The organism is Bacillus methanolicus (genome assembly GCF_028888695.1).
GTDB lineage: Bacteria > Bacillota > Bacilli > Bacillales > Cytobacillaceae > Bacillus_Z > Bacillus_Z methanolicus_B.
Genome location: NZ_PNFF01000001.1, coordinates 1 through 57,671 on the forward strand (window position 1 = coordinate 1; position 57,671 = coordinate 57,671).

The 57,671-nt window shown below is 38.2% G+C and carries 41 protein-coding genes, 1 pseudogene, 2 CRISPR repeat arrays and 1 other annotated feature (1 of these 45 running past the window's edge); of the genes and pseudogenes, 25 read left to right on the plus strand and 17 right to left on the minus strand.

Annotation, left to right across the window (positions count from 1 at the left end):
• Positions 1–169: 169 nt before the first annotated feature.
• The 3 genes from C0966_RS00005 to C0966_RS00015 form a co-directional block, all read right to left on the minus strand.
• Positions 170–1,402, minus strand: coding sequence for an IS4 family transposase (locus C0966_RS00005; RefSeq protein WP_274853102.1), 1,233 nt, complete (start codon positions 1,400–1,402; stop codon positions 170–172).
• Positions 1,403–1,599: 197 nt separating this feature from the next.
• The gene (locus tag C0966_RS00010) at positions 1,600–2,556 is read right to left on the minus strand and encodes a D-2-hydroxyacid dehydrogenase (protein ID WP_274853104.1); all 957 of its coding nucleotides are present in this window, start codon (positions 2,554–2,556) and stop codon (positions 1,600–1,602) included.
• Between the two features lie 140 nt (positions 2,557–2,696).
• A complete protein-coding gene (locus C0966_RS00015; protein WP_274853105.1) occupies positions 2,697–3,056 on the minus strand; it encodes a hypothetical protein in 360 nt (119 codons plus the stop codon).
• 189 nt (positions 3,057–3,245) lie between these two features.
• Between C0966_RS00015 and C0966_RS00020 the strand changes: the two genes are divergently transcribed.
• From C0966_RS00020 to cas2, 7 genes are all read left to right on the plus strand, one after another.
• Positions 3,246–3,524 carry a transporter suffix domain-containing protein gene (locus C0966_RS00020; RefSeq protein ID WP_274853106.1) on the plus strand — a complete coding sequence of 93 codons (279 nt, stop codon included), beginning with the start codon at positions 3,246–3,248 and terminating at the stop codon, positions 3,522–3,524.
• 88 nt (positions 3,525–3,612) lie between these two features.
• On the plus strand, positions 3,613–6,330 hold the full coding sequence (locus C0966_RS00025) for an MBL fold metallo-hydrolase (RefSeq protein ID WP_274853107.1): 2,718 nt from the start codon (positions 3,613–3,615) through the stop codon (positions 6,328–6,330).
• Between the two features lie 52 nt (positions 6,331–6,382).
• Positions 6,383–6,775, plus strand: a complete 393-nt coding sequence (locus C0966_RS00030) for a hypothetical protein (RefSeq protein ID WP_274853108.1) — start codon at positions 6,383–6,385, stop codon at positions 6,773–6,775.
• A gap of 22 nt (positions 6,776–6,797) precedes the next feature.
• Entirely contained in the window at positions 6,798–7,373 is a 576-nt protein-coding gene (locus C0966_RS00035) for a Uma2 family endonuclease (protein WP_274853109.1), read from the plus strand.
• A 217-nt stretch (positions 7,374–7,590) separates the two neighbouring features.
• On the plus strand, positions 7,591–10,929 hold the full coding sequence (gene cas12b, locus C0966_RS00040) for a type V CRISPR-associated protein Cas12b (protein WP_274853110.1): 3,339 nt from the start codon (positions 7,591–7,593) through the stop codon (positions 10,927–10,929).
• Between the two features lie 17 nt (positions 10,930–10,946).
• Positions 10,947–12,608, plus strand: a complete 1,662-nt coding sequence (gene cas4g/cas1g / locus C0966_RS00045; RefSeq protein WP_274853111.1) for a CRISPR-associated endonuclease Cas4g/Cas1g — start codon at positions 10,947–10,949, stop codon at positions 12,606–12,608.
• Between the two features lie 9 nt (positions 12,609–12,617).
• On the plus strand, positions 12,618–12,911 hold the full coding sequence (gene cas2, locus C0966_RS00050) for a CRISPR-associated endonuclease Cas2 (protein WP_274853112.1): 294 nt from the start codon (positions 12,618–12,620) through the stop codon (positions 12,909–12,911).
• A gap of 333 nt (positions 12,912–13,244) precedes the next feature.
• A CRISPR array of direct repeats spans positions 13,245–16,678; the repeat unit is 36 nt; unit sequence GTCTGAATACATAGCAGAAAATAAGGTGATTGGCAC.
• A gap of 78 nt (positions 16,679–16,756) precedes the next feature.
• On the opposite strand, the gene istB is transcribed toward cas2, so the two are convergent.
• Both istB and istA read right to left on the minus strand, forming a co-directional pair.
• Positions 16,757–17,503, minus strand: coding sequence for an IS21-like element helper ATPase IstB (istB, locus tag C0966_RS00055; protein WP_274853113.1), 747 nt, complete (start codon positions 17,501–17,503; stop codon positions 16,757–16,759).
• Positions 17,500–19,059, minus strand: coding sequence for an IS21 family transposase (gene istA / locus C0966_RS00060; RefSeq protein ID WP_274853114.1), 1,560 nt, complete (start codon positions 19,057–19,059; stop codon positions 17,500–17,502). The genes istB and istA overlap by 4 nt, the downstream gene beginning before the upstream one ends.
• 151 nt (positions 19,060–19,210) lie before the next feature.
• Positions 19,211–19,896: direct repeats of the CRISPR family, unit length 36 nt; unit sequence GTCTGAATACATAGCAGAAAATAAGGTGATTGGCAC.
• 238 nt (positions 19,897–20,134) lie between these two features.
• Between istA and C0966_RS00065 the strand changes: the two genes are divergently transcribed.
• The 3 genes from C0966_RS00065 (at position 20,135) to recQ (ending at position 23,521) form a co-directional block, all read left to right on the plus strand.
• Positions 20,135–20,497, plus strand: a complete 363-nt coding sequence (locus C0966_RS00065) for a DUF3147 family protein (protein ID WP_274853115.1) — start codon at positions 20,135–20,137, stop codon at positions 20,495–20,497.
• Between the two features lie 17 nt (positions 20,498–20,514).
• Positions 20,515–20,898, plus strand: a complete 384-nt coding sequence (locus C0966_RS00070) for a DUF3147 family protein (protein ID WP_274853116.1) — start codon at positions 20,515–20,517, stop codon at positions 20,896–20,898.
• A gap of 490 nt (positions 20,899–21,388) precedes the next feature.
• Entirely contained in the window at positions 21,389–23,521 is a 2,133-nt protein-coding gene (recQ, locus tag C0966_RS00075) for a DNA helicase RecQ (RefSeq protein ID WP_274853117.1), read from the plus strand.
• A 94-nt stretch (positions 23,522–23,615) separates the two neighbouring features.
• Here recQ and C0966_RS00080 read toward each other — a convergent pair whose 3' ends face one another.
• Together C0966_RS00080 and gdhA are read right to left on the minus strand one after the other, a co-directional pair.
• Positions 23,616–25,025 carry a LysM peptidoglycan-binding domain-containing protein gene (locus tag C0966_RS00080; RefSeq protein ID WP_274853118.1) on the minus strand — a complete coding sequence of 470 codons (1,410 nt, stop codon included), beginning with the start codon at positions 25,023–25,025 and terminating at the stop codon, positions 23,616–23,618.
• A gap of 209 nt (positions 25,026–25,234) precedes the next feature.
• Positions 25,235–26,617, minus strand: a complete 1,383-nt coding sequence (gdhA, locus tag C0966_RS00085) for an NADP-specific glutamate dehydrogenase (RefSeq protein WP_274853119.1) — start codon at positions 26,615–26,617, stop codon at positions 25,235–25,237.
• Between the two features lie 556 nt (positions 26,618–27,173).
• On the opposite strand from gdhA, the gene C0966_RS00090 reads away from it, so the two are divergent.
• The 4 genes from C0966_RS00090 (at position 27,174) to C0966_RS00105 (ending at position 31,010) form a co-directional block, all read left to right on the plus strand.
• On the plus strand, positions 27,174–27,959 hold the full coding sequence (locus tag C0966_RS00090) for a transporter substrate-binding domain-containing protein (RefSeq protein ID WP_274853120.1): 786 nt from the start codon (positions 27,174–27,176) through the stop codon (positions 27,957–27,959).
• A 62-nt stretch (positions 27,960–28,021) separates the two neighbouring features.
• On the plus strand, positions 28,022–28,666 hold the full coding sequence (locus C0966_RS00095; protein WP_274853121.1) for an amino acid ABC transporter permease: 645 nt from the start codon (positions 28,022–28,024) through the stop codon (positions 28,664–28,666).
• Positions 28,663–29,391: an amino acid ABC transporter ATP-binding protein gene (locus tag C0966_RS00100; RefSeq protein ID WP_274853122.1), complete on the plus strand. Its 729-nt coding sequence runs from the start codon at positions 28,663–28,665 to the stop codon at positions 29,389–29,391. Before C0966_RS00095 ends, C0966_RS00100 begins: the two co-directional genes overlap by 4 nt.
• 179 nt (positions 29,392–29,570) lie before the next feature.
• Complete coding sequence (locus C0966_RS00105; protein ID WP_274853123.1) at positions 29,571–31,010, plus strand: NAD-dependent succinate-semialdehyde dehydrogenase; 1,440 nt, start codon at positions 29,571–29,573, stop codon at positions 31,008–31,010.
• A gap of 90 nt (positions 31,011–31,100) precedes the next feature.
• Here C0966_RS00105 and C0966_RS00110 read toward each other — a convergent pair whose 3' ends face one another.
• The gene (locus tag C0966_RS00110; protein ID WP_274853124.1) at positions 31,101–32,777 is read right to left on the minus strand and encodes a PAS domain-containing sensor histidine kinase; all 1,677 of its coding nucleotides are present in this window, start codon (positions 32,775–32,777) and stop codon (positions 31,101–31,103) included.
• A 266-nt stretch (positions 32,778–33,043) separates the two neighbouring features.
• Here C0966_RS00110 and C0966_RS00115 point away from each other — a divergent pair, with 266 nt between their 5' ends.
• Positions 33,044–34,051, plus strand: a complete 1,008-nt coding sequence (locus tag C0966_RS00115) for a hypothetical protein (RefSeq protein ID WP_274853125.1) — start codon at positions 33,044–33,046, stop codon at positions 34,049–34,051.
• A 185-nt stretch (positions 34,052–34,236) separates the two neighbouring features.
• Entirely contained in the window at positions 34,237–34,812 is a 576-nt protein-coding gene (locus C0966_RS00120) for a hypothetical protein (protein WP_274853126.1), read from the plus strand.
• Positions 34,813–35,023: 211 nt separating this feature from the next.
• Here the strand turns inward: C0966_RS00120 and C0966_RS00125 are convergent, their stop codons facing one another.
• The 6 genes from C0966_RS00125 to C0966_RS00150 form a co-directional block, all read right to left on the minus strand.
• Positions 35,024–35,983: a D-2-hydroxyacid dehydrogenase gene (locus tag C0966_RS00125; RefSeq protein ID WP_274853127.1), complete on the minus strand. Its 960-nt coding sequence runs from the start codon at positions 35,981–35,983 to the stop codon at positions 35,024–35,026.
• A 201-nt stretch (positions 35,984–36,184) separates the two neighbouring features.
• Positions 36,185–36,388 (minus strand): YbdD/YjiX family protein, encoded by a 204-nt coding sequence (locus C0966_RS00130; RefSeq protein ID WP_003351000.1) that lies wholly within the window; start codon positions 36,386–36,388, stop codon positions 36,185–36,187.
• Positions 36,381–38,459, minus strand: coding sequence for a carbon starvation CstA family protein (locus tag C0966_RS00135; protein WP_274853128.1), 2,079 nt, complete (start codon positions 38,457–38,459; stop codon positions 36,381–36,383). The genes C0966_RS00130 and C0966_RS00135 overlap by 8 nt, the downstream gene beginning before the upstream one ends.
• 169 nt (positions 38,460–38,628) lie before the next feature.
• Positions 38,629–38,880, minus strand: a binding site (T-box leader).
• A 144-nt stretch (positions 38,881–39,024) separates the two neighbouring features.
• Positions 39,025–39,759 (minus strand): exonuclease domain-containing protein, encoded by a 735-nt coding sequence (locus tag C0966_RS00140; RefSeq protein WP_274853129.1) that lies wholly within the window; start codon positions 39,757–39,759, stop codon positions 39,025–39,027.
• Between the two features lies 1 nt (position 39,760).
• Positions 39,761–40,765, minus strand: coding sequence for a DUF294 nucleotidyltransferase-like domain-containing protein (locus tag C0966_RS00145; RefSeq protein ID WP_274853130.1), 1,005 nt, complete (start codon positions 40,763–40,765; stop codon positions 39,761–39,763).
• 89 nt (positions 40,766–40,854) lie between these two features.
• Positions 40,855–42,114 carry an ammonium transporter gene (locus C0966_RS00150; RefSeq protein WP_274853131.1) on the minus strand — a complete coding sequence of 420 codons (1,260 nt, stop codon included), beginning with the start codon at positions 42,112–42,114 and terminating at the stop codon, positions 40,855–40,857.
• Positions 42,115–42,443: 329 nt separating this feature from the next.
• On the opposite strand from C0966_RS00150, the gene liaG reads away from it, so the two are divergent.
• On the plus strand, positions 42,444–43,301 hold the full coding sequence (liaG, locus tag C0966_RS00155) for a LiaG family protein (protein ID WP_274853132.1): 858 nt from the start codon (positions 42,444–42,446) through the stop codon (positions 43,299–43,301).
• A gap of 202 nt (positions 43,302–43,503) precedes the next feature.
• The gene (locus C0966_RS00160) at positions 43,504–44,565 is read left to right on the plus strand and encodes a lactonase family protein (RefSeq protein ID WP_274853133.1); all 1,062 of its coding nucleotides are present in this window, start codon (positions 43,504–43,506) and stop codon (positions 44,563–44,565) included.
• 53 nt (positions 44,566–44,618) lie between these two features.
• Here the strand turns inward: C0966_RS00160 and C0966_RS00165 are convergent, their stop codons facing one another.
• Positions 44,619–46,274: a glutamine--tRNA ligase/YqeY domain fusion protein gene (locus C0966_RS00165; RefSeq protein WP_274853134.1), complete on the minus strand. Its 1,656-nt coding sequence runs from the start codon at positions 46,272–46,274 to the stop codon at positions 44,619–44,621.
• Between the two features lie 381 nt (positions 46,275–46,655).
• Here C0966_RS00165 and C0966_RS00170 point away from each other — a divergent pair, with 381 nt between their 5' ends.
• Positions 46,656–47,807 (plus strand): MFS transporter, encoded by a 1,152-nt coding sequence (locus C0966_RS00170; RefSeq protein ID WP_274855679.1) that lies wholly within the window; start codon positions 46,656–46,658, stop codon positions 47,805–47,807.
• A 228-nt stretch (positions 47,808–48,035) separates the two neighbouring features.
• On the opposite strand, the pseudogene C0966_RS00175 reads toward C0966_RS00170, so the two are convergent.
• A pseudogene (locus tag C0966_RS00175) lies at positions 48,036–49,250 on the minus strand (MFS transporter).
• Between the two features lie 451 nt (positions 49,251–49,701).
• On the opposite strand from C0966_RS00175, the gene C0966_RS00180 reads away from it, so the two are divergent.
• The 5 genes from C0966_RS00180 to C0966_RS00200 all read left to right on the plus strand — a co-directional run bounded on the left by C0966_RS00180 (position 49,702) and on the right by C0966_RS00200 (position 55,893).
• A complete protein-coding gene (locus C0966_RS00180; protein WP_274853135.1) occupies positions 49,702–50,526 on the plus strand; it encodes a transporter substrate-binding domain-containing protein in 825 nt (274 codons plus the stop codon).
• A gap of 74 nt (positions 50,527–50,600) precedes the next feature.
• The gene (locus tag C0966_RS00185; RefSeq protein WP_274853136.1) at positions 50,601–51,257 is read left to right on the plus strand and encodes an amino acid ABC transporter permease; all 657 of its coding nucleotides are present in this window, start codon (positions 50,601–50,603) and stop codon (positions 51,255–51,257) included.
• A gap of 455 nt (positions 51,258–51,712) precedes the next feature.
• Positions 51,713–54,463: a dynamin family protein gene (locus C0966_RS00190; RefSeq protein ID WP_274853137.1), complete on the plus strand. Its 2,751-nt coding sequence runs from the start codon at positions 51,713–51,715 to the stop codon at positions 54,461–54,463.
• A gap of 211 nt (positions 54,464–54,674) precedes the next feature.
• A complete protein-coding gene (locus C0966_RS00195; RefSeq protein WP_274853138.1) occupies positions 54,675–55,433 on the plus strand; it encodes a threonine/serine exporter family protein in 759 nt (252 codons plus the stop codon).
• A gap of 19 nt (positions 55,434–55,452) precedes the next feature.
• On the plus strand, positions 55,453–55,893 hold the full coding sequence (locus C0966_RS00200; RefSeq protein WP_274853139.1) for a threonine/serine exporter family protein: 441 nt from the start codon (positions 55,453–55,455) through the stop codon (positions 55,891–55,893).
• 84 nt (positions 55,894–55,977) lie between these two features.
• Here the strand turns inward: C0966_RS00200 and C0966_RS00205 are convergent, their stop codons facing one another.
• Positions 55,978–56,721 carry an AraC family transcriptional regulator gene (locus C0966_RS00205; RefSeq protein WP_274853140.1) on the minus strand — a complete coding sequence of 248 codons (744 nt, stop codon included), beginning with the start codon at positions 56,719–56,721 and terminating at the stop codon, positions 55,978–55,980.
• Positions 56,722–56,836: 115 nt separating this feature from the next.
• Here C0966_RS00205 and C0966_RS00210 point away from each other — a divergent pair, with 115 nt between their 5' ends.
• Positions 56,837–57,671: the 5' portion of an extracellular solute-binding protein gene (locus C0966_RS00210; protein WP_274853141.1), read on the plus strand. The gene runs 422 nt beyond the window's last position; only the first 835 of its 1,257 coding nucleotides appear in the window; it begins with the start codon at positions 56,837–56,839; its stop codon lies off the right edge, out of view.

Below are 57,671 nucleotides of genomic sequence, written 5' to 3' on the forward strand. Positions count from 1 at the left end.
CACTAGCGTTGCACAAAAAACATAAGAAAAAGTCAAGAGTATAAAATTGGGATTATTTTAAATAATATCCCAAAAAATGTATGGTTTGAATATTCTGATTTTATATTTCTGAGTATTTAAGAAAAAAAGGATAAGGGGACCTATTTGAAGGTAGTCCTTATCCAGATTTTTACAAATAAATAGGGTCATATGTTAAATCATCTAAATGCTGTACATCTCCTTTTTCAAACTGTGCTAGGGTTTCAATGAAAATTTGTTCATGGTTAAGTGGCCTTCGTCCATATGATGATCGATCAGGTGTTTTAAATAGTTCTTTTATAAATTCGAAGAAGCTTTTTGACCAATATTCTTCTATAAATTCAAACATCTCAAGGAGCGTTCCCTGATAACTTACTTTTTTCTTCATCAATAAAGTTAAACAAAAAGTAATCATGGCTATGTAAATTTGGTTGAAAACAGCATTCGCGCTCTTTCCATAACATCTTTTAATGATTAAATGCTGCTTCATCCACTTGAAGAAAAGTTCAATTTGCCAGCGATTACGGTAAAGTTCACTAATTTCTTGTGCACTCATTTTTGCATCATTGATGATGATAGATAGGGTATTTCCTTGACTATCTTTCGTTTCTATCAGTCTAACGGGATATTTCATCCTTCCCAGTTTTACTATTGCTTCCCGAGAAATGTTTGACGACGGGTCAACGGGAAGTTCTTCAATGACATGGATGACAGTGTTTTCCTTGATACGAGTACAAAATCGAATATTATGACGGCAGTACTCATCGAACTTTTTAAAATCAAAGTAACCCCGGTCAAACACATGGAGCGCATCCTTATCGATTATCATTAAACCATCTAACTGTGTGACATCTGCTGGTCTAGCAGGAGTAATCATGATTTTGTCTGGGAAAGTTTCCCCTTCATGAAATACTACTCGAGTATGGATTTTAACTCCAGCTTTTGTATTTCGAAAATCAGCCCATCGATACTGGCTAAGGCATAAGGAGATGGTTGTTGAATCAATAAGATGGATTTTTCCTAGTAAATCATCGCCCTTTTCTTTTCCGAATTCCCGATAGATTTGTTCAACCAAGTGATGCAAAATAACTTCAAAAATCTCCGGGGGTAGATCGGAGAGTTTGCGAGAAAGTTGAGATTTACTAATACTTTTTAAGCCAAGTTCTTTCTGTAATTTCTTTTTGTTTTTCACCTTGAAACTGATTTTTTTTAGGCTATCAAGCTGCTTCAATTGGGCATATATAAAAAGTTTCGTAAATGTTAGGCTATCCAGCTTTTTCACATATTTATCAAGCTTCATCTGATCAATCATTTTTAAAAAAACTTTTTCATCCATTGGTTGGATGTATTCCTTAAATACTGTTTTTATGGTATTCTTGTCCATAGAGGTCTCCTTATAATTGGGATTTGGACAGGACTACCTACCTTCCACCTAATTATAAGGTTTTTTTATGCACTTTTGAACAAAAAATACCATTAATTACAAATTATTCAATAAAAATTTTATGGGAAAAGCCTTGACAAATTAAATTTTATTTAATGCAACGCTAGTGATGTTGGTCTTATTTGCAGCTGTGAAAATTAATATCCTTTTTCATAATCCACTAAGTTAATGGAAGGGGTTTTTCCTTGAATATAGCTCTTTAAATTCGGGATAAAAATATCTTCGATCACTCGTTTATTATAATGTTCAGTTGAGCCTGCGGTATGAGGCGTTATGATTACATTTTCAAGATCCCATAAAGGGCTGTCTTCACTTAACGGTTCTGTTTCAAATACGTCCAGTCCGGCGCCGGCAATTTGCCCCTCGCGGAGTGCTGTAATCAGTTCTTCTTCTGCGATGATTTGGCCTCTTCCAATATTGACTAAGTATGCGGAATTTTTCATTAATTTAAATTGCTCTGCGCCAAATAAATGATAGGTTTCTTTTGTGAGAGGAAGCGTAATAACGACATAATCGCATCGAGGGAGAATTTGATACAGTTGATCCGGGGTGTATATTTCATCGACAAATTCTTCCGGCCTGCCGGAATGGCGTATCCCTAATACAGTCATTCCAAAAGCTTTTGCTATTTTTGCCGTTTCCTTCCCAATTGCACCTACACCGATGATCCCGATTGTTTTTTGATGGATTTCATGTTTGAGACCGGAATGGTGCCAAGTTTTTGCTTGCTGATTTTTTACATATGTATGGATTTTTCTCGTCAGAGCGAGCAACAATGCAAAAATGGTCTCGGAAATCGGGTAAGCATGCACTCCGTTGGCACTTGTCAGCACGATGTTTCTTTCCGCCAATTTTTCCAACGGCAGGCTGTTCACTCCGGCACTCCAGCTCTGCATCCAGCGAAGCTGCAAATTTTCTTTGAAAAGAGTTTCTTCTATTTTCCATCCGGCAATAATTTCAGCGTCTTTTACATGATCGATCCAAATAGCACGATCTTTTCCTACAATGACGTCCCACTCGGGAATGACCTCTCTTATTTGATCGAATAAGTCTTTTTCAATATCAACAGCGACAACCAATTTTCTTTTTTCCATTGCGTTTCCTCCATTCTTTTCCACTTTTTGCTTTTTATTTTAACATACGAATGAAAAACTGACCTAGTATGCCTACTACGAAAAAAAAGAAAAAAGCAGCCAAACCAATTTAGGCAGCCTGCTTCTATTCATTGTTAAACTTAAAACTCGCCTTCAAAAGGAGTAAACGGAATATTTAATCTGTTTTCGACTACACGCAGCCTTTGGTTTAATCTGTTCAAGCGGCGTGTATGACGTTCATCGTTTTGATTTAGTCGTCTTATTTCCTGGTTTATCCGGTTTATTTCTCCGTTCAAACGATTAATTTCTCTATTTTGTCGGGTCAGCTCGTTGGCTTGCTGCGCATTTTGTCTTTCGAGAGCATTTACTCTTCTTTCAAGCGCCTGAACTTGGGGCGGCTGTCTGTATGATTCATATGGCTCCTGCTGCATGAAATCATTCTGTATATAGTAGCTAGTTTGATACGGAACATATTCTGAATAATAGTCGTAAGGATACATGTGGACAACTCTCCTTTTAAAAAAATTCGTGATAAATTCCCTACAAATTATGTAACTTTGTTTAAATTGACACGGCATTCACCCATCTTAAACAAATAAAGTGGGTGTGAGGCATCCTTCCGATGGTGACTCATACCATTTTTGGAATTGTTCATTTATAATGGTGTTAAAACAATTTTGGAGGATCTCATGTCGCAAAAACAAAAAACATTGTCTTCTAAGCGATCTACGTTAAGAAAAGTTGGAATAGGTTTGATCATCATGTCGTTCGTACTTTATGGAGCTCTCTTACTCGTACCTCTTATACCTTTTTCAACTGGAACAAAGGTAATCATTTCTTCAGTATTAGTCCTTTCAGGAGAAATTACATTTTGGGTAGGCGGCATTATATTAGGGAAAGAGGTCGTTACGAAATATAGGAAGTATTTTAATCCTTTGAATTGGTTTAGAAAAAACAAAAATCCTTAACCGCAATATGGGTCTCTTTTTTTAACCATTGTGTATGAAGTATACTAAAGGCAGGATTAAATCCTGGATTTTGGAAGGGGAAATTGTTATGAAAGTCAGTGTTCTAGGTGGAGGAAGCGAAGTTGGCGCTTCTTGTTTACATATCAATATAGCCGGTACGAATTTATTAATTGATGCGGGAATGAGAATGCATGGGGAAGATTTGCTTCCGGCTCTAGGGATGCTGGACACGCTTGGCAAACCGGATGTCATTCTCGTGACACACGCCCATGCCGATCATATTGGAGCGCTTCCGATCGTTCATTCCCTTTTTCCAGATGTACCCATCTATGCAACACCACCGACTGCAGATCTTATGAAAGTGATGATGAAAGATTCATATAAAATATTGGAACAGCGCTCCCGTGAGACCAATACTTTAGTTCCATATACGGAAGAACAGGTAAACTCTTTGCTTGAATCGCTTCTTCTTTTTCCCGCCAGCGGATCGTTGCGGGTAGGCAATGTGAAAATAACGAGTTATCGCGCCGGCCATATTTTAGGAGCCGTCATGTTTCTCATCGAAGGAGAAGGGGAAACACTTCTTATTACAGGAGACTTGAGCTTTAAAGCGGGACGAACGATTCCGGGGGCCCAAGTTCCACATGATATTCAGCCTGACGTGGTCATTATGGAATCAACTTACGGAAACCGTGCTCATACCGATAGAAATACAGAAGAAAGGCGTCTTGCTGAACATGTTTCGGAAGTCATTTCCGGAGGTGGCTTTGCGCTTATTCCTGCATTTGCTCTCGGGCGGGCACAGGAAGTTTTATTAATTTTGCAAGATTATATGGAAAAAGGGCTTATCCCGGAATTTCCTATTTATGTCGATGGGCTTGTAACACCTATAAGCAGAATTTATAATCATTACCCCCATTTTTTAAAAGGACCTGTCGCTCATCGCATTCGAAAAAATGGAGATGTATTTTTAACGGAAGGGCGATGCAAGGCTGTAGAGCCAAAAGAGCGCAATGAAGTGCTTAACGGTAAACCGGGCTGTATTGTTGCTTCTTCAGGGATGCTGACTGGAGGAGCGAGCTCGTGGTACGCAGAAAGGCTCGTATCTAATGAGAAAAATGCGATTTTTATTACCGGCTACCAGGATGAAGAGAGTCCGGGCAAAAAACTGTTAAACGTTGCGGATGGTCTTGAAAACGAATTGGAACTGAACGGGACAACCTATCAAGTAAAATGCCGTGTTGGAAAGTACGGTTTATCTGCGCATGCTGATGCAAATGAAATGAACCGTTTTATCCAAACATTAAATCCAACTTACACACTGCTTGTCCACGGCGATGATGAAGCGAGAAGTCAGCTTGGAAGTTTAATCGATCCGAGATTTCATCCAATTTTAGTAGAGAATGGCCAATCTTACGAGTTTGAGAAACGGAAATCAGGAAAAGGAGTAGTAGGAAAAAGGTATAAAACAAACGATGAGCTCAGGGAGAAAATAGGAAGCCTGTTTCTCTATCGACCCGAAAATGAAAATAATCTTAAACTTGTCATATGTACAGGAGTCCACGCAAAAACAAACTCGTTTATTTGTCAGACAATGAAAGGAAAGCAAGTAAGAGTTCAAACGGGGCAAGTTGCAGAAACGGTTGGGAAATGGAATCGTTCGATCGAAGAGCTGAAAGAGGCGGCCGATCAAGTTTTAACCTTTGTTCGTCCTTTTCTTGAAAAAGTAAATTGGGATGCTTTGCCTAATCAAATTTTAACGCTTGAAGATATTTTTGATTCGCTTCAAATTACTGGCATTGAAGAGAAACTGGCTGTTGCATTAGCTCTGCAAAGTATTCCGAGTGAAAACCGTTATAAAGAAAAAGACGGGACAAATTATTACAAATTTGATCAAAACTTAAAGCGGCAGCTTACTCATTTTGAGTTGCCGATTCAAGCACAAAAGGTCAATCCTGCGTCAGCAATGGAAATTGTCCGTAATCTTTTGGCGTCCCATCCGCGGTTTATTCGCTGCGGGGTGGATGACTTAGGGACGAAAGAAGAAAGACTGACAATTTATTTTGACTTTCCGGATGCTGTATCCGAAAGTGAGAGAAAAGAACTTTATGACATGATCAAAAAAGCAACGGGATGGACAGTAAGTTTTTCTAATTCTGTCCGCCAAGATCTTTTGCAAGCTCGGCTCTTAAGGATATTTGGCGGTTCAATCGGATCGCCATCTATTCATATAAACGAACAGAAAGTGGTTGTTCCGATAGACAGACCGAGCGACGCTGAAAAATTGATTCATCAGTTTAAAGAAGAAACAGGATTTGACTTGCAATTTAAAGGAGAATCTCTTCCGTCTTTACAGAATCACGTGCAAAAGGAATTGTATCAAGCGAATACTCCTTCAAAAAGGCTTGAAAACAATGAAGCAATCGAAGAAGCAAAAAAATGGGCTCTGGATCGCGGAATTACCATTTATAAAACGGGAATCAAACAACTGAACGGACAAACGATTATGGAAGTCCATTTTATCTCACCGGAAATTGCCATCCGGCATGAAACGGATTTAGAAGAACTCTCTTACAGAATCGGCATGCCGGTAACTTTTGCAAAAAATCCGAAGCAAAATGAAATCATTCGCATCACCCTTGAAGCGATTCCTCATGATTGGGAATTAAAGAAAAACCCTTCCATTCATATCGATAAAAAGCTTGTGACTGTAAAGCTGGGATCATTGCCGGATGATGAAAAACGAAGGGAAATCAGCGAAAAGATTAAGAGAGAAACAGGTTATTCTTTGGATGTCATCGTTTGAGTTTTGGTGCATTGATTTACCTATCAAAAATTTTTAAAAAAGGAATCAAATAATGAGCAGAATAAAAATAGAAAAAAAAGTTTACACATGTGCTTTTGAATTGTTACAAGAAAAAGGTTTTGTCAGTCCGATTGACCTTTTAGTCAAAATGGAGCGGATCGCTACAAAGCAAGTAGAGGAGTGGAGATTCGGGAGAATTCCATATTTGGAAAGAGCTGCGACAGGCAATCTTGCGAAATTAAATCATATTTTAATGACACTGCGGAAATTTGCGAAAGAACAAAATCTAAACCTTCTAAGACCGTTTACATGTCTTGGGGAAAAGGGCCAAAGCAGCGCTTGCGTTTCTCGAAAACAGGAAGCCAGTACATGGAAGATTTGTATTCTACGCATTATGTACGAGCTAAAAAGCTCGGGGGAAAATCTTCATCTAATGATACAATAGTTAATAAAACGGGGTGATTTATATGGGAATGCCGGAAGGAAAACGAAAATATTCTTATGCCGACTATTTATCTTGGGATGAGGATATTTCTTGCGAGGTTATTAACGGGGAAATCATTAGTATGTCACCCTCACCTACCCCGAAGCATCAGGATGTAGTCGATGAACTAACTGCGGAATTCAAAATGTTCCTTCGTGGAAAAGAATGCATGGCATTTTCAGCGCCCATTGACGTTTGTTTATTTGCTGCGAAAGAAACAAATCATGATGAGATTAAAGACTGGGTCCAGCCAGATCTAATTGTCGTATGTGATAGAAATAAAATAGGCGAAAAATATATTACCGGTGCTCCAGACTTAGTAATCGAAGTTCTATCCCCATCAACAACAAGAAATGACCGCTTAATTAAATATAAAAGCTATGAAAAAGCAGGTGTAAAAGAATATTGGATAGTCGATCCATACCATATGTCGGTAGAGGTTTATAAATTGGATGGAACCGCATATAAACAAGCGGGCGTTTTTATAAAAGAGGATCGATTGGAAGTAAGTCTCTTTGAAGGTTTTTCTATTGATTTGAGGAATGTTTTTAAGGATTAATTTCATAAAAGATATTTAATCGACCAAAGTTCCACAATTTTTTAATGAAACTGACCTGAAAAGTTGTATTAATAGCTTTTTGGGTTGGTTTTTTTATACCCCATTAATTAACGAGAGTATAAAATAGTAAAATATTCCTATAAATTACTTTATTGACTCCAATATTTGGGTTATACTTTTCCTAAATTAGACAATTTGATAGAAGGGAAGATTATCTATGGCTGTTCGCAGTATGAAATTAAAAATGAAAACGAATACAGGACAAGATTCGATTCATTTACGCAAAGCTCTTTGGCGAACACATCGACTAGTTAATGAAGGTATTGCTTACTACATGGATTTATTGACTCTCTTTCGTCAAGATGTAATTGGTGATAAAACTAAAGAAGAAATTCAGTCGGAACTACTACAGAAAATCAGAGAACAACAACGGAATAATGGTTCTCTTAAAGAGATTGGAAGTGATCAGGAAATCCTTACTTTGCTTCGCCAATTATATGAGTTAATCATTCCTTCGGCTATTGGAGAAAGCGGTGATGCAAATCAATTAGGAAATAAGTTTTTGTATCCTCTTGTTGATCCAAACAGCCAAGCAGGAAAGGGCACTTCCAAAGCAGGTCGAAAGCCCAGATGGAAACGAATGCAAGAAGAAGGAGATCCAAATTGGGAAATTGAGAAACAAAAGGATGATGAGAGAAAAGCTAAAGATCGAACTGTAAAAATTTTAAATAATCTTAATAATTTAGGTTTATTGCCTTTGTTTACTCTATTTACAAGCAAACAAAAAGATATTGAGTGGCTTCCAATGGGAAAACGCCAATCTGTTCGGAAATGGGATAAAGATATGTTTATTCAAGCAATCGAGCGGCTTTTGTCATGGGAATCGTGGAACCGTCGAGTTGCAGATGAGCGGGAAAAGTTAAAAGAGAAAGTTGAGAATTATTATAAAGAGAATTTATCAGGTGGCGAAAAGTGGATAGAAAAAATTAGGGAGTTTGAAAAGGATCGAGACAAGGAATTGGCTCAAAACGCATTTGCCTCAAATGACGGGTATTTAATCACCTCAAGGCAAATACGTGGATGGGATCGTGTTTATGAAAAATGGAGTAAATTGCCTGAATCAGCTTCAAAGGAAGAGTTATGGAAGGTTGTTGCAGAACAACAAAGCAAGATGTCAGAAGGATTCGGAGATCCTAAAGTGTTCAGCTTTTTGGCTGAATTGGAAAATAGAGATATATGGCGAGGACATCCAGAAAGGATCTATCGTATTGCAGTTTACAATGGTTTGTTAAAACGGCTTTCACAAACAAGAGAACAAGCAACTTTTACACTTCCGGATGCTATTGAACATCCGCTTTGGGTACGTTATGAGGCGCAAGGCGGGACGAATTTAAATCTCTTTAAACTCGAACAAAATTCAAAAAAGGAACTTAAGGTTATTCTTAGTAAAATGATTTGGCCTAAAGAAGAGGGCTGGTTTGAAAAAGAAAAGGTAGAGATCACCTTGGCGCCTTCAAAGCAATCTATCCGACAAATTATTTTAGAAGAGCATATTAAAGGAAAGCAAGAAATAAGTTTTTCAGACTATAGCTCTGGTATTCCTCTTAAAGGGGTATTAGGTGGATCAAGGATCCAATTTAACAGAAAACATCTTGAGAACCACCGTGAGTTTTTAACTGCAGGTGATATTGGGCCAGTTTTTCTGAATTTAGTTATTGATGTGACACCGTTACAAGAAGTGAAAAATGGTCGGCTTCAATCTCCAATTGGAAAAGCATTAAAAATTGTGCCTTCAGAATATCCAAAAGTAATTGACTATAAACCGAAAGAATTAATTGAATGGATAAATAACAGTTCAGCTACAAGTAAGGTCGGAGTTGAGTCGTTAACCGAAGGAATGCGAATTATGAGCATTGATATGGGACAACGTACATCAGCATCTGTTTCCATTTTTGAAGTTGTAAAAGAATTGCCGAAAGATAAAGAACGAAGGTTATTTTATAACATTAAAGATACAGATCTATATGCTCTTCATAGACGGAGTTTTCTTTTAAATCTACCTGGAGAAGTAGTTACAAAAAGAATTAGTCAAGAAAGGGAAGAACGCAGAAAGAATCGACTTATTGTAAGAGCGCACATTCGAATGTTAGCTAGTGTATTAAAATTGGGAACAAAAAAGACCCCTGACGAACGGAAGAAAGCAATGAATAAATTATTGGAAAATATAGAATTAAATAATTTGTGGTCAGTTGCTGATAAGAAAGCTTGGATTCGAGAATTTAATGAATTACTAAATATGGCTTTCTATAATGAAGAGATTTGGAAGGAAAATGTAATCCAATTGCATCGCAGAATGGAACCTTATGTCGGTCAAATTGTCAGTAAATGGCGCAGAGGTTTAAGTGATGGTCGCAGAAATCTAGCCGGAATCTCAATGTGGAATATCGACGAATTGGAAGATACAAGACGACTGCTCATCTCTTGGAGCAAAAGGTCCCGTACGCCGGGTGAAGCAAATCGAATTGAAAACGATGAACCATTTGGGACTAATTTGCTAGAGCATATTCAAAATGTAAAAGAAGATCGGCTTAAACAAATGGCTAATTTAATTGTTATGACCGCATTAGGATATAAGTATGATGAAGGAGAGCCGAACAAGGATAAACGTTGGAAAGAAACGTATCCTGCATGCCAGGTGATTTTATTTGAAAATCTTAACCGATATTTGTTCAATCTCGACCGTTCGCGCCGTGAAAATTCAAAGCTAATGAAATGGGCCCACAGAAGCATTCCAAAAACTGTTTATATGCAGGGAGAGATGTTTGGTCTGCAAGTTGGAGACGTTCGGTCAGAGTTTTCTTCCCGGTTTCATGCAAAGACAGGGGCACCGGGAATTCGTTGTCGTGCATTGACTGAAGAGGATTTAAAAGATGGATCCTATGTTTTAAATCAATTAATTGAATCAAATTTTATAAATGAAAATGAGATTAACCACCTGAGAAAAGGTGACATAGTTCCGTGGGAAGGCGGAGAACTATTTGCGACTCTTTCTAAACCTTATAAAAAAGAATCTGATGATAATGAGCTAACCGTTATTCATGCAGATATTAATGCAGCTCAAAATCTTCAAAAAAGATTCTGGCAGCAAAACTCTGAAGTATTTAGAGTATCATGTCAATTAGCAAAAGTGGGCGATGATGAAGTTTATGTTCCAAAATCTGAATCAGTTAAGAAATACTTAGGTAAAGGTAAATTTGTTAAGGTAAGTGATAAACAAGAGGTATATAATTTGGAAAAATCCGACAAAATAAAAATAAAAATAAAAACAGACTCCACAATCGAGCTTCAGGATTTGGACGAACTTGGCGAAATTGCTCAAACTATTGAACTTGCGGAAGAACAGCAGAAAAAATACGTGACGTTGTTCCGTGATCCAAGTGGGTATTTTTTTAATAATGGAACGTGGCGTCCACAAAAAGAGTTTTGGTCAATAGTAAACAATATTATAAGAAACTGTTTAAAGAAGAAAATCCTGAAAAATAAAGTGGAGGTGTGATCGGAGGTTTCCCTAAGTTGTCTATACCGATTAGAATGCTTAATGAAATCCAATATTGTGAACGACTGTACTATATCATGCACGTACAAGGGATTTTTGAAGAAAGTGCTGACACAATTGAAGGGGATGCACAGCACCGCAGGGCGGAAAATCGTATGAGAAAAGGGACGATTGCCCCCACGGAATTGTGGGGGGAAGCCCCGCTTAGTTTGCATTTAGGTGATGATCATCTAAATATTGTAGGAAAGTTGGATACAGTTACTCTGGAAAAAGACCTTTGGGTGCCGGTAGAAAGCAAACACTCATCTGCTCCTGACGGCAGTCAAAGTTTTAAGGTTGAAACCTATGATCTACAGGGTACGGCATGGCCAAATGATCAGATTCAATTATGTGCACAAGGGTTATTGCTAAGGGCAAATGGCTATTCATCTGATTATGGTTATCTTTATTATCGAGGCAATAAGAAAAAAGTTAGAGTGGATTTTACTCAAGATCTTATCAATCTTACAAATTATTATATTAGGAAAGCTCATGAACTGATAAATAAGCCGATTCCAAAGCCGCTTAAAGATTCCAATAAATGTTTCCGATGTTCGTTGAACTATGTTTGTTTACCGGATGAGACGAATTATCTGATTGGTGCTAGTACGAATATTAGAAAAATTGTTCCTAACAGAGACGATGGAGGAATCTTATATGTTTCAGAACCTGGGACAAAATTAGGAAAAAGTGGAGAAAGCCTGACAATTCGCTATCCTGATGGAAGATCAGATGAAATTCCAATTAAAGATATCATCCATGTTTCTTTAATGGGGAATGTGCAATGCTCTACACAGCTTACACATACTTTAATGGCATGTGGGATTACAATTAGCTACTTGTCTACTCATGGACAAATGATTGGATACACAATGCCGCCCGTTACCAAGAATATTTTTCTCCGTAAGAATCAATTTATCAAATTTCAGCACTATGATCATGCTTTGAGACTTTCCCAATGGATCATATATGCTAAAATTTCAAACCAAAGGACTTTACTTCGACGTAATGGATCCGCGCCTAAATCTTTGCTTCAAGAATTGAAAGAACTCCGTGACAAGGCAATTTCGGCAGAGAGTATAGAAAGTCTAAGAGGAATTGAAGGTCGTGCTGCCAAACTATATTTTGAGGCTTTCCCAACAATGTTAAAACTTAAAGGTGTCGATAGAAAAGCTTTTATGAATGGAAGAAACAGAAGGCCTCCCAAAGATCCGGTAAATGCTCTCCTTTCTTTAGGTTATACACTGTTAGCACGGGATGTTTTAGCTGCTTGTACTGGTGTAGGATTGGATCCAATGTTTGGATTTTATCATTCTATTGAACCCGGAAGGCCGGCTCTTGCATTGGACCTTATGGAGCCATTTCGCCCTCTTATTGTTGATAGCGTCGTTTTAAGAATTTTAAATACACAAGAACTTGATTTAGACGATTTTTATCGAGGAGAGGACAGCTGCCAGTTAAACAAGAATGGCCGAAAAAAATTTTTTGCTGCATATGAACGTCGTCTTCATGAGACCTTAACTCATCCCCGTTTTGGGTACAAAATTAGTTATCGAAGAACTTTAGATGTAGAGGTACGGTTATTGGCTAGATACCTTGAGGGGGAAGTTAATGAATATAGGCCAGTAACTACACGGTAGGAGGAAAAGATGAGACAATATGTATTGGTAAGTTATGATATTTCTGACTCAAAACGATGGAGAAAGGTCTACAAAATAATGAAGGCGTTTGGAGAACATGTGCAGTATTCTGTTTTTATCTGCCAGTTGACCGAATTGCAAGAAGCGGACTTGAAAAGCAAATTAGAAGATATTGTGCACCATCAACAAGATCAAGTTATGTTCGTCCATATAGGCCCAGTTACACGCGATCAGTTAAATAAAAAAATATCTACTGTCGGAAGAGATTACTACCCAAGAGATTTATCAAAGTTAATTTATTAAAAAAATTCTAATAATAACTTGATGAAAATTGGACAAAATAATATAATGAAGATGACCTATAGGGTCGATTAATTCTGTGCGTGTGCCTCGGTAAAGAAAAACTTTGCCAACCACAGGATTATCTTTTTTCTGCTATGTATTTTGATTTTATTGTCGAGTACCGAAGTATGTCTAAAAGACCTGAGGGTACTCGAATTCTTTATTTATAAAGGTTTTTAAGGACTTTTTTAGGTTGAAAGCTCTTTGAAAAAAAGGTTTTTGCATACTTATTTTTGTTTGCCCTCGAATTTAACCCCCAAGACGCTGTGTTTTCAATGGGTTCCTCGGGCAGCAGTCTGAATACATAGCAGAAAATAAGGTGATTGGCACGGCGCCAGCTTGTATGACGTTGTCCAGAAATGCTTGTCTGAATACATAGCAGAAAATAAGGTGATTGGCACATTAAAGCGTAAAATTGAGCCATCTTAAGAAGCGCCGTCTGAATACATAGCAGAAAATAAGGTGATTGGCACGCACATCGATTTCCCCGAATCCTTTGCTTGAGCCCCCGTCTGAATACATAGCAGAAAATAAGGTGATTGGCACGCAGAAGCGATCAATATTCGTGAAGCAAGAGAATTTGTCTGAATACATAGCAGAAAATAAGGTGATTGGCACATCAAAACATTTTTAATGGTCATACGAATGTAAACATGTCTGAATACATAGCAGAAAATAAGGTGATTGGCACTTTTTAAATTGTGTCAATCGTCGTTTTCGAATTAACTGGTCTGAATACATAGCAGAAAATAAGGTGATTGGCACATTATTTGAACCAAAAGTATATAAAGATCCTTTAATGTCTGAATACATAGCAGAAAATAAGGTGATTGGCACTATTAGCCATATAATATTTTCCACCGTACCAATTTAGTCTGAATACATAGCAGAAAATAAGGTGATTGGCACGGTGTAGGTTTACCCAGTGAAATACTAAAAGACCTTCAATGTCTGAATACATAGCAGAAAATAAGGTGATTGGCACTTAAATATCGACTCATAGGATTCAGAAAGATTCCTGTCTGAATACATAGCAGAAAATAAGGTGATTGGCACTCATATTCTTCTTTACTACAATAATATTTATTTCTACCCGTCTGAATACATAGCAGAAAATAAGGTGATTGGCACATAATATCAAAAATTTCCTGAGCATCTAAATCAAGAGTCTGAATACATAGCAGAAAATAAGGTGATTGGCACTTTCTTTTAACGATTTGTTTTGATCAATAATATCTTGTCTGAATACATAGCAGAAAATAAGGTGATTGGCACACAAATTAATGGAATTAGAGCAGATGAATCAACTGTCTGAATACATAGCAGAAAATAAGGTGATTGGCACAACACTCAATTGCAAGCGTTAGAAAGCACCATTGTAGGTCTGAATACATAGCAGAAAATAAGGTGATTGGCACTCTCAGATATCCAATTGAAAGGAGTTTGCTCTGCACTGTGTCTGAATACATAGCAGAAAATAAGGTGATTGGCACCAAAGGAGGCGGTGGTGATGTGATGTGCCAAATTGGTCTGAATACATAGCAGAAAATAAGGTGATTGGCACCGGAAATAGATATTTTTTAGCTTGACATCTACTTGACGTCTGAATACATAGCAGAAAATAAGGTGATTGGCACTTTTGATGACTTGACAAGAGAAGAACGTATTCAGAGTCTGAATACATAGCAGAAAATAAGGTGATTGGCACATTTTTGAGCCAATACCCCTTGCATAAGCAGGTATTAAGTCTGAATACATAGCAGAAAATAAGGTGATTGGCACCTCTACTTTCAGTTAATTCTTTGGGATAATCATTTAGTCTGAATACATAGCAGAAAATAAGGTGATTGGCACAATGTTTAGTGTCACTTTAATACTGTGAAATTGTTGTCTGAATACATAGCAGAAAATAAGGTGATTGGCACAAAAAAATTGCGGACGAGCTGTTGCGAATCGGTATCGTCTGAATACATAGCAGAAAATAAGGTGATTGGCACGCATTATCTGCGGCTGTATTTGCATTATCCGCCGCATTGTCTGAATACATAGCAGAAAATAAGGTGATTGGCACCTTTACTTTTTTGAGGTTTCTCCAACTTCTCCAATGAATGTCTGAATACATAGCAGAAAATAAGGTGATTGGCACTCTGAAAAAGTGAAAGAAAGATATAAACGTATGTTTAGGTCTGAATACATAGCAGAAAATAAGGTGATTGGCACCTTTCTGTTTCTGTTGATAAAGATTGTTTTCAAAATGTCTGAATACATAGCAGAAAATAAGGTGATTGGCACGTCAAGTTCCTTAATGGTTTCTATCATAAGATTTAAGTCTGAATACATAGCAGAAAATAAGGTGATTGGCACCCTTCGGTTGATTTCAACCCCTGTCCGTGCTTTGTGTCTGAATACATAGCAGAAAATAAGGTGATTGGCACCAGTCATCGATCAGGGAAGGAAGGTCAAGAGAAACACCGTCTGAATACATAGCAGAAAATAAGGTGATTGGCACATTTAGATGGCTTTGATGATGAAACAAAAATTGAGGGTCTGAATACATAGCAGAAAATAAGGTGATTGGCACATCTAGATTCACTGATTCTCACCTTTAATTCTTCGTCTGAATACATAGCAGAAAATAAGGTGATTGGCACTTTGGTTGCTTAATCCCTTTTCATAGAGTTCATCGTCTGAATACATAGCAGAAAATAAGGTGATTGGCACATCTTCTCCTTAAAGACAAATTGATCTCGAAAGCGTCTGAATACATAGCAGAAAATAAGGTGATTGGCACTAGAAATCGAGGTGAATGAATTGAGTACTCAAAAAGTCTGAATACATAGCAGAAAATAAGGTGATTGGCACTAACAAACCAAGATGGATTTAATTGGCTGGATACTCGTCTGAATACATAGCAGAAAATAAGGTGATTGGCACTCATCAATAAAGGCAATATGAACTTTTTCTAGACCAAGTCTGAATACATAGCAGAAAATAAGGTGATTGGCACATCATGGATTGTAAAGGCGTATCCACTGATAAATAGGTCTGAATACATAGCAGAAAATAAGGTGATTGGCACGCAGTAGGTGATACTGTATGCAATCAAAATATTGTGGTCTGAATACATAGCAGAAAATAAGGTGATTGGCACCAGTTGGATTCGTTATTATTGGATTTTCTACTGGGTCTGAATACATAGCAGAAAATAAGGTGATTGGCACCATACGGATTCGATTTGAACGAAGAAGAAAAACTAGTGTCTGAATACATAGCAGAAAATAAGGTGATTGGCACTTCATAAGACAGTTTGTCGATCGGTACTTGATCTTGTGTCTGAATACATAGCAGAAAATAAGGTGATTGGCACTATAAAAAGTTGATTTTATTTATATTATATGGTATGTCTGAATACATAGCAGAAAATAAGGTGATTGGCACATAGCTGATAATGTTTTACCCGAACCTGCTTGACCAGGTCTGAATACATAGCAGAAAATAAGGTGATTGGCACAAAACGCCCCCATTTCTATTACCTATTCTTGTTTCTGTCTGAATACATAGCAGAAAATAAGGTGATTGGCACCAAAAAAATTTTTTCACGAAAAATATCCTTTCGTGGAGTCTGAATACATAGCAGAAAATAAGGTGATTGGCACAGGAATTGTCAGCAGAACTTGAATTATTGAAACAAGGTCTGAATACATAGCAGAAAATAAGGTGATTGGCACGAAATATGAAACGAACAGACACCATGTGTGACCGTCAAGTGAAATATTACAATTTCCGATAATTAATTTTTTACACTTTTAATTAAATATAGAGGATCTATGTTTCATTCTATAACTATCTTCATTTAGGTGAATAATTTCAGCTTTATGAAGAATTCTATCTAAGATGGCAGTGGTAATCGCTGGATCACCTAATAATTCCCCCCATTCCTTTGGCGCTTTATTAGATGTTAGTATAATAGACGACTTATTATATAAATCGTTAATTAGGTGGAAGAATAAGTTAGCTTCATGTTGGTCCATGGCCATAAACATAAGATCATCTATAATAATCAAATCTGCACTTCGGATTCTTTTTATTTTTGTTTGAGATTTACGTGAAATTTCTTCTGTTTTCAATGTATGTATCAGCTCTCCCATTGTAATAAACATCACTTTATAGCCTTGATTTATAGCTACAAATCCTAAACCCACCGCCAAGTGGGTCTTTCCGACACCTGGCGGTCCAAGGAAAATGATGTTATACAATTGTTCAATCCATGTTAATTCCTTAAGTTGATTCAATTGCTTCCTGCTTAATGATTGTTGCTCCTCTAAATTAAATTCATCTATTGTTCTTTGAAACGGAAAATTTGCCCACTTTAGTCGCTTTTCTAACTGCTTTTCTTCCCTTCTTTTTTGCTCGTATTCTAAAATGCAATTAAGAAAAGTGAGATATGAGGAATCGTTCGTTTCGGCTTCTTTAACTAAAGTTGGCAAATAATGAGCCGTTTCCTTCAAACGAAGAGCTTTTAAAAGCTCTTGTGATTTTGATAATGAGTTCATTTTTGCCCCTCCAATACAGATATGTATTTATTCACATCACGTTTTTGCGTATTGATTTGGTTGATTTGATTTTTACGTTCCACAACTGGTATTACCACTTGTTCCTTATCCTTACTGCTGCTGTTTATTTGTTTTTGTTGTTGAAGGTACTGAGCCATATCGGTAAAGTCGGTTGCTGTATAAAGCTTTTTATTCATGCATTCCTCCAAAGCTTTATCCACTACGGACTGCTTTATTAATCGGATTTGCTTCAAAATAATTTGTAATTGGTCCCGTATATAACGAGGTTTCTTTTTTCGAATTTCTTGTAAATAGGATTTGGCAAGTTCAGAATTTGTGAAATAACGTGAGACCGTTTCAATATAAGCATCAATACCTTTTGTTCGGTCTCGTGTATGCTGACGATCTTGGATTAATTGTCCTTTGCCAGGGAATATTTTATGTTTAGCTATCAAAGGACCGTCTGCTTTTTCATAAATAAACAAGTATCCATCAGATTCAGTTATATAAACTTCTTTTTGTTTGTTATATGTCCCAAGAGGGACTGAATAACGATTTGATTGATATCGTATAGTGTTGTCTTTACGAACAGCCCTTGTTATACTGGAGTAAGGATTTAAGTTAGATAATTTGTTGAGGACTGGTCTTAAGTATTGCTTTTCTTTCTGAAATACTTCGACTGGTCTTTTTTTCGTTGTATTGTGTATTTTATAATTACCAGTGCGGTTCAGCCATTCCCAGCCCGCCTCATTCCATTCATCAATATTTGTGAATTCCCGATGTTTAGCAAAGTTATGTTTGATATATCCTACAACATTTTCAATTTTCCCTTTGCTTTCCGGATCAGCTTTACGGCAAACTCTCAATTTTAATTTTCTTTCTTGTCGATAGGATTCAAACTCCTTTGTTAATATGAGATCTCCACCATTTTCACTAACAAGTATTAATGAATCCTGGTCATAAACAATTTCACGAGGGATGCCCCCAAACCATTGAAATGCATTTTCGTGACAACGTATGACATCACGAGTAGTAAAAGGTCGATCTAACCATTCCATATATTTATATCGTGAATGGGAAAGTACAAACGCTATAAAATATAGTTTTACTTTTTTCTTCCCTCGCGTATATTGATGAGTCTCCCCAAAATCAACTTGGACTTGTTCTCCCATTTCTACTTCTGGAACAGCTTCATAAGATCTGGGGAGTGTTTCCTTTGTAATTCCGTAATGAATCCTCAGTTCACGAACATAGGACCTAACGGTACCTTCGGAAACTTCCAAACTTGAATATCTTTCCTTTAACCAATCTTCCACTTGGGCAGCTGACATGTCAGGATGCTCATTAAGCCAAGTTAATATTTGGCTTTTATAAGGATCTAACTTTTTAGATCTTGTATTAGTAGAGTCAATCCATTCAACCATCTCCTTAGGGTTTTGATTAAGATACCGGTACAGTGTGGGCCTGGAGATTCCTAACTTCTTAGCCACTTTAGCCTTACTGAACCCCAATTCCAATAATTGTCGTATCTCTACATACACTTCAAACTTGTCCACCTTTCAAATCCTCCATCACCGTTAATATCTCGACAATAAAAATACTAACAGCGATAGAAAACTATTTTAATAGTTTGAACATGAAATGTGTAAAATTTTATTTATCGGAAACTGTCAATTATATTTTATCGGTTACACCATGGCCATAAATGTCTGAATACATAGCAGAAAATAAGGTGATTGGCACCGATAAAAATGGCAATGTATTTGCTGAACGTACAGAGTCTGAATACATAGCAGAAAATAAGGTGATTGGCACCTTTTTCGAGCAAACGGGAAATGAATATTTGGCGTTGTCTGAATACATAGCAGAAAATAAGGTGATTGGCACGAAGAATAGTGAAGTATAAAAAAGCGCCCATGCGGTGGTCTGAATACATAGCAGAAAATAAGGTGATTGGCACCAACAACATTATTGATGGGTGGTCTTGTAGGTTATGTCTGAATACATAGCAGAAAATAAGGTGATTGGCACGTAACAATATTTGGTCTGCTCGCTTTTTAGAGAATAGTCTGAATACATAGCAGAAAATAAGGTGATTGGCACGAAAAAATAGCCGTAGAAGCTGTTGTTCGGCAATACGCGTCTGAATACATAGCAGAAAATAAGGTGATTGGCACGTTTTTTGAGTAATAAACCAAGTGATGTCTGAAAAGGTCTGAATACATAGCAGAAAATAAGGTGATTGGCACACCGTCAAAAGCACCAAATTCCTTTAAGTTCACGGTTTGTCTGAATACATAGCAGAAAATAAGGTGATTGGCACATTACGACAATAACGGAAATAAACACATCGTAAAGTCTGAATACATAGCAGAAAATAAGATGGTCGGCACTGACTCCAAAAATTGCAAAATCCCTTTTAGGGTCATTTTTCCTTTAAATTAATAGTTTTTTCTATTAAATTTCTGTGTTAACGCTCTAGAAATTTTTAAAAAATGTTCACAGAGAAACATCGAAAATAGCGATAAAATAATACTTAGGGCTCTTATTTGTGAATTATTTCACAAATATCCCTTCTTTAGATATAATAATAATGTAACTCGTCAAAAGTACTAGGTGAGGCGAAATATAATGAATGAACTATCTTTCAGTGCTTTGATCATTCGATTCCTTTTAGGAGGATCAGCAGTACTGATTTCAACAATTATAGCCCGAAAACTAGGGGATAAAGCAGGTGGTATTTTTGCGGCGTTTCCGGCGGTCTATCTGGCTGCGTTACTAACAGTCCGTCTTGATTTTACCGGTGATGAGCTTATTGCTCACTCGGTTTTGTTATCCAAAGGAGCCATAATTGGGATGATAATAAATATTCTTGTAGCCATGATTGCAGGCTACCTGCTGCCGAAAAAGGGATGGAAACGAGGTTTAATCCATTCTATGGTTTTTTGGTTTGTTATCTCAATGGTCGTTGCCATGGTCACATCGCACTATTAAAGAAAAGGTGAGCAACTGTGGATAAAAAAGATTTAATAATCCGCTTTTTACTTGGAGGCACAGCTGTCATGCTTAGTTATTTGGTGACTATCATCTCACCATGGAAATTACTTTCCGGAATTTTTGCAGCATTTCCGGCAGTCATGTTAACAGCTGTTTTCATGATGGGCATTTCTTCAGGATCAAAAAAGGCAGCGAAAATTGCTCAAGGATCCGTTTATGGAATGATTGGCGGGGTTGTTTGCGTTGCAACTGTACTGGCTGTATTGAAAGCCAGCAACAACTGGGTTTTGAGCATCTTCGCAGGTTTGCTATTATGGCTTATTAGTTCCATATTCATTTCAACTTTAAGAGAACAAATTAAGAATTTCAGTATAAAAGAAAAAGCAGGGACCAATTAAGGTTTCCTGCTTCATCTATTTATTGCTTAATAAATTAACAATAATAGAAGGCAGGTATACTTAACGATTTTTTAAGCACTATTTCTGAATCTGGAGCGCTGGCTGACCGTTTTTAAAATAGATAACTTTCCTTGCGGTGTTAGCATTCTCCAAATCCTTACTTTGATCTTCATGTAAAATCCCTCCTCTTTGGAAAACATTCTTAGAATTCAATGTAGAATGGTGATTGGAAGTTTTTTATATATTTGTATGGGATTATAAACATTTATCCAATCACTATTTTATTACGTTTTACCGCAAATTTTTTAAATTAAAACAACAAAAAGTTCAACAAAAAATGACCATAAAAACAATAAAACCTTAACTAATTTGACGAATTTTAGTGAAAATATGCTGTCGATGCTACGTTTTTGGGGGATTGGCTTGAAAATCATATATAATGAAACTATCTAAAAACGTTGTGTTAGCGAAAAAGAAAGGAGCCAGCTACTTGTTTGAGAAAGCGCAGCAATTTTTACAGCAGTATTTCGGTTATTCGCTTTTTCGAAAAGGACAGGAACAAGCGATTCGTTATGTGTTAGAAGGTAAAAATTCTCTTTGTGTGATGCCGACGGGCGGCGGAAAATCGATGTGCTATCAAATTCCGGCTCTTGTGCTGCCAGGTACAACGATTGTCGTTTCCCCGTTGATTTCGTTGATGAAGGATCAAGTGGATGCTCTATTGCAGTTGGGGATTCCAGCGACATTTATTAACAGCTCGATCAGTTTAAGGGAAGCAAACGAGCGGATGATGGAAGCCAAACATGGCCGATACAAGCTTTTATATATTGCTCCTGAGAGGCTGGAATCCAGAGAGTTTATGGAAGATTTGCAAGGCATGAAGATACCCCTTGTTGCCGTGGATGAAGCGCACTGTATTTCCCAGTGGGGACATGATTTCCGTCCAAGCTACCGTCATATACGCAGAATGGTGGACAATTTGCAGGAAAAGCCAATTGTTCTTGCTTTAACAGCCACTGCTACGCCAAAGGTACGAGATGATATATGCGAATCTCTGGAGATTGATGGTAACAATACAGTAATGACGGGATTTGAACGGGAAAACTTATCCTTTTCAGTCATTAAAGGCCAGGACAGGCTTCTCTTTTTAAAGGATTTTCTGAAAAAGAACCATAAAGAATCGGGCATTATTTATGCGGCCACAAGGAAAATGGTTGACCAGCTATATGAAAGGCTGAAAAAAGAAAATATCAATGTCGGCCGTTATCATGCAGGCATGAGCGATATGGACAGGATGAGAGAGCAGGAGCAGTTTTTGGAGGATAAAACAACTGTCATGGTAGCTACCTCTGCTTTTGGGATGGGGATTGACAAGTCCAATATTCGTTATGTGATTCATTTCCAACTTCCTAAAAACATGGAAAGCTATTATCAGGAGGCGGGTCGTGCAGGAAGGGACGGTCTTGCCGGCGAATGCATTGTTCTTTATTCTCCGCAAGATGTACAAGTTCAACGATTTTTAATTGAACAGTCGAGTGAACGGAATCGTATATCACAGGAACTCGAAAAACTGCAGCTTATGGTGGATTATTGCCATACGGAAAATTGCTTACAGGCTTATATTTTGCAATATTTTGGCGAAAGAGAGACAAAGTCGTGCGGGCGTTGCGGGAATTGTACTGACTCCCGTGCAAGCGTGGATGTTACAAAAGAAGCACAAATGGTATTGTCATGCATCGTTCGGATGGGTCAGAAGTTTGGAAAGACGATGACAGCCCAGGTTTTAACCGGATCAAAGAACAAAAAAATTACAGAGCTCGGCTTTCATAACCTTTCCACATACGGCATTATGAAAGAAAAAAGCGCAAAAGAAGTAAGTGATTTTATCGAGTTCCTTATCTCCCAGGATTTAATTGCAGTGCAGCACGGGTCTTTCCCAACGATTTATGTTACGGAGAAAGGCCGGGATGTATTACTCGAAAAGCAAACCGTAAGCAGAAAACAAGCTGTGCAATCAAGGCATGTATCGAAAGATGATATATTGTTCGATTGCTTGAGAACTGTTAGAAGAAGTATTGCAGAATCAGAAAATGTGCCTCCTTTTGTTATTTTTTCCGATGCAACCTTAAAGGATATGTGTGTGAAATTGCCTCAGTCTAGTGAAGAGTTCCTGCAGGTAAATGGGGTAGGGGAAAATAAATTGAAAAAATATGGAGAAGCTTTTATCAGTGCTATTATCGCTTATTGTGAAGAACATCCAGAGCGAATGCAGGAAAGGTCGGCAGAAAGTTTTCTGAAAAAACCGTCAAAAAAAGCGGAACGGGATTCACATCTTGTGACGTACGAAATGTTTCAGAACGGTTTCACTTTAAAGGAAATTTCTAAGAAGCGAGAGCTTGCGCTTTCGACAGTTGAGAATCATCTGCTGCACTGTGCGGAACAAGGGCTGGATGTAGACCTTGGATCCCTCATTCCCGCTGAATTCTTGCCATTAATAAAACAGGCGGTGAAGGAGGCAGGCAGCGGCAAGCTGAAACCGATCAAGGAGCTGCTCCCTGAGGAAATCACATATTTTATGATTAAAGCATTTCTGTTTCTCAATCGGAAAAGAGAAAAAGAATAAATCGAGAGGCAAAAATCCTTTATCACTTTAAAGCGATGCGGGCCTGACCCTCAATGCGTTAATGCGTTAAAGCGGTGAGGGCCAGACCCCTAGATTATAATTTTCGTATGCGAAAGTTGTCTTCGAGCAGTGTCCAGTTTTGCGGGAATGGGTAGCCGAGTACCCAGTAGCTGATTCCGCGTAATCCGTATTCCTTCACCGTATCAAATTTTGCTTGGGCGCTGCGGGCATCTTCAAACCAAACTTCATGGTTTCGCCCTTGTTCATCTACATACCGATAAAATGGAGTTTGAGATGTTTGATCATATTGAATCACAGCATTATATCGTACTGCTCGGCGAACGGCTTCCTGCATATCAAATGTTTCTGCTTCCCGTCCTTGAACATGGGGAAGAAGCCAGTCTCGAGCGTACAACTGGAAGCCCATAAAGATTTTATTTCTCGGAATGACAGATACGGCGTAATCAAGAACACGTCTGATTTGATTAAGCGGAGATATTGATTGCGGAGGACCTAATCGATATCCCCATTCGTATGTCATCAAAATGACAAAGTCGGCAATTCTTCCGTGAGCAGCATAATCGTGAGCTTCATATAAAAGCCCTGTCTGTTCGGAGCTTGTTTTTGGTGCAAGTGCAGTGGAAACGAAATAGCCTTCTGGATGCAGACGATCAACTGCACGCTGCAAAAACTGATTATACCGCTCTCGATCCGCTGGAAAAACATTCTCAAAATCAATGTTTAATCCGCGGTATCCTTTCTCTCTCATCGTGTTTAAAACATTCGTTAATAACCGATTTTGCAGTTCTGTACTTGAAAGAATTGTACTTGCCAGTCGTGACCCGGGATTTCTAGCTGTAAAATTGGTGATAGACATCATTGGAACAATTCGATCAGCTCGGGCAGCTTGAATGATCGGTTCGTCATTAATCGAATCTATGCTGCCGTCTGCTCTCATCGTGTAAACAAAAGGGGTTACGTACGTTAAATGTTCACCAACCTCACGAACATCTCTTGCTCCTTCTTCTCCATAGTTGATCGTATATGCATTTACGTCAATGACTGGTTTCGCAAAAGGAATCGTTAACACCATTCCCGGTGTAATAAGATTAGGATTTTGAATTTGATTTGTTCTCATCAATTCTTGAACAGTTGTACCATAACGTCGAGCAATTTGCTCTAAGCTTTCTCCGGGTTGAACGGTATGCGTCCGAGCCGGGATGTATAAAATCATTCCTGGATTGATGGCCGAAGGGTTAGTGATTCGATTAGCTTGGATTATAGCTTCGGACGAAACGCCGTAACTTTGCGCAATCCCCCATAATGTTTCACCGGCCTGAACTCTGTGTTGACGAGCAGCAACAGGAATGATAATTGCTTGACCGATTACTAGGCGGTCAGCATTGGGCAGTTCATTAGCAGCGATAATTTGTGAAATACTCACACCGTAACGATTCGCTAATTGCCATAACGTCTCCCCTCTTTGAATAACATGAATAATCATAAGTACCTCCTTGAAAATAGGTCATATGACTAATGTATGCGGCTAATGTTCAGAAGGAAACATTTGAGCAAAAAATTCCCGGTGAAGAAAAATTGCCTTTGATCAAAAAGACAAATCTTTTTTAACAAATAAAAAAAGAAGGGTTAGAAATTTCTAACCCTTCTTTACTGATTAATTTTACGGGGAGCAATGAGAGTTTCTATCTCGAATTAAATAACTCCTTGAGCAATCATTGCATCCGCCACTTTAATAAATCCTGCGATATTGGCTCCTACAACCAAGTTTCCTGGATAGCCATATTCCTCTGCTGCTTGAACACAATTCCGGTAAATATTTTCCATAATTTGGTGTAATTTTGCATCGACTTCTTCAAATGACCATGATAGTCTCATACTGTTTTGCGACATTTCTAACGCAGATACAGCTACACCGCCGGCATTGGCTGCTTTTGCGGGAGCAAAGAGAACATCATTCTTTAGGAACACGTCAATGGCTTCAAGTGTACACGGCATGTTTGCACCTTCACCAATTGCTTTTACCCCATTTGAAACTAATAAGTTTGCAGCAGTTTCATCGATTTCGTTTTGAGTGGCGCATGGCAGGGCAATATCGCAAGGGATGGACCAGATTCCGGTGCAACCTTCATAGTACTCTGCCGTTGGATGAATTTTCACATATTCACTAATTCTTTTTCTTTCAATTTCTTTTAGTCTTTTAATGGTTTCAAGATTGATTCCGTTTTGATCATAAACAAAACCGTTAGAATCACTGCAAGCAACGACTTTTGCACCTAATTGTGCAGCTTTTTCCATTGCGTAGATTGCGACATTGCCTGATCCTGAGACGACAACCGTACTTCCTTCAAAACTAAGTCCTTTGTCTTTCAGCATCTCCTCGACAAAGTAGACGGTTCCATAGCCTGTAGCCTCTTTTCTGGCCAGACTTCCGCCGTATCTAGGGTTTTTTCCTGTCAATACGCCGGCTTCATAGTTCCCGCGGATTCGTTTATATTGTCCAAATAAGAATCCAATTTCTCTGGCACCGACCCCGATGTCACCTGCCGGAACGTCAATATCTGGTCCGATGTGCCGATATAGTTCTGTCATAAAACTTTGCGTGAATCGCATGATTTCACCGTCTGACTTCCCTTTAGGATCAAAGTCGGATCCGCCTTTGCCTCCCCCTATCGGCAGTCCTGTTAAGGAATTTTTAAAGATTTGTTCAAAACCTAAAAATTTAATGATGCTTGTGTTAACAGAAGGGTGGAATCGTAATCCGCCTTTATAAGGGCCAATAGCACTGTTATATTGTATACGGAACCCCCGGTTCACTTGTACCTTTCCATGATCGTCAACCCAAGAGACGCGAAACGTAACCATTCTTTCCGGTTCCACGATTCTTTCAAGGATGCTGTTATCCATATAATGAGGATGCTTCGTAAAAACGGGAACGAGAGAATCAAAAATTTCTTTTACACATTGAAGAAACTCATTTTCGTTTGGATTTTGCTTAATTACCTTTTCATATACTTCATCTACGTAATCTTTGGCCATCTGCAAGCCATCTTGTTTCACTTTCTGCAATGTCTCCATTTTCTATCATCATTCCTTTTCCATAATTTTTATTTACACGGTCAAAGATTCATTAAATGACGATATTTACATCATTAAATGACGAAATTTACATCATTTTATCACAATTTATATAGTTTTTCTCATGATTGTATTTTATATTTAAAAATTAATTAAAACAATATGAAAATTAGGTAAATTTATGTTAAAAGTAAATGAGTATGAAAAAAGCGGGATAATTGAATTAAGATAAATCCAATATTTAAACATTTTTTTATTGAACGCGACAGAGAAGTGATTCCATGATTCTCTGAAGAGTCTCTTCACAATTTTGGACAGATTTCACAGAAAAAATTTTCGTGTAAAAGATATAGTAACTTGTTGAAGTGTCAATCATAAAAAGAGCATTTGGGAAGTATGTAAAGAAATGCAGTTTTTTATCGTACGCGGCAATTTCGTAATTTAAATTCTTTTTTTCTTGATGAACAACAAGACCTTGTATAAAATGATGAAAGCTTATAAAAAATTTGTTACAAATTTATTAATTCTAATAATTTTCTGAAAAAGGAGGATTTTCATGAAAAAATTACGTTTCATAAGCATTTTTTTAATGTTTACACTTTTATTGGCTGCATGCGGCACTGGCAATGATAACAATGCAAATGGCAATGGCAAAGATAGCAATGAAGAAAAGGTATACAAAGTTGGAATTGATACTACTTATCCGCCATTTGAATTTAAAGAGGGAAACGAATATAAAGGAATTGACATTGATTTAATTAATGCAATAGCAGAAAACCAAGGCTTTAAAATTGAATTATCTCCAATGGATTTTGGTGGAATCATACCTGCCTTGCAAGCCGGTCAGCTTGATGTAGCTATTGCAGGCATGAGCATTACGGACGAAAGAAAAAAGATCGTAGATTTCTCTGAACCATATTTTGATGCGGGGTTAACATTAGTTGTTAAGAAAGACAATAAAGAAATTAGTTCCGTTGATGACCTAAAGGGTAAAACAGTTGCCGTTAAAAAAGGAACGACTGGTGCAACTTTTGCACAAGAAAAAGCAAATGAGATCGGCTTTAAAGTTGTTCAATTTAATGATAGCCCTTCCATGTTCCAGGAAGTGGCAAACGGAAATGCAGATGTTCTTATTGAAGATTATCCTGTCATTGCATACGCAATTGCCCAAAAAGATCTTGGCTTAAAAATCGTTGGTGATCGCCTCAATGGGGACCAATACGGAATTGCTGTATTAAAAGGAAAAAATCAAGATCTGTTAGAAAAAATTAATAAAGGTCTTGCAGAACTTAAAGAAAATGGAAAATACGATGAAATATTAAATAAATATCTGAAGGAATAAGCCATAATAACAAAAGAAAGGCGCGCAGCTGGCGCGCTTTCTTTTTGAAAGGAGATGAATAAATGGAAATTATTACTGCGGCCTTTCCTTATTTATTGAAAGGTCTCCAAGTAACCCTCCATATTTTCGTTATCGCGATTATTTTAGGTTTTATAATCGGATTAGTTGTCGCATTGTTCCGATTAGCGCCGATAAAAATCTTAAATTGGTTTGGAAAAATATATATTGATGCCATCCGGGGAACACCATTCCTCGTTCAATTATATTTTATTTATTTTGGTATAAATTCATTGGATTGGATTTCATTTAATAATACAACAGCAGGTATCATAACGGTTGCGATTAATGCAGGGGCATATTTTTCTGAGATTATCCGAGCCGGTATCCAGTCAATTGATAAAGGACAAACGGAGGCAGCGCGATCGCTCGGTCTGTCAGCAGTCCAGAATATGCGTTTTATCATTCTTCCTCAAGCCTTTCGAAGAATGCTACCTACGATTACGAACCAATCAATCATTAGCTTAAAAGATACTTCCCTTCTTTCCATTATTGGAATTGCAGACTTGACGCAACAGGGGCAAATTCAAACTGCGGCTACATTTGAAGCATTTAAAATTTGGCTGACAGTTGGTGTTATGTATTTCGTTATTATTTATTTACTATCTTTACTCTCTAATTTCCTTGAACGGAGGTTTGTACTGCGATGAGCATCATTCAAGTAAAAAACTTAAAAAAATCTTTTGGAAATCTAGAGGTATTAAAAGATATTAATACGGAAATTAAGGAAAAAGAGGTTGTTTGTGTCATCGGTCCGTCCGGTTCAGGAAAAAGTACATTCCTTCGTTGCTTAAATCGACTTGAGGAAATAACAGGCGGCCATGTAATCGTGAATGGTCACGACATTACCGATCCGAAGATAGACATTAACAAAGTGAGGCAAGAGGTCGGGATGGTATTCCAGCAATTCAATCTTTTTCCTCATAAAACAGTTTTAGAAAATATTACGCTCGCACCTATAAAAGTGAAGAAAATGTCAAAAGAAGAGGCAGAAAAAAAGGCGCTTGAGCTGCTCGATAAAGTTGGATTGCGCGAAAAAGCACAAAGCTATCCCGGAGAATTATCCGGCGGACAAAAACAGCGGGTGGCTATTGCGAGAGCGTTAGCCATGAATCCAAAAATCATGCTTTTTGATGAACCAACTTCAGCACTTGATCCGGAAATGGTCGGGGATGTATTGGAAGTAATGAAACAGTTAGCAAAAGAAGGAATGACAATGGTTGTTGTTACCCACGAAATGGGATTCGCCCGCGAAGTAGGCGATCGCGTCCTTTTTATGGACGGCGGATATATTGTCGAAGAAAATGAACCGAGAGAACTATTCAGCAATCCGCGGCATGAACGAACTAAAGCATTTTTAAGCAAAGTACTTTAAAAACGAGGGATTTATCCTCGTTTTTTTTAATATCATGTGATAGATTATCAAAAAAATGTGGCATTTGCGGAGGGCATCTTTTTATGTTTCTGCTGAATGGAAGGACTTTCTGCGAGGGGGAAATGACGGTATATTTACACATTGAATAAACATAAGAAACGAGAGGAGAGAACAGCGGTATGAAAAAGCAAGGATTGACGAAAGGGATGTATATAAACGGACAGCAGATTTTAATGGAAGATTCTTTCATGGTTCAAAATCCGGCTACTTTTGAATCTGTAGGATATGTTCCGAACGGGACTGCAAAAGAAGCAAAGCTTGTTGTCGATGCTGCACATGAAGCTTTTCTTACATGGTCTAAAACAACTGCTTACGAGCGAGCGGATTTATTGGAAAAATGGTATCAAATAATTCAAGATCGGTTAGATGAGTTAGCTTTCATTATGACACTAGAGCAGGGAAAACCATTGTCAGAAGCAAAAGGTGAAATGAAATATGCCAACAGCTTTGTTAAATGGTTTGCAGAAGAAGCGAAACGAATTTATGGAGAAACAATCCCGGCTTCAGTTGGTTCCAAGAGAATTTTAGTTCAAAAACAACCCGTTGGGGTCGTTGCTGCCATAACACCTTGGAACTTTCCGGCGGCGATGATCACTCGGAAAGTAGCTCCGGCTCTTGCTGCAGGTTGTACAGTCGTAATAAAACCGGCTAAACAAACACCGCTTACAGCACTCTTACTAGCAGAATGTGCTCATGAAGCGGGGGTTCCGGCAGGAGTTATTAATGTCGTAACCACTCAAAATCCAACGGAAGTGGTAGATGTTTGGATGGAAGATCCACGTGTAAAGAAAGTTACGTTCACCGGTTCTACTCCAATCGGAAAATTATTAATGAAGAAAGCCGCAGATACTGTAAAAAAAGTATCTCTTGAACTTGGCGGTCTCGCACCTTTTATCGTCGCAGAAGATGCTGATATTAAAGAAGCTGTGAAGGGTGTTGTACAATCAAAATTCAGGAATGCCGGCCAAACATGCATTTGTGCCAATCGGATTTTTGTACATGAGTCAATTAAGGAAACTTTCTTATCAGCGTTTCAAGAAGCTGTATTATCACTTCGAGTAGGCAATGGCCTTGATGAGAACGTCGACATCGGTCCGCTAATTGACGAAGAGGCAGTCAAGAAAGTCAAACACCAATTAGAAGATGCTGTAGCAAAAGGAGCTATTCTCCATGAAGGACCTTCAGCAAACATGGACAAAGGGTATTTTATAGAGCCGGTTGTGATCTCTGATGTAACAGATGATATGTTATGTATGCAGGAAGAGACATTTGGACCAATCGCACCGGTCAGCACATATTCAGACGATAAAGAAGTCATTCAACGAGCGAATAACACTCCTTATGGGTTGGCTGCCTATGTTTACACCCAATCTTTACAAAAGGCTGTTTTATTTTCTGAAAATCTGGAATACGGCATTGTGGGAATTAATGATGGCGCCCCATCTGTTGCTCAGGCTCCTTTTGGCGGAATGAAAGAAAGTGGACTCGGAAGAGAAGGAAGCCACTATGGGTTAGATGAATTCCTCGAAATTAAATATATTTCTCTTCAACTAATTTGATCTAGTTTTACTCGTAAGAAAAAACGCTTAACCTAATGTTAACGGGGTTAAGCGTTTTTTCTCTATTTACGGCAATTAAAGAGGCTTGGGTCAGGCTCCAATCTCCTTTATCCCTTCAGGTGTCTGTTCAACTGTATGTTCAATCCTGGTTGGCAATTCAATATTTACTTCTGTTCCTTTATTCTTTTCGCTATTAAATTGTATCGTTCCATTGTGCGATTGGACAATCTTATAGCTTACGGTTAGGCCAAGGCCGGTTCCTTTTTCTTTTGAAGAATAAAAAGGTTCTCCGACTTTTTTCAACCGTTCCTTTGATATGCCGCATCCATAATCTTTTACTGTAATCGAAACTTTTTCATTTTCTTTCTTGTTCAAGAAAACGGATACGCTGCCACCGCATGTTGATGCTTCTATTGCATTTTTGATGATATTAATAAATAATTGCTTTAATTGGTTAGGCTCACATTCAATCATATACTCATTGTCCTGAAGAACAAAATCAATTTCAACGTTGTGCAGGGCTGCTTCTGTTTTTAGCAATGAAATTACGTCGAACAAAATATTTCGGAGATCAGCTTTTGTAAATTTTATTTGCTGCGGCTTCGCCAAAAGCAAGAGCTCACCGACGATATGATTAATACGATTCAATTCGTCGAGCATAATTTGATAATAATATCGATGTTTTTCATCTTCCATTTGAAGAAGCTGTACAAAGCCTTTTAAAGATGTTAGAGGATTTCTGATTTCGTGGGCTACAATGGCGGACAATTCGCCCACAACAGAGAGCTTTTCTGCTCTTCTCAGCCGCTCCTCTGTTTTCCTTATTTCGGTAATATCTTTTCCATATCCAATGATTCCGGCAATTTTCCCGTTAACAATGGTTGGAAGCGCCGTGCATTGCAGGGTAATGGATTCTCCGTTTTTATGGAGGACATTAAGTTCAAATATTTGCGGTTTCTTATCGGAAATAACATTTGAAATCAATTTTAATATTTGTTCTTTTTGGTCATCAGGCAATAAGTTTTTTACATTTTTTCCAATGAATTCATCTGAGTCAAAACCTGTGACCGCCTTAAATTGAGGGTTTAAATTTGTTATAATCCCATCCAGATCAATCATGTAAACAATATTAGGATTGTACTCAAATAAAGATTTGTATTGTTGCTGGCTTTCCTCCAGCAATTTTTCTACATGTTTTCTCTCGGTTATATCTCTTCCTATAATAACTAATCCTTTTCGGCTTCCATCAGAATGGAAAAGAGGAACTTTAATCGTGTCAAAAGTTTTTACTGTGCCGTCCGGCAAAGGAATCATTTCTTCAATTCGTGTAATATCCCTGTTTTCCCACGCCTTCTCATCCGATACTTCACAGAATCTGAGAGCATCCGCGTAAAACTCTGTATACTCTGCTAATTCAGAGTCTTTTTTTCCTTTATAATCGACATTTTCCAGCTGAAACAACTTTAATCCGAATTCATTGGCTTCAATCCATCTGCCTTCGCCATCTTTGAAATTAACAAAGTCAACCATCGAATTGATTAGCGTTGAAAGACGCTTTTCTTCTTCTTTTGAAGCGTTCAATTCTTCTTTCTTGTTTATGAAAAAAAAGAACAGCCACCCGGTCACTAAAACATAAAAGACCTCTTTAGCCCGTTCAAGAAAATGAATCAAAGGGGATGGTTCAAACTGATAAAAAAGATAGTTTGTTCCAAAAATCCAAAAAATGCTAACGATGATGTATATATATAATAGCTTTTTCTTGTTCATTTTTACCCCCTGTTCATGAAAAAATAAAAACAGTTTCTCTTTATGAATCAAACATAATTATAGTATCATTCGTTAACGATTACTGTTAATATAATGTCTTTCTTTTTATAGTAGCACAGAATGAGGGAAAGATTACAGTGAAATTCGAACATTTAGAGGAAGGGTATGGAAAAGGATTGAAAGATAAAGGAAAAAATAGTTTAATATAGTAAAATTGCCTTAATAAATATATGAATAAAAATACATGTTTTTCGGAGTGCTTAAGAATGAAGAAAAAAATATGGATGGGGGGAATTGGTTTCGTTCTGATTCTTTCCATTATGATTTTCCTTGACTTCCAAAAAGTGAAAAAAGAGGGAAAGCCTCCCCTGCCAACAGTAAGGGTTGGAAAAGAGATCATTGATGCCTCTCTTAAATCTTACTCATGGAAAGGTAACAATGGGACTGAGAAAGAAAGTAAAGATCATTCTCTTCCGGCAGTAGATCCTTTAGCTGAACTCACTGTGACTTTCAAAAAAGGTGAGGAGCCTGATCACATTATTATTCAAACACCTCAAACAAATCCTCCGGAAGTCTATCGGGAACCGGTCGAATCCAATCAATATACTCTTCCTAACTATCCGGGTTCTCATACTCTCGAAATAATCGCGGAATGGAAGGGAAAAGGGAAAGCAAAATATATTGCAGAGCTTGTGATTAAAGAAAAAGTGTCCTACCAGCGATTGCTGGCATCAGAAAAAGGTTTTTATTCTCTGTTTGTTCTCGAACCGGTGGGTTCTCAGTCATCTTTGGAAATTCCGCCCCATATAGGTCTAAATATTAACCGGATGGTAGGAACTGATGATCTAGAAAATACACAGGAACAATATCCGGAACTTGAAATTAAATCAGCTCCTACGTTCGTGCTGTTTGATCATGAGAAGGTGGTTTTAAAAACAGAAAAGCATGAAGAACTCATTCAGTTCCTTCAGTCTCATACAGGTCCATCGTATAAGGATCTATTACCAAAAAGTAAAGAAGGGCTTTCTGTTTTTGCAGTTCTAGAATCATCGGATGATAATCTGTTCAAAGAACTATCCTACGAGGAAAAATATCCTCATGTGGGTCCTGTCAATGGTATTACAGATCTTGAAACAGTTAGAATGGTATACCCGGATTTGAATATCGAGCAGATTCCGACTTACATCGTCTTTAATTACAAGGGTGAAGTTTATCGGAGCCACGATTCCAAAGACGTGCTTCAATTTCTAAAAAGCCGCGCACCTGTGAAGTGATTTGGTATGTATTTTAAGTTCGAAAAACTGATAAAGATGCCTGCAACGGACCTTGCAAAAAATTTAGCAGTGGTTTTGTTATAATGGCAAATAAAGGATAGATATCCAATGTTGGATTAGCTTTTAGGCCCAATAGTTTAAAAGATTAGTAGTTAATATATTAATTGGTGGAAAGGGAGATGGGCTTGGAAAAGAATAGTAACTGTCAAACATGCGGGGCGCCGTTAATAAGAGATTACTGGGATACTGTTGAAGAGCTCGAATCCGGAGAATATTTGGTTGATGCCTTTGAGGCAATGGTGTGCAGTAATCGGTGCGGCTATTATGAACGGATTAATTATTCAATTAAGGACGAAGAATTTGAGGTAATAGCCCAGCAAGGGGATGACCGTTTTTTGCTTCTTTATCCAAACGAACAAGGAAGAATATTAGATGCCGATCATCAGCTTATTCTTTGGCCGCCGATGAATGTCCATTCTCTTATCGGGCGCGGGTATTGGGAGGAATATACAGGGAATGTTAATGTCTATGAATTGCTAAAGAAGGCAACGAAACTGGGAGATGAAAAAATGATATATAATTTTCGTATTGATCGTTCACAGCGGGATTTTCTAAAGCGGGAACTGGTTGATAACAAAAGAATCTATCAAGGGTGGGGCCAATTTAATCTCGTTAATGACCAATTTGTTAAGGAAACAAGAAACTATTATAACCTTCGATCGACCCGTATCCCTAACAACTCTAGCGGATACGTTCAGTGAAGCTGCTTTAACTAAAGCGGCAGATTCCGGGATTAAGCTTATTAATGGCATCGAATTTTGCAGATTGCTGGCTAGCAACGCGCTGCTTAAAATGACCGATTAAATATAACATTTTTATTGGGGGCTGACTCAGAAGCAAAGGGCCAGACCCCTAATTTTGAAGCTTTTCTATAGATAAAATCCACTATGCAATGAATCAATAAGGGGTTTATTAATATCCCTTTTCATAATCCACTAAGTTAATAGTTGGAGTTTTTCCCTCGAGATAGTTTTTTAAGTTAGGGATAAAAATATCTTCGATTACCCGTTTATTATAATGTTCAGTGGAACCGGCGGTATGTGGCGTAATGATGACATTTTCCATTTCCCATAAAGGACTATTTTCACTTAATGGTTCTGTTTCAAAAACGTCCAGTCCGGCACCGGCAATTTGCCCGTCTTGTAGCGCCTGAATAAGTTCCGCTTCATTTGCAACTTCACCGCGCCCGATATTGATAAAAAATGCCGAAGGTTTCATCAGCATAAATTGCTCTTTTCCAAATAAATGGCGAGTATCTTTTGTAAGAGGCAATGTTACGACAACATAATCACATTTTGGGAGAATTTTATTGAGATGGTCTGTTGTGTACATTTCATCGACAAATTCTTCAGGCCTGCCTGAGCGGCGCACACCTAAAACAGTCATTCCAAAAGCTTTTGCAATTTTTGCTGTTTCTTTCCCGATTGCGCCTACGCCGATAATTCCGACAGTTTTTTGATGCAATTCAAGTTTAAGACCGGAATGGTGCCACGTTTTCGATTGCTGATTTCTGATATAGGTGTGAATTTTTCTCGTTAATGCTAGCATTAGAGCAAGTATGGTTTCAGAAATAGGATATGCGTGCACTCCGTTGGCGCTTGTTAGTAAGATTTTTCTTTTTGCCAATTTTTGTAACGGAAGTTCATCAACTCCCGCACTCCAGCTCTGCAGCCAGCGAAGCTGAATGTTTTCCTCAAGTAATTCCTCCATTTCTTTTTTCCAGCCGGCGATAATTTCGGCGTCTTTTAAATGATTTTGCCATACTGTACGGTCTTTTCCAATGATCAATTCCCATTCTGGTACCGTCTCTTTAATTTCTTGGGTAAGGCACTCATCAAGATTATGAGTGATCACCATTTTCCTTTTTTGCATAATATTCCTCCAACCTGCAGTATTTAATTTGCATTTTAACATATTGATGGGTAGTACCTCATCTGCATGGAGCAATTTAACACCTACTTTATGTAAATAGAGAAGTACAAAAATAATTCCATAAGATTCTAATACTAAAGATGAAGATTAGAAAGGACTGTCCTTTACCGATTTAAAGCGGAGTAGGACAGTCCCTCTAAATTAACAACATCTTGAAATTTTTCCGTCTTTACCGTTGAAGCGGGATTCCTGTGCTTCGCAGAAAAATTCTTTTCTTGATTTGATCGGTTCGCCCGGATGATGTGTTTTCATATGTTCAATGTATTTTTCATAACTTGGAACTCCAACTAACAGGCTGATGAACTGTTTTCTGTATTTCATAATTTCTTGCAGTTTCTTAAGCATATGTTCTTACATCTCCTTCGCTGCTGCGTGGTGTATAAGGTGATTCGTGCAAGGTTACCTTTTTATTGGTTAATACCTTATACCACATGCCAAAGGCTGAAATCAAAACGGTAATAACGATAATCATGAAGATCGCACAAAGGGTTGCATCTACATAGTCATTGATAAGAACTTGCTTCATTTGTGCGGCATTCGCAGCTGGTGCCAGAACTTTTCCTTCATCCATTGCCCCTTTAAATAATTTAGCATGTGATAAAAAGCTGATTTTCGGATTTTCATGGAACAGTTTTTGCCAGCCTGCTGTCATTGTCACAATTAAAATCCATGTTGTCGGAATAAGTGTGACCCATACAAATTTCTTTTTGCCCATTTTGAATAAAATAGTCGTTCCTAAAAGCAGGGCAATTCCCGCGAGCATCTGGTTGGCAATTCCGAATAGCGGCCATAAGGTGTTAATTCCGCCAAGCGGATCGATAACTCCTTGATATAAAAAGTAACCCCATCCACCGACACATAAAGCAGTGGCAATGATATTCGGAATTAGGGCTTCTGTTCTCGCAAAAGGTTTATACGCTGTTCCGATAATATCCTGAATCATAAAACGTCCGACACGTGTTCCTGCATCAACTGTTGTTAAAATAAACAAGGCTTCAAACAGAATGGCAAAATGGTACCAAAATGCCATCAAAGCTTTTCCACCGATTACTTTTGAGAAAATTACAGCCATGCCGATCGCAAGAGTAGGTGCTCCGCCGGTTCTTGACAGGATCGTTTCTTCTCCAACATCATCAGCAAGGCGTGTCAAATCATCTGGTGTGATCGTAAATCCCCAGCTGGAAACGGTCTGGGCAACCTGAACGGCATCTGTTCCAATGACGGCAGGCGGACTGTTGATTGCAAAGTAAATTCCCGGTGTAAGTACACAAGCAGCAATCATCGCCATAACGGCAACAAACGATTCAGTTAGCATCGCTCCATAGCCGATTGGCTGTGCATGTGATTCGCGCTCAATCATTTTAGGCGTTGTACCTGAGGAGATGAGGGAATGGAATCCTGATACGGCTCCACAGGCAATTGTAATAAATAAGAAAGGAAACAGGTTTCCGGAAAATACCGGACCGGTACCATCGACAAACTGTGTTACCCCCGGCATTTGCAGGTCAGGAGCTACAATCACAATTCCTAACGCAAGCGCGACGATGGTTCCCACTTTCAAAAAAGTACTTAAATAATCGCGCGGTGCAAGAAGAAGCCAAACCGGTAAAACGGAAGCAACAAATCCGTAAATCATTAACATAATGGCAATCGTTTCGCCTTTAAAAGTAAACATGCCGGCAAGAGTTGGATTTTCAGCAACATATTGTCCCAGATAGATTGAAAGAAGCAATAAGATAATTCCTATTAGAGAACCTTCCCCAACGCGGCCAGGCCGTATATAACGCATGTAAACTCCCATTAAAACGGCGATTGGAATTGTAGCTGCAATTGTAAACATTCCCCACGGGCTTCCTGCAAGTGCTTTTACGACAACTAACGCTAATACTGCTAATAAAATAATCATGATTCCTAAAATTCCAACCATGGCAATCAGTCCTGTTACCGGACCGATCTCTTCTTTAATCATTTCTCCAAGCGACTTTCCGTTTCGGCGCATGGATCCGAATAAAATGATAAAATCCTGAACAGCTCCTGCAAGAACAACTCCGACGACAATCCAGATAGTTCCCGGCAAATAACCCATTTGTGCAGCAAGAATTGGACCAACGAGCGGACCGGCCCCAGCAATCGCCGCAAAGTGATGCCCGAACAGAACCCATTTGTTAGTCGGCACATAATCTTTTCCATCATTATTAATCTCGGCAGGTGTCATTCGAGAATCATCCAGCTCGAAAACTTTTCTAGCCATAAAACGACTGTAAAAGCGGTAAGCAATTGCGTAGACAGAGACAGCAGCAGTTATCAGCCAAATCGCATTCACACTTTCCCCGCTATTTAATGCCATAACTGCAAAACCTGCTGCACCTAAAGCTGAAATTAGCCCCCAGATAATAATCGATTTTAAAGCTCTCAATTTAAATTTCCCCTTTCTATGGTTTAAACATATTATATCTAACTATTCTGAATTTTGTATATTTTTTTATTTTTGGATAATTAAAAAAATTAATTCGAAAAATTAAGGTGTCAATTTTATCATGGCAATCTCTCCTTTAGTATTTAAAATTAAAAAACCCGTCCCTACATATAGGGACGAGTTTGCGCTCGCGTTACCACCCTAATTCCGCAGCTTACAAAAATAAACTTGCGGCTCTCAGTCAACGTATAATTAATTATACGTGGTCCATTATAACGGCGGACAACCCGTCAAAGCTTACTAGATTTCAGCTTTGCATCTCAGAGGCGACTTCGGATAAGACCTGACATCGGCTTTCACCAAACGCCGACTCTCTGGTAGAACAGGAATCTTATCTTACTCTTCTCGTCATTGATTTTTATTATTTAACGATAATTTAGCAGAGGAAAATTAATATGTCAATATTTTTTGATAGTTTTAATAATTCTGTGTAAATCAAACAGTCCGCATTGGAATTCAAAAACAGAAAAAAACGCGCAACATAATTGAAAGCTTCCATCTCTAATTATTTTATTATAGCGAGATGCTCATACACTTCACGTAAATTCTTAAAGCCCATTGATTGCGCCTTCTTCAGATAGTAACCCCAAATCTGTGCGGCCATTTGTGCATCTCCGAGGGCATGGTGGCGATTTTTAACTTCTACACCACACTGCAGACAAATTTCTTCCAAAGGCAGTGATTTGATCAAAGGGTTAGTAAGGCGGATTAAAAAGGATGTATCAATAATACGGTGTTCAAAATTGGTACGCATTAAATCTCTGGTCATTTTCTGCATAAAGGTTTGTTCATGTTTTGCATGATGAGCAACAAGTATTCGGCTTTTAATAAATTTAAAAAATTGAATGAGAACTTCGGAAGCGGCTGGCGCCATACTCAGTTGTTCATCTGTAATATTGGTTAATGTGGATATTTCTTTCGAAAGGGGAATATTTGATTTTAAAAGAGAATAGAACGTTTGTTTATTTTCGATCACGGATCCGGTCATTTTTACAGCCCCTATTGAGATAATCCGATCTCCTTTATCAGGAAAAAATCCAGTTGTTTCAATATCGAATACAACAACTTTCAAATCTTTAAGAGGAGTATCCAAGTAGTTTTTTTCTTTCATTTCTTTTTGAAGCTGTCTTAAGAAAGAAATGTGATGCGGATTGGATTGTGCCTGAACGCCTGAATAAATATTAGAACCGAGCTTTCCGGACATTTGCCTGAAAAATTGAATCATATCGTTAAAGCCCATTTCAAACTTCCTTCCCTGTATGCTTTCTTATCTCTTGATAAAGATGGGTACCGATTTTGATGATATTTTTCATTTCTCGTTTTTGCTCTTTCGATAACTTTTCAATTTCTAAAAAATGTCCGGATTCATAGTCGGAATGATTACATAAAGTCAGACGATAGTTTAATAGTTTGACAAACTGTTCTTCAATTAATTTCTTGTCTTGAATGGGCAGTACTTTTTCGGAAAGATTGTGCAGCCGGGAGAGAGTCGATGTTTCCAAAATGTTTTCTTTTATGGCCAAAAGTCGGATCGAATTTACGAAAGGGAAGAAAGCTGTTTCTTTCAAATTTATCATCCCGGAATGTATTCCGTGAGTTTCTACTAAAAATTGTCCTAAAACCCCGACGCCTTTTTTCAGATGCATTGTATTATCAAGCATTCTCGCTAACAAATTCTCTTTTTGACTTGAATGAAAGATGATTTCTTTTAGCTGGTTGATATACGTATGTTCCCCATACAAGGACCGTCCGTCAATGAAGATTAGTAGATTGCGGATCGATTCCCATGATGATTCCAGGATCCAGTCCGTTAATTGCTGCTTCCATTCCTTTAAAGATTTACACCATAAAGGATTGCTTGCCATCACACCTCCGTCGCAATATGCGTAACCGGCTTGAAAAAGTCCTTCTGATATCTCTTTTCCCAACGTTAAGAAGTATTCTTTCGCATTTTGGGTGTTTTCATCGTAAATGATCCCATGATCCTGATCACTCCAAATACCTTGTTCGAAGCGGCCTGCACTACCCATGACAAAAAATGAAAATGGAGACGGGGTGGGCCCGAGCTCTTTATTTATACGGCTAATTGTTATCTTTACGACCTGAAGCATGATGTAATCATGGAGATTATTTAGTTCAAAATGGTCGTGCGATACATTTCTTTTTTGTTGATTCAGGATGTCTCTTATCTCAGAGTAGTTAACGTTACTCATAATTGTTCCGCACCCTTCAATATATAAAATCATAAAGGCGGTCATCCCGCGCTTTAACTGCTTAAGCAGGGAACCGCCTTAGGAAATTTTAATACATTCTTTTCGTCCGGACAGAAAGCGAGTTATGCATTAAGCTTTTGTTTCGGACGAAGTAATTCAGGATACCCATAGCTTCCGTGTTCACTCATATCTAAACCGATAATTTCTTCTTCTTCAGTTACTCGAAGCCCATTCATTGCAGCTTTCATTACGAATAAAATAGCAAATGAAACGATAAATGCATAGGCTCCTGATGTAAAAACTCCCAGTGCTTGAACTCCGAGCTGTTCTAATCCGCCGCCATAAAAGAGACCCGGTTTTCCGACGGTTGCTAATTCTTTTGTTGCAAATAATCCTGTCGATAACGTTCCCCAAACACCTGCCGTTCCATGAACAGACAGAGCAAAAATCGGGTCATCAATTTGTCTTCTTTCAAAGAAGCGAATACTGTAGAATACGAGAATACCAGCTACAAAACCAATAACCACAGCTGCCCACGTTTCGACAAAAGCACAAGAAGCGGTGATCGCAACTAAACCAGCTAATGCGCCGTTTAGCATCATTGGCACATCTGCTTTTCCAACCACAACCCATGAGATGATCATCGCAGCTACGGTTCCGGCAGCGGCTGCAAGGTTTGTATTAACTGCAACAAAACCGAAGAATGCCTTGTCAATCGATAACGTACTTCCGGCATTAAACCCAAACCAGCCTACCCATAAAAGCAGAACACTTAATGCTGTAAACACTTGATTGTGGCCTTCAAGATTATTGGCGGAGCCGTCTTTATTGAATTTTCCAATCCGAGGTTTTAATAAAATCGTTGCTGCAAGTGCTGCCATGGCTCCTGTTAAGTGTACAACTGTTGAACCTGCAAAATCCTGCTTACCATGCTCTGCCAGCCATCCGCCGCCCCAAATCCAGTGGGCAATTGGAGGATAAACAAAAATTGAAAATAATACTGCAAAAACGAGATAAGCTGATAATTTAGCCCTTTCAGCAAAACCGCCAAAAGCAATTGTTAATGAGATTCCTGCAAAGGCAAGCTGGAATAAAAAGAATACGGCTCCGGAAAGAGATAAACTTTCTACATCATATCCAGAATAAAAGAAATCAGAAAATCCGATAAGTGCGTTTCCTTTTCCAAAGATTAATCCATACCCGACAGCCCAAAAGACGAGCGATCCAATACTAAATGTAAGTATGGTTTTCCCTGCAATATGACCAGCATTTTTCATTCGGGTCGACCCTGTTTCAAGCAGGATGAATCCTCCAATCATTAAAATGACGAGAACAGCACCTACCATTACCCAAAGACTGTTCATTAAAAATGTAGTATCCATAATTTCGCTCCCTCCAAAATTTATTGTAAAGTTTTATTACATTGAATTTATATGTATTGTTACATGCAACCGAATTCTGCGCTATTAGTTTGTTAGATAATCTGACGTAATTTTTTGATTTTATTTATTTTTACAAAAAGGGACAGCTTTAGGGAAATACTATTATTATTGCTAACTGGCAAGCTATTTTCATAAAATCAGCTGAATCTTTAAGCATAAGTCTCCGGTCTTAATTACATATACATTCCAAGTCTATTTTGAAATATTTGTACTTGATGTAGAGTTATATTAAGAAAAACGATAAAAATAGAACGAAAGAAGGTAACAGAATGAAACGAATCTTTATTATTTTTTTAATCATTATTGGGATTTACTTTCTCTTTCTTAACCCTGCTTTTTTTCAGTGGTCGCCTTTTGTGAACCATGCAAACCAAGTTGAGATAACGGAAGAAATTGAGAAGATAAAAATTGAGGCACATGGAGTCAGCACGAAAGTTATTCCGGAAAACCGACAAGATTTAAAAGCCGATTTAAAAGGAAAAGCAAAATTAAGTGTTAAGAGCAGCGGCGATGAAGTAGAGGTGACGGTGAAAAAGAAAGGGTTTGGCTGGTTTTTATTTCGTGACAAAGCAAAACTGAATATTTATATCCCTGAAGATTATGATCGAAATATGGACATCGATTTAGGTTCCGGGAACTTAGAATTCTCCGGCCGTTCAAAAAGCGAACCAATGAAATTAAGCAAATTATCACTGGACTTAGGTTCCGGAAACGTGAAACTTAAGAATTTAGAGGTGAAAGAATTTGAACATGATGGATCGTCAGGCGATGCAGAGATTCATTCACTGGCGGTACAATCAGGCTCCATTGAAGTCAATTCGGGAAGTTTGTTTTTAAAAGACTATACCGGAGGGCTTGAAGCTGACGTATCCTCCGGGAATCTGGAAGCCCAAATGGATAAATTAACAGATTTTATTGATATAGAAGTAAGCTCCGGTGAGGTTGATCTGGATCTTCCGGACAATGCTAGTTTTATCTTAAACGGAAAGGTAAGCAGTGGTAATATATCATGCAATTTCCCGCTTAAGGACCAAAAAACTGATAAAAATAAAATAAAAGGTATTCACGGATCCGGAGAACATAAAATAGATTTAGAAGTCTCAAGTGGAGATATCAAAATTTATTAATTGTTCGAAATTTTTAAAAAGAGAAACGATCTACTGGATTGTTTCTCTTTTTATATTGAAGCCGTCAAGTATTACGATTTATTTTTAAATAGTAATTTTGCAACCACTCAAACGGGAACATCAACACATGAATCTTTGTTTTTTTCCAATTAATGATACAATAAAATTATAGATTTATTTTATGAAAAAGGAGGTAACGGCAATGTCGCACAATCGTACGTTTATCGGTTATGTCGGCACTTATACAAAAGGGGAAAGCAAAGGAATTTATTCTTTTACATTGGATACGGAAAATGCAAAAATAAGCGACGTAAAAGTCGCGGCAAATTTGGACAATCCTACATATTTAACAATAAGCAAAGATAATCAATATCTTTACTCAGTCGCCAAGGAAGGGGACTCAGGCGGTGCAGCAGCTTTTTCCATAAATAGCAAGACAGGGGATCTTACGAAACTAAACAGCCAAGTATCAAAAGGAGCGCCGCCTTGCCATATAAGTGTTGACAGCGAAAAAAGTTTAGTAGTTACAGCCAATTACCACAAAGGAACTGTTGAATCATTTCAAATTAATAAAGAAAATGGCTCATTGACCCCTGTTTTATCAACGATTCAACATGAAGGATCAGGTCCAAATAAAGAAAGACAAGAAAAAGCGCATACACATTACGCAGGATTTACTCCTGATGAAAAGTATGTCGTTGCCGTAGATTTAGGAATTGATAAGGTTTTTACTTATGAAATAAACAATGGTGAATTGCTCGAAAAGAATTCTTTGTCTGTAAAGCCGGGAAGCGGACCAAGACACATTGCTTTTCATCCTAACGGCAAGTATGCTTATGTGATGACAGAGTTGAGTTCAGAAGTCATTGCTTTGGCTTATCATGCGGAAGACGGCAGCTTTACTGAGCTTCAATATATATCGGCAATTCCGGAAGACTTCAGCGAAAATAATCAAGGCAGTGCGATTCATATTTCTTCAGATGGCCGCTTTGTGTACGCGGGAAATCGGGGACATGACAGTATTGCTGTTTTTAATGTGAATCAAGATACGGGTGAGCTTAAGTTTGTTGAACATACTTCGACTGAAGGATCTTGGCCGCGTGATTTTGTACTGGATCCTACTGAAAAATTTGTTATTGCTTCTAACCAGGAGTCTGGAAATCTTGTGTTATTTTTGCGAGACGAGTCAACAGGAAAGCTTAAACTCTTGCAGTCTGATGTAAAAGTGCCGGATCCTGTATGCGTTAAGTTCTTACATGCATAATGAATTATTTTAAAAAACCTAAACCTTCATTAGCAGAAGGTTTAGGTTTTTTCTTACAGCTTAAATGAGCTCTTTAAGGAAACAATCCGGTTAAACACAGTTTTATCCTTTGTTGAGTGTTTCGGATCTACACTGAAATAGCCGTGTCTGAAGAATTGGAATTTGTCATATGGCTTTACATCTTTCATATTTGGCTCGATAAAGCCTTGAACAATTTCTAGTGAGTTTGGATTCACATAATCAAGGAATGTTTTTTCCTCATTTTTTTCTTCGTTTTCATCTTCATCCGTTATGAGCGGCTCATACAGCCTGAATTCAGCTGGAATAGCGTGTTTTGCGTCAACCCAGTGAATCGTGCCTTTTACTTTCCGACCTGTAAAGCCTGAGCCGCTTTTTGTTTCCGGATCATATGTGCACCGAAGTTCAATGACTTCACCGTTTTCATCTTTAATAACTTCTTCACATTTTATGAAATAAGCATGTTTTAAGCGAACTTCATTGCCGGGGAAAAGCCGGAAATATTTTTTCGGCGGATTTTCCATGAAGTCGTCCCGTTCAATATAGATCTCTCTCGAGAAAGGAATTTGGCGCATGCCCATTTCCGGATTTTCCGGATTGATTTCCGCATCGAGCATTTCCACTTGATCTTCAGGATAATTTGTAATCACGACTTTTAACGGTCTCAGTACCGCCATCGTACGCGGAGCTTTTAACTTTAAATCTTCTCTTACAAAGTGTTCCAGCATGGCGGCATCCACGGCCCCGGAACTTTTTGAAACACCCGTTGCTTTTACAAACTCGCGGATCGCCTCAGGTGTATAGCCCCTTCTTCTTAGTCCCGAAATGGTTGGCATGCGCGGGTCGTCCCAGCCGTCGACAAAACCTTCATCTACAAGCTGCTTCAATTTGCGTTTACTCATGACTGTGTTAGTGATGTTTAAGCGGCCGAACTCAATTTGCTGCGGCTGGTTTTCCATTTCGCACTCACTGATCACCCAGTCATATAGTGGGCGGTGGTCCTCAAATTCTGTGGTACATAGGGAGTGGGTTACTCCTTCAATCGCATCTTCAATCGGGTGGGCAAAGTCGTACATCGGATAAATGCACCATTTGTCCCCGGTGTTGTGGTGTGTAGCATGGGAAATTCGGTATAAAACAGGATCGCGCATGTTAATGTTAGGTGATGCCATGTCAATTTTTGCGCGCAGTACTTTGCTGCCGCTCTCGAATTCGCCGTTTCGCATCCGCTCGAACAATTCAAGGTTTTCTTCTACAGAGCGGTTGCGGTATGGGCTTTCTTTTCCGGGTTCAGTCAGCGTTCCACGGTATTCGCGGATTTGTTCAGGTGTTAAGTCATCGACATACGCTTTTCCTTTTTTAATCAACAGGACTGCCCGGTTGTACATTTCTTCAAAGTAGTCAGACGCAAAACACAGCTCATCCCATTCATAGCCGAGCCATTTTACATCTTCTTTGATGGCATCAACATACTCCTGATCTTCTTTCAACGGGTTTGTATCATCAAAACGCAAATTTGTTTTTCCATTGAATTCATCCGCAAGCCCGAAGTTGATAACGATTGATTTGGCGTGTCCAATATGTAGGTAGCCATTTGGCTCCGGAGGAAAACGGGTAATAATTTCTTTGTGTTTACCTGTTTCGAGATCCTCTTTTATAATGCTTCTGATAAAGTTAGAATTATGATCCAATCTATCTCAGCCTTTCTTTTTTTCGTATGAAGCGTTTATTTCTTATTTTAAAGAAATCGAAAGTAATTTTCCACCGTACTGTATATGAATCGTATAAGATTACCCAAAAAATAAAAGGGAAGGGCACGGTGGGGCTATATTGCTAACCCAAGTAAAATATCGTTTAACGTTCTAAAACGATTATGGTTTGAGGCTTCAAATTCCTTTTCTTTTTTCGTTTTGATGTGATATATTTAGATATACGAAATAATATATATAAAATATCTGAAGAAAGATGGATCTTCGCACGGGAAGATTCATCTTTATTTTTTCAGTTTTAGAAAAGGAGGGAGCTTATTGAAACAAAAAGGGAAATCTCTTTTATGGACAAAGTCTTTTATTATGCTTATGGCCGGAAACTTGTTTCTGTTTATGTCTTTTCAAATGCTCATTCCGACAATGCCGCCCTACATAAAATCGATCGGAGCTTCAGGGTTGGAAATTGGACTTGTGACGACGTTGTTTTCGATCGGAGCAGTCGCGATCCGTCCGCTCATCGGCTATATGCTCGAGTATAAAAGTCGGAAACCACTCGTTTTAATTGGTGCTGCTGCACTTTTAATCATAACCGCCGTTTATCCGCTCTCGAGGCTCGTATTCGTGCTTTTGCTTATTCGGTTGATCCACGGGCTTGCATGGGGCTGGTCAACAACTGTTAACGGAACAGCCGCCGTAGATATCGTTCCAAATTCCCGGCTAGGAGAAGGAATGGGATATTATGGCCTTTCCGTCACAATTGGAATGATAATAGCTCCAAGTTTAGGAATTTATTTGTTCCATGTTACTTCATTTACGAATCTAATTTTTATTTCAGATATACTCGGTTTATTCGCGGTTGTACTTTTAGCTGCAGTCCATTATCGAACTCCTGATGTCGTAAAGAATACAAGGAAAGAGGATTTGACATTTTCATATTTTGGATCGTTAATTGAAAAATCAAGCTGGTATCCTGCACTGCTTTCGATGATGGCTTGCTTCGGCTATGGAACGATTGTTACGTTCATTGTCATTTTTGGAGAAGAGCGGGGAATAGATCAAATTTTCCTCTTTTATTTATTTAATGCAATTATGTCTTCTTTTTCTCGGCCAATTGCTGGAAAATGGTTTGATCGAAAAGGTCCGAAAGGCCTTGTTCTCGTCTGTTCATCTGTGACATTTGTGGCCATGTGGGTTCTTTCTTTTGCACATTCTAACTTGCACATTGCGATTGCCGGTATATTGTTTGGTATTGGATTTGGTTCATTGCTTCCGACACTTCAGTCATGGACATTGGCTCAAACTCCAGCGAAACGCAGAGGTGTCGCAAACGGAATGTATTTTTCGGCAATCGACCTCGGCATCGGGCTGAGCGGTCTTTTCTTTGGTGTTATTGCTCAAAATGTTGAAACAGGAACTTTATTTCAAATTTCCAGTGTGTTTTTCCTTGTTGTTATTGTTATGACATTTGCACAGGGACGGAGAAAATCACTAACAGAGGAGCGTGCCGTTTCTTAATACTAAAAGCGGAAACACTCTTGTAATCAAAAAACTGGCTTTAAACCTTCTGGAAGCAGGTGTTTTTTGTTGAATCAAACTGTCGCGGTTAGAATGGCAGTAACGGCGGATAGAGTAGCATTTTTGGCAGATAGAATGTCAAATTCAGCGGTTAGCCCTTGTATCGGCGGATAGAACAGCAATTTCCGCCGATAAGACAAAAAATCCGGCTAATATCGCGACGCAAAACTAGTAAGAATTTTTCACTACTCCAGGATGACGGTGCATGGCGGCTAAAAGAACAACTCCGCTTATTAAAAGGAGCAAACTTGTCGTAAAAAATACCGCAGAAAATCCGAAGTATCCTGAAATAAATCCGCCCATCGACGGCCCGATGATATTCCCGAGGAACCGTAGGCTCGTATTATAGCCAAGTACTTCACCTTGAATGGCAACTGGGGCCTCTTGGCGAATGTAGGCGATTCAGACCGGAATAATTCCTCCGATTGCAACCCCAAGAGCAAACCGAATCATGACAAGCTGCCATAGATTTGTGACAAACGCCCCCGGAAAATATATAATCGCACCCATAAATAGGAGAATGACGAGAATTTTTATATAGCCGCAACGGTCAGCAATTGAACCCCATTTTCTTGCCATCATTAAGTTTCCAAGACCTGCTGCCGAGAAAGCAATTCCGGAAAAGAAAGCGACGTTCGTGTTGCCATGCAGCTCTTTAACGTATAACGATAAAATCGGCTGAATGCTGAAATGGGCAATCTGGACAAGCGCCGAGATTAGCAAAACTGTTAATAAGACCGGATTCCGGACGATCTGGAGGATTACTTCCTTACTAGAATAATCCGTTTTTGTTCCTTCTTTGATGTCGATCTTGTACTCCTTGGAAGCAAGAACGAGCAAAGCAGAGATAAAAATAGAAATAGACATCAATTTGAAGGTTGTAGCGTAACCAAATGAATCAGCCAATACTCCGCCTGGCACAGGTCCTAACAGCGAGCCGGTAATGCTTCCGGTTTGCAGCGTTCCAAGGACTTTGCCGGCAATCTCTTTCGGTGTTTGTGTTGAAATGAAAGCCTGCGACATCGAAACAAATCCTGTAAAAATTCCCATAAATAGACGAAGGATAAACAATTCCAAAACAGAGTCTGCAAATCCCATGAGGAAAATAGACAAAGCCATCCCCAATCCGGAGAAAAAAAGGATCTTCTTACGTCCAATCCGGTCACCAATTCTTCCCCAAACTGGAGAAAAAATGAAAGCAGTAACAAACGTGATTCCAAACGTTAATCCTGACCAATGCTGCACATACTTTTCAGAAAAGTCTCCGAACGTTTCAATATATAAGGAAATAAACGGCAGCACCATCGTCATGCTGCCGCCAACAAAAAAGTTAGCAAACCACATGATTATCAAATTGCGTCTTGCAACACTATGTAGATCCATTTGAAACAACACTTCTTTCTTGTTCAAACAAATTATTTCGATTCCCTAAATATAAGGATAACAAAATTTTTCGAAATTTTGAAGGGAAAGTATTTTTAGCCTCTGGATTGTAATAAAATTTAGAAAATATGTACAAACACCGTTGAAAATTTTACCAAATTTACATTTATATAAATAGATAAAAACTTATCCACGTCAATTGAATTATTAATAATGGACTTAGTTGTTCATTTTTTACACATTAATTATTATTCATTTTTAAGACTTTTCTTATTGTTTTTAAGAGAAGTTCACGCCTTAATATTATCGTTCTATAAAGTTTATTCTTTCGTCATATTGCATGAATACACTTTCAAAGGTATAATTATTTCATGTCAAAAAATACAGAAAATATGAAAATTTGTTATTCTTATATTGTTTGAAAATATTTAAATTAAAAGGTGGTTATAAGATGAAAAAGTTTTCGATTCTTACGTTCTTTTTAATTTTTTCACTAATTTTATCAGCTTGTGGTACAAGCCAGACTGACGGGGAAAAAGAGTCTAACGGCAGTTCAGGAAATGAAAAGAAAAAATTGAAAGTTGCCACTGATGCAAACTATGCACCTTTTGAGTATATGGACAAAGGCGAAATTGTCGGCTTTGATGTAGATTTTGTTAAAGCAGTGGCAGAAGAAGCAGGATATGAAGTTGAGATTGTGAACGTAGGATGGGATCCTTTATTTGTTGAAATTAAAGACAAAATCTCTGACTTAGGGATGTCTGCTATTACCATTAATGAAGAGCGCAAACAAACGTATGATTTTTCTGTTCCTTACTTCTTATCGACCAACGAGATTTTAGTTCCAGAAGGCAGTGATATTAAGAGTGCAGCCGACTTGAAAGACAAAGTGATAGCGGTTCAAAACGGCACGACAGGACAGGCAGCAGTTGAAAAGCTTTTCGGCAAAAACAACAAGAAAATTAAAAAATTTGAAAATAACAATTTGGCAATCATGGAGCTGAATAGCGGCGGCGCTGACGCAGTGGTGGCTGATAATACAGTTGTAGAAGAGTATGTGAAAAATAACCCTGATAAAAAGCTGACCGTAATTAAAGATGAAAACGCCTTTGAAAAAGAATATTACGGATTAATGTTCCCGAAAGGCAGCGAACTCAAAGCTGATTTTGATTCTGCAATTAATAAAATCTTTGAAAATGGCACTTATGCAAAAATTTATAAAAAATGGTTTGGTACAGAACCTGATATAGAAACATTGAAAAAACAACAGCAATAATTTCCAACTGAAAAATTGCGTAACCAATGATTGAAAAGTGTTACGCAATTTTCGGTTTCATAGGGGGATCATCAATGGATTTTCGACTGGATATTTTAGCTGAATATGCTCCTTTTTTTTGGAAGGGGACATTGCTGACGATTGGCTTGTCGATAGCAGGTATTTTGATTGGAACGGTTTTAGGATTACTTATTGGGCTGGGAAAAATGATCAGAAATAAGTTGATTTCTTTCCCGTTTGATTGTTATATAACGTTTTTTCGGGGCACGCCGCTTTTTGTTCAAATATTAATCATTCATTTTGGTGTTGTACCGATTTTCAATGGAGAAACAAACGGAATTATTGCTACTATTATCGCCCTGTCTTTAAATTCTGCAGCCTATATTGCGGAAATATTCCGTGCAGGTATCCAATCAATTGACAGAGGGCAAATGGAAGCGGCCCGTTCATTAGGAATGAGCCATGTTCAAGCAATGAGATTTGCTATTTTGCCTCAGGCATTTAAACGAATGATCCCACCGCTCGGAAACGAGTTTGTTGTCCTGATTAAAGAATCTTCCCTCGCTGCCATTGTTGCAGCTCCGGAACTTATGTACTGGGCTCGTGCCATGCAAGGACAGTATTATCGTGTGTGGGAACCTCTGCTGACTGCTGCCCTAATATATCTGGTGTTGACACTAACGTTAAGCTACTTGTTAAGTTTTCTTGAAAGAAGGTTGGCAACAGAATAGTTTGTAAAATATGAGGAATATGGAGAATCGCGGTTAATTTGGAATAATCGCGATTATATCAAAAATATCGCGGTTAAATCGAAAAAATCGCGATTATATTCAAAAAATCGCGGTTAAAATGAAATAATCGCGGAAAAAACAAAAAAATCGCGTTAAAACGGAAAACAATCAAAGTTAAACGAAAGAACTCGCGGATGATCGCATCCAGCACAAATCGAAGCTGCACAAATCACATGGGGATTGTGCAGCTTTTTACATTTAGATCCACTAAATTACATATTTTTGCTGAAATTTTACACTAAGACAAAAATCTGTATTATAAATGAAAGCAACTTGAAACTTTCTATAAAAGTATGTCTGATAGAATATTAAGGATAGAAACAGGAAAGTATTAATATTTTATAGAATACGGTATGTAAGAAATACTGATTAAATATATAGGTCGGGGGATAAAAATGACGTTAGAAAATCAACTGATCAAAAAAGCATTTTATGAAACATTTATGGAATCGGGCGAAAAAAATCCTGTCCGAGTGCTCGGAGAAGCCTTTCTTGCCGGGCAAAAAGATGAAACAGCGGACCTTTCCGCAATCCGTTTTGCCCAAGGAGAAGTATATTTTCACAACAAAGATTATGAAGCAGCTATTTTTAAATGGGAAAACACCCATAATGATTTAGAACCGTGGGCGAAGAAAAATATTGCGGATTGTTATTATGAACTCGGGCAATTATCAATAGCCGAAGAGATCTATAAATCCATTGATACGGAAAGCAGTGTTTTACAATCAGAAGCAATGCTGCAATTATTTTCACTTTACATAGACCAAGGAAGACTTGAAAAAGCAGATCAAGTAATTAAAAAAGTGGTATCCTTTAATCCGGATTATCCCAATGTTACCGACATTGCCCGAGCCTTTTTCGAAAAACACCAGGATTGGAAGAGCGCAATTGAATTGGCGGTAAATGAAGCGATCCGCACAGAGTCTCAACATTGGTTTGATACTTTAATAACGTATACAGAACAAGGATTAACAAAAAGCTTTGCACCGCATTATTTTTCAAAAAGCTTAGTTGTGTTATATGGAGTGGATCAGGCAAGATTTGAACAGATGGTCTTGGCATTATGGGATTCTTACAGAAATGAGAGTTCTTATTTTTCATGGCTGCGGGAATTTAATCACCTTTTCTTAAATCTGGATGCAAACCGGGAACAATCTTGGAAAGAGCTGTCAGCACTTTATCAGGAAACTTATTTTGAATTGATCGATGGAAAGTATTTAATGAAAGAATTGGCGGAGATTATTCCGAACATTTTAACGAACTGGATCAAAATAGCCGATCGTTCTCATGCTTTATTTGCTTCTGCAGCGGTATTGGCATGGAACGAGAAATTTCCGACCAGTATCAGTCCGGAGGTTGTTAATGATGCCGAAAATCTTATTTTCCATTCGCGCAATGAAACAGACGGTTTGGAATACAGCCTTACTTTATTCGATTCCATCGTAAAATGGGCGGAAGCGCAGCATGTTGAACCAGGTCACCGATTCAGATGGATCATCAGAGAACTGGTTGATTTCCAAACACATCGTTTATTTATAGCCGGAACTTCAGGAAATGGAAAGTCTGCTTTTATCAATTCAGTCCTCGGAGAAAATATCTTAACTGCTCCGACATCATCCGTCATTGTATTTAAGGGACATGATGAGACAGAGATTAGAAAAATATCCGATGCAGAATTAACGGCCGTTTCAAGCTTCCATGAGTTCCAAGAGATGGTTGAGAGACGGTCGAATAAAAGTTTCGACAATGCGATTATTGAGTTCTCTCTTCCGTCGCCAATTTTGCAGGAAAACAGCATTGCTCTTATTGATACGCCGGGATTTAATGAACGTAATCGGATTGAAGGTGAAGCGTTGAAATATCTGCATTTTGCCGACAGTTTATTATTTGTTCTTGATGCGAACGATCCTTTTACTGAAAGAGAACAAGAGATCCTGATGCAGATACGGGAATTCGCACCTAATCTTCCAATTCATTTTCTGCTCAATAAAATCGATGAAATTTATGATGAACATGAAGCCGCCAGGATTGTTGAAGAGACTAGTTCGAGAGTTCGGGCATTTCTTCCGCAGGCTAACGTGTTTGCCTATTCATCCCATTTAAGAAGCAGAAAACAACAAAATGATCTGGCAGAGTTTTTGAAAAACTTGAACCGACAAATTACTGAAGACGATCGAATTGAAAAAATATTAATCTTTATTCGTAAATTAATAAAGCATTTATTGGATAAACGGGCAGAAATAGAAAACAGCCTGGCAGAATCAATTAAATGGAATGAAGAAATGGCTGCAAAGCTAAATGGTGCAATCAATCAATTAACTGATTTGGAAAAAGAAAAAGCGCGAATTATCACGAGAACGTTCCGTAAAGTATTGAAGGAAATCAGATCAGATCTTACGAAGAATATTCCTAAAATTTTACGAGAAAGTTCTGATATGATTCAAGAAGACAGTGATTTCCGCAAAATTCACCTTGAACTGAATGATGAGATGAACCGGAGAGTGCATGCTTATGTAAATGATCATGTCTTACCTAAAGTGTATAGTTCTCTCCAGGAATGGATTGTAACAGCAAATGATGAACTTAATCACTGCCAATCTTTCTTGGAGGAAATAAGCGATGGATTTAACACGATGTACGGGGAAGAGAGGCTTAAGCTGAATTGCGACTTTAAAGTGATTGATGATTGGCGCCGGGATGCAGACCGGATGACAAGCGGCGTGCAAATAGATAAGGTAAATATTTTTCTCCGCCGTACACCTTATCAAATGTTATTAAAAAGTGCCGGCAGGTTGTTTGGAGCTTTCCCGCAAAATAATGCGATGCTGTATAACAAATACAAGCAGTTTGTTGAAAATGAGGATTATTTGGATGTTGCCGAAACAATTATTAAAAAGTTGCTTCTTCAATTCGAATTGTTTGAGAAATCGCTGGAACGGGATATTTCGCTTTTCTTCCGAAACCCGTTTGCCGTATTGAATCAAACGGTAGAAGAAACTCAGAAGGAAATCAGAGAAAAAGAAAAAGAGCTGGAGAATATGAGAGCGAATCCTGAAACGTACCGTGATCCGTTAACAATGTTTGAAGTAAAACTTCGGCAATATGAGTGGATCACAATTTCCGCAAAAGGAGTTCTTCAAATATAACCAAATATAGCAAAAAAGGGTCTGACTCCCTCCGACAATGACAATATATAGATGTTTTATTAGTGATTAGTCTATATGTTGTATTGGAGGGTCAGACCCTTTGTTTTTGAAAATGTTTTAAAAACTATGAAACATTATATTTAAATTGCTAACACTGTTTATTTTCATTAAACTGTAATGCATGAAGGTTTGCATAGATGGAGCGATTAAGATGGTAAATGATATAAGTTATCAATATAAAGTTATGGAGCTGTGCCTCTTGGCCGGAAAAATTATGCTCCAGAGCGGCGCGGAAACGTATCGGGTTGAAGATACAATGATGAGAATTGCCGCCTCTTTTGGCATTCAAGAATCCCACAGTTATGTAACGCCGACAGGAATTATTTTTTCAATTGAAGGAGAACCTCCAAAAACAAAGCTCATTCGAGTTACAGAGAGAACGACTGATTTGGAAAAAGTAGCAGAGGTTAACAGCATATCAAGAAAAATTAGCAGCGGGGATTTACCACTTGACGACGCATATGAATCTTTGAAGAAGATTGAATCGGCGAATCTACATTATCCTTTTTGGCTTCAAGTAGTCGCTGCCGCGGTTGCGAGCGGTTGTTTTTTAATCATGTTTAAAGGAGAATGGCTGGATTTTATCCCGGCAATGATAGCCGGCGGCGTCGGCTTAATTAGCGTCATCTTTTTTCATCGGCTTGTGCCGATAAAATTTCTCGCTGAATTTCTCGCAGCATTTATCATCGGATTGTTGTCTTTTCTTTTTGTAAAAATGGGGGTTGGCGATCAGCTCGATAAAATTATTATCGGTTCAGTCATGCCTCTCGTGCCGGGTCTTTTGATTACGAACGCTGTCAGGGATTTAATGGCAGGACACTTAGTTTCCGGTTTGTCAAAAGGGGCAGAAGCGTTTTTAACCGCTTTTGCAATTGGGTCGGGAATTGCGGTGGTTTTATCATTTATGTAGAGATGAAGGAGGCGCCATAATGGTCATTATTGCACAGCTTGTTACAAGTTTTATAGCTTCTGTGGGCTTTGGGATTATCTTTAATGCCCCTAAACAATCTCTTATAAAATGCGGTCTGGTTGGCATGGCAGGATGGGTTATTTATTTTTTAATGGAAACAAATGGTTTTGATCCGGTAGCAGCAACTTTGGCCGCTTCGTTTTTCATTGCGGTGATCAGCCAGGTTTTCGCAAAAATGTACAAGACACCGATCATTATTTTCAGTGTAGCCGGAATCATTCCGTTGGTGCCTGGCGGAATGGCATACGATGCAATGAGAAATTTCGTAGAAAATGATTATAATACTGCCATCACTCTTGTTGCAAAAGCTACGATGATTTCCGGTTCAATCGCTTTGGGGCTTGTGTTTTCTGAAGTCATAAACCAGATTATCAGAAAATCGAAGCTGAAAAGTAATTAAGAGAGCAATTTAGAATAGAAAAAAAGTGGCGCAGGGATCATTTCGATTATTGCCTTTTTTAACATCCATAAAGCATTTTCCGCTTTATAACTCCTGCTTAAGTTCTCTGAATTCCTTTGGTGTCATGCCGTTATACTTTTTAAAAAGGGAAGTGTAATAGCTTTGGTTGCAAAACTTAAATAATAGAGCGATATCCGAAATGGACGTATCGCTATGAATCAAAAAATATTTCGATTCTTCTATTCGTTTTTTGTTAATGAAGCTAGTAATGGAAATGCCGACTTCTTTCTTAAATTGGCTTGAAAGATAGCTTGGGTGAACAAAAACTTGTTTAGCAATTATTTCAAGTGATAGTTCCTGCAATATATTCTCATAAATGTATGAGATGGCCATGCGTACGATACGGCTGTAATGATTGCCGGAGCCTTTGTCCTTGATTGTTTTGATAAAGTGATAGAGCATTTCATATTCGAGGTCATTTAATTTTTCTATACTGTTATGTTTTTCAAATTCCATTATATAAGCATCACTTAAATGGAATGCTGTTTCCGGATCAATGCCGCCTTTAATAATGGCTCTTGTGAAAAGGGTACACATAGCGATTAAGGAATTTTTTCTCGAGCGTACGGGGTCTGCTGCTAATGTCGCCGCTTCAAGTTTATTAATTTCCAATAAGATTTCCTCAGCTCCTTTTTCATCTGCTCGTGAGATCGCGTCCAATAACTGCTGTTCCAAATTGTATGGCGGATGAAAAAAGTTTCTTTCTTGGTTTTGCACCCTTGATAACAAAAATTGTTTGATGATTGCAGGATTAATTGACGGTTTCATAAAATCGCCTCGACATATAAAAAATTTAATAAAAACTTAATAATTTTAATATAATAGTAAGCGCTTACGTTTTATAATGCAAGTAGTTTCAAAATTTTTAAAAGGGGGAATTTCGATGAAAAAATGGTTTTCCATTTTGCTGGTCTTTTCTCTTATTGCAGGAATTATTGCGGGCTGCAGCAATAAATCATCTTCTGAAGGCAAGAAAGATACAGAAGGAAAAACGGAAGAAACTTCAGAAAAAGTCGTATTAAAATTTGCTGCGCAAAACGATAATACCCCAGCGACTAAGCAAGTAATCGATGAGTTTAACAAAAGCCAGGATAAATATAAAGTTGAATGGGTTGAAATGACAAATGACTCTGCACAAATGCATGACCAGTTATTAACGTCCCTTTCGAGCGGGTCTGATGAGTATGACATCTTGTCCCTCGACGTTGTATGGGCTGGTGAATTTGCCGGTGCAGGATATCTTGAACCAATCGATGTTCGCATGAAAGAAGCAGGCCTTTCAAAAGACGATTTTAACAGCGGTTCCATGGCTTCCGGAAACTACAAAGGAAAACAGTATACGCTTCCTTTCTTCCCTGACCTTGGATTGCTTTACTACCGCAAAGATATTGTAAGCCCTGAAGATGCTAAAAAATTAGAGAGCGGCGACTATACGTATGCCGATTTAGGGGCAATGGCTGAAAAATATACAGGCCAAGCCGGCACAAAATTTGGCTTTGTTTATCAATCAAAGCAATATGAAGGATTAACAGTAAACGTCACAGAGTTTTCCAAGTCTTTTGAAGATATTAAAGGCGGATTAGAACAAATGTATGAGTTCACAAAAGCCCCATGGGCTCCAAAGGATATTCTTAATTTTACGGAAGGGGAAACTCATACAAACTTTGAACAAGGAAATGCGGTTTTTGCACGCAACTGGCCATATCAATTCGGCCGAA

Bases quoted from the DNA above. Each gene is read 5' to 3' on its own strand.
- C0966_RS00020 (WP_274853106.1), top strand. From the start codon at position 3,246: ATGTCGCAAAAACAAAAAACATTGTCTTCTAAGCGATCTACGTTAAGA.
- gdhA (WP_274853119.1), bottom strand. From the start codon at position 26,617: ATGGAGACATTGCAGAAAGTGAAACAAGATGGCTTGCAGATGGCCAAA.
- C0966_RS00195 (WP_274853138.1), top strand. From the start codon at position 54,675: ATGGTAAATGATATAAGTTATCAATATAAAGTTATGGAGCTGTGCCTC.
- C0966_RS00125 (WP_274853127.1), bottom strand. From the start codon at position 35,983: ATGCAAAAAAGGAAAATGGTGATCACTCATAATCTTGATGAGTGCCTT.
- istB (WP_274853113.1), bottom strand. From the start codon at position 17,503: ATGAACTCATTATCAAAATCACAAGAGCTTTTAAAAGCTCTTCGTTTG.
- C0966_RS00100 (WP_274853122.1), top strand. From the start codon at position 28,663: ATGAGCATCATTCAAGTAAAAAACTTAAAAAAATCTTTTGGAAATCTA.
- C0966_RS00080 (WP_274853118.1), bottom strand. From the start codon at position 25,025: ATGATTATTCATGTTATTCAAAGAGGGGAGACGTTATGGCAATTAGCG.
- C0966_RS00190 (WP_274853137.1), top strand. From the start codon at position 51,713: ATGACGTTAGAAAATCAACTGATCAAAAAAGCATTTTATGAAACATTT.
- C0966_RS00160 (WP_274853133.1), top strand. From the start codon at position 43,504: ATGTCGCACAATCGTACGTTTATCGGTTATGTCGGCACTTATACAAAA.
- C0966_RS00185 (WP_274853136.1), top strand. From the start codon at position 50,601: ATGGATTTTCGACTGGATATTTTAGCTGAATATGCTCCTTTTTTTTGG.
- C0966_RS00110 (WP_274853124.1), bottom strand. From the start codon at position 32,777: ATGAACAAGAAAAAGCTATTATATATATACATCATCGTTAGCATTTTT.
- C0966_RS00095 (WP_274853121.1), top strand. From the start codon at position 28,022: ATGGAAATTATTACTGCGGCCTTTCCTTATTTATTGAAAGGTCTCCAA.
- C0966_RS00030 (WP_274853108.1), top strand. From the start codon at position 6,383: ATGAGCAGAATAAAAATAGAAAAAAAAGTTTACACATGTGCTTTTGAA.
- C0966_RS00025 (WP_274853107.1), top strand. From the start codon at position 3,613: ATGAAAGTCAGTGTTCTAGGTGGAGGAAGCGAAGTTGGCGCTTCTTGT.
- C0966_RS00115 (WP_274853125.1), top strand. From the start codon at position 33,044: ATGAAGAAAAAAATATGGATGGGGGGAATTGGTTTCGTTCTGATTCTT.
- C0966_RS00035 (WP_274853109.1), top strand. From the start codon at position 6,798: ATGGGAATGCCGGAAGGAAAACGAAAATATTCTTATGCCGACTATTTA.
- C0966_RS00180 (WP_274853135.1), top strand. From the start codon at position 49,702: ATGAAAAAGTTTTCGATTCTTACGTTCTTTTTAATTTTTTCACTAATT.
- C0966_RS00205 (WP_274853140.1), bottom strand. From the start codon at position 56,721: ATGAAACCGTCAATTAATCCTGCAATCATCAAACAATTTTTGTTATCA.
- C0966_RS00015 (WP_274853105.1), bottom strand. From the start codon at position 3,056: ATGTATCCTTACGACTATTATTCAGAATATGTTCCGTATCAAACTAGC.
- C0966_RS00170 (WP_274855679.1), top strand. From the start codon at position 46,656: ATGCTTATGGCCGGAAACTTGTTTCTGTTTATGTCTTTTCAAATGCTC.
- liaG (WP_274853132.1), top strand. From the start codon at position 42,444: ATGAAACGAATCTTTATTATTTTTTTAATCATTATTGGGATTTACTTT.
- C0966_RS00140 (WP_274853129.1), bottom strand. From the start codon at position 39,759: ATGGGCTTTAACGATATGATTCAATTTTTCAGGCAAATGTCCGGAAAG.
- C0966_RS00010 (WP_274853104.1), bottom strand. From the start codon at position 2,556: ATGGAAAAAAGAAAATTGGTTGTCGCTGTTGATATTGAAAAAGACTTA.
- C0966_RS00105 (WP_274853123.1), top strand. From the start codon at position 29,571: ATGAAAAAGCAAGGATTGACGAAAGGGATGTATATAAACGGACAGCAG.
- C0966_RS00145 (WP_274853130.1), bottom strand. From the start codon at position 40,765: ATGATTTTATATATTGAAGGGTGCGGAACAATTATGAGTAACGTTAAC.
- C0966_RS00065 (WP_274853115.1), top strand. From the start codon at position 20,135: ATGAATGAACTATCTTTCAGTGCTTTGATCATTCGATTCCTTTTAGGA.
- cas12b (WP_274853110.1), top strand. From the start codon at position 7,591: ATGGCTGTTCGCAGTATGAAATTAAAAATGAAAACGAATACAGGACAA.
- C0966_RS00090 (WP_274853120.1), top strand. From the start codon at position 27,174: ATGAAAAAATTACGTTTCATAAGCATTTTTTTAATGTTTACACTTTTA.
- C0966_RS00200 (WP_274853139.1), top strand. From the start codon at position 55,453: ATGGTCATTATTGCACAGCTTGTTACAAGTTTTATAGCTTCTGTGGGC.
- cas2 (WP_274853112.1), top strand. From the start codon at position 12,618: ATGAGACAATATGTATTGGTAAGTTATGATATTTCTGACTCAAAACGA.
- C0966_RS00005 (WP_274853102.1), bottom strand. From the start codon at position 1,402: ATGGACAAGAATACCATAAAAACAGTATTTAAGGAATACATCCAACCA.
- C0966_RS00150 (WP_274853131.1), bottom strand. From the start codon at position 42,114: ATGGATACTACATTTTTAATGAACAGTCTTTGGGTAATGGTAGGTGCT.
- C0966_RS00130 (WP_003351000.1), bottom strand. From the start codon at position 36,388: ATGCTTAAGAAACTGCAAGAAATTATGAAATACAGAAAACAGTTCATC.